This window comes from Micromonospora sp. NPDC003944, from assembly GCF_053605225.1.
Genome location: NZ_JBSGIV010000029.1, coordinates 1 through 57671 on the forward strand (window position 1 = coordinate 1; position 57671 = coordinate 57671).

Here is a 57671-nt window from a genome sequence, read left to right on the forward strand (position 1 = left end):
GTCGGGCAACGGCCCGACCCACCGCCGCCGTTCACCAGCCGGTGGCGATAACCGATCGGGTACCGAGGGTGCCGTTGGCCGCCCCCGGGTACAACCAGAGGATGCCCGTCGCGTTCTCCCGGGCCAGGATGTCGGGCTTGCCGTCCCCGTTGAAGTCGGTCATCCCGAACGAGGTGTAGTTGGTCCACCCGATGCCGACCTGGGTGATGGTCCGCGCCTGGAGGTCGTAGACCCGCAGCAGGCCGGTGTCGATCTCGCGTCCGTACAGCTCCGGCGTGGTGTCACCCACCACGTCGGCCACACCGAACCCGGCGTACTGCCCGTCCCAACCGTCGCCGACGTCGATGCGGGTCAGCTTGCCACCCGCCAGGTCACCCGGGTAGACCCACAGATCGTTGGTCGTACCCGCGGTGAAGACGTCCTGGTAGCCGTCCCGGTTGTAGTCGCCCACCCCGAACGGCCGGTAGCTGCACCAACCGGTGCCGAAGAACGTGGGCGTGGGGCTCAGATCGTCGGCGGTGCCCAGGAACACCTGCAGGTTACAGGTGACGTTGTCCCGGACGACCACATCCTGGTAGCCGTCGTGGTCCATGTCCGCGATGCCGAACGCGGTGAACTGGTTCCACCCGGAGGAGACCAGCCGTGGCGCGGTGAGCTGGTTGTTGACCTTGCGGTACCTCCACAGGCTGCCGAGGGTGTCCGTCGCGTAGACGTCGGTCTGCTTCGTGCCGGTTCCCGGCGGAGTCCAGGTGGTGGCACCGACCGAGGTGAGCGAGCCGCTTCCCGGGACGTTGGTCGCCCCGACCTGGGCGGGGGTGAGTGCCCGCTTCCACACCTGCAGGTTGCTGAGCATTCCGGCGTAGTGCGCCGTCGGTGCGCCCAGGTACTTGTAGCGGCCCACCACGAACTTGCCGGTGCTCGGCCACGTGGGCGTGGCGGTGTACTGCGTGCTCCCCTTGTGCGTCCCATTGACGTAAAGCGAGATCGTCCGGGTCTCGGCGTTGTAGGTACCGACCAGGTGCGTCCATACCCCCAGCGCCGTACCGGCGGGCGCTATCACCTGGGTGTACGACCAACTGCTGTCGGTGTTGCCGAGAGCGAACCGCCAGGTGTTGTCATCCGCGTTGTTCCAGAGCAGGAAGCGCGACGCGTTCGCGCCGTCCTCGCTGGCGATGACACCACCGGCGGCTGTGGGCTTGGCCCAGACCGAGATGCTGAACGACTTGCTCGTGTCGATCAGCCGCTCTGCATTGGTGAGCGCGGTCTTGTTGATGAAGTTGACCTGGGTCGCGGTCGCATCGGTGTTGAGTACGACGACCTTTGGGAAGAGCTCACCGGTGCGCCAACTCGCACTCGTTCCCGGCTTTTCCACCGAAGGATCGGTCACCTCGACTCCAAGCGCCTTGCCGCCCGAGATGTCGATGGCAGTGCTGACGGTGCTGTTGTCCTCGGACACCGACTTGTCGTCGAACTGCCAGGTGTGGTCGGAGGTGACAAGCGTCTGCCTTGGCTGGGCGGTGATGGTGGCGCTGCCGGCTTGGAGATTGGTGACCAGCCAACCGGTGGTGACCGCACCGGCGCCGACGGTCCAGAGGTCGGGGGTGCCGTCGCCATTGATGTCTCCGGCACGCAGGCTGAGCGCGGTACCGGTGTTCCAGCCGCTGGCGGCCAAGGCGCGGGCGGTGTAGCTGAGCTGTCCGGTGTCCTGGTTGTAGGCGAGGTTTGACCAGAGGTGCAGCGCGCCGGTGGTCCGGTTCCAGAGGAACATCGCAGCGCCCGTACTCGTCTGCGCGGTGCTGATCGTCCAGTTGTTCCAGTCGGCGCCACCCGTCGGGGTCAGTGCCCCGGTCGAGGTTGCCCCGAAGAACAGGCTGGTCCCCGGGAAGCTTGGGTAGTAGGTGAGTTGGTAGCCGTTCGTGGCATCCCCGCTGGTGCCGATCAGGTCGGGGAAGCCGGAGCCGGGCCCCCGCGCCTCACCGGCGTTCGCCAGTTGGATCGGCGATCGGCCGTATTCGTCGAGCAGGTTGCCGGCCATGAGGCTGGTCTGGACGCCGCCGCGCTCCGGCATTAAGGCCGAGCCATCACCGTTGCCGGCGAGGATCCCGCCACCGCCGGCGTTGTTGCCGGTCGGGTAGTAGATCAGCACGTCCTGAAGGTTGCCGCCGGTGAATCGACCCGTGATGACCTGAGCGCCGTCGAAGTCGGTCGGAGAGTTCTCCCCGGTGACCCCGTTTCCTCGCACGCCCATGTTGCTGATGCCCGGGTTGACCCCGGCCGAGCCGTTGTTTTTTGCCAGCCAGAGACCCGCCTTCAGGTTGTTCACCGAGCCGACGGAGAGAAGGTCGGTTCGGCCGTCGCCGGTCAGGTCGCCGTCCGCTGCCACTTCGGGTGAGGGGTTGGCATTGAAGGGCAGGATCGCGGTCTCGCCGAAGTTTCTACCCCCCGCGGTCACGCTGGTCACCGAGATCGTGTTGGTGAACCGGTTAGGGGTTACCTCGAAGCTGACATTGCCGTTTGCGTCGGGTGTCCTGCTCTGCGGGGGCGCTGCATTCAACTGGTAGACGTAATTGGTGGGTCTGGTCCCGCTGATCGGCGGCTTGACCGAGATGGTGATCGGCTGCCCGATCGTTGCCGGCGCCTGAAGATCTGCGATTACCGGTGGTCCGGCGCGGGTGGCGTCGAAGGTGAAGCGGCAGGTGACCGACCAGTTGCTCGACGTTTGGAAATCTGTCGTCTGAACCTTCCAGGCGAATGTCGTCGCGGTTCCAGAGCTCACGCCGTCCACCACCCCGGATGCTTTGGCGAGCGTGGACCTGGGCACAACCCATACCGCCGTGGTGCCGGACGAGTAGGTCAATGAATTGGGGTCGGTCGAGTCGATGAAGGTTTGCGTTCCGTCGGCGTTCGCTTTGGAAAGGCTGAAACTCACGCCGAGGGTGCCCTTGTTGGGGTCGGAGACTGGTGCATAGAGAGAAACCGCGGTATCGCCGACCACTGTGGGGCTTGCCGCGGTGCACGCTGTCGCGGGAGAGGTGCTGAGTCCGGTCGGTGCTGCGGGTGGATGGTTGTATTGAATGGTCAGCGTCGGGCTCGTCTCCAGGAACTCCTTCCAGCTCTTGGTGTCGCTGGCCTCGTTGGCGGCGACCATCCACAGGGTGCGGGTCGACTTCTTGGCCGTGACGTCAGCCTTGATCTGGTTGGTGATGTCGAAGGAGACGCCAGCGGCGTCACAGCCGCTGTAGCCGTAGGCGAAGCTCTTGCTGGCGATGGCGCTGCCCTTGCTCACCCCCTCCCAGTCATCCCAGTTGGCATTGCTGGAGCTCAAGGTGGTGCCTGGGCCGTAGATGTTTACCGTCTTGTCGTCGCAGTTCCAGGATCTGGTGTTTGTGATCTTGAAGATGGCATCTTTGATCTGGGCGCCGGCCAGGGTGGCAAACGGGACGGGAAAGTTGATCAGAGTGTTCGACCGCTGGCTTCCCGAGTTGCCCACCTGCATCCGGCCGGCGGGGTCCGGAGTGTTCTTCCAGTAGTTCGTCGACTGGTGCTGGTAGGAGATCGAGGCCCAACCGCTCATTCTGGGGCCGACTGGCGTCCAGTTGAAGGTGGGGTCGATGTAGAGGGGGTACACCGCCGCCGGGTCGTTCAGCAGCGCCCGGTCGGGGGTGAGCCGCAGCTTTCCGGCACCGATCTTGACCGCGATCGGGGCCGTTCGCGCCCCACGGCCGGGTCCGCCAGGGGTGGAAGCCGCTCCTCGTTCGGTCGTTCCAGCTCTTGCGCTCGCGCCGCTTGCGGAATCCCACATCGTGGGGGCGGGCGCGGTGAGTACCGTCCGGCCGCCACGATCGCGCCCGGTGATGTTGCCGGCAGAATCGGCTGTCAGCTCGACGCCCTTCGTGGCGGTGGCGAGGTCGAGGGCCGCCAGACGTGGATTGGCCGCAGCCTGCCGGTTCTTGACCACGAAGACATGCGAGAAGGAACCCTCGGTGTCGACCCGGACGGTCAGGTCGACCCCGGGCAGCACCTCGGCGTAGGTGGCGGTTGGCCCGGACAGGGTCGGTGCCGGCAGAGTCAGCGGGGCGGTTACCGACAGTGCGTGGTCGCCGCTGGTCATTTCGGCGAGTGGTCCACCGCCACCGGAGGAGACGCGGATCGGGTTGGTGGTGACAGCCGCCGTGATGCTGCCATCGGCTTTTCGGACCAGTGTCGGGTCCAGGTTCTTCCAGACGCCGTTCACCCTGGTGCGGGTGGGTACTGCCGACTCCGTCAGCTCCATCATCCCGTCTGGGCGGGCGGTGAACGTCGTGGTCGACGTACGGGCGCCGACTGCCTCGACCGGCTTACCAGTCCGCTTCGCCTCGACCATCGCCCGTTCGACGCTGAGTGGCGGGTCGGCCGGCTTCGGTGAGGGCTTGCTGGGCGCCGCAGCAGCCGGGATGCCGGGCAGGAGTGTGGCCGAAGTGGCCAGGAAGAGGCTTGCGACGACACCCCCGGCGAGCGTGCGTCTGGTTGTCGATGTCCCCGATTGAGGACCGATTTTGGGCATGAAGAGGTATCTCCCCCGTGTAGTCAAGCCGGCGGACGCGGAGCACGTCCGTTGGGCGGCCACAGTGAACCAGTACCGGCGGCGTCCGTGAAACGGAGCACGTCACACGGAGTCGTCCCTTTCGGACTCACTGCAGCGGATTTGCCGCTGCGACCGTGGTCACTTGTTATCGCACCGTTACCTTTGGGGGAAGCCGGCATGAAACATTGTTCGCGCCACGGGGGTGCGCGACGAGACACCCTGCGTGGATTTCTGATGATCTCGCAGAGGTGAGGGTGAAATGGCCGGGCACGGGGGATTACGCCTACTTACACGCCGCAAACGGCTGATGGTGCTGGCGGTGACGACGTCGATGGTTGCCAGCTTGTTGACCGGTACGCCCGCGGCGGCAAAGCCAGAGGACGGCGGGCTGTCCAAGCTCCCGCCCATGTCACCCGGACGATCGGTGACCGGAGTCAAGCCGCTGCCCACGAACTTTGTGACTCCACCCGACCAGGCCAAGTCGACCTATCGACCGACGCGGACGGCATGGCCGAAGGCTGCCTCGACGGCGGTCCAGGTGACGGCACCGGCATCTGCGGCCCGCACTGCGGCGGCGGCCAAGACGCGCGCGTCGGGTACCCCCGTCTGGGTGGCGCCGGTCGCCAGGGGCGGTCGCTACGCCGGTCCGCAGAAGATGCAGGTCCGAGTCGCGGACCGTGCCGCCACCGAGGCTGCCGGCGTGGACGGCGTGCTGCTCTCGGTGACGCCGACGACGAGCGGTTCGGCCAGCGGTGTGATGCGAATTGGCGTCGACTACGCGGAGTTCGCTGAGGCGTATGGCGGCAACTACGGCTCTCGGCTGCGGCTCGTGCGGATGCCCGCGTGCGCTCTCACCACACCGGCGATCGCCGCGTGCCAGACGCCGACCCCGTTGGCCTCGACCAACGACCCGGCAAGCAACTCGGTCTCGGCGGAAGTGCCGCTGACGACCGCCACCGCCGACAGCCGGTCCGCCGATTCGGCGATGGTTCTCGCCGCCGTGGCGGGTGCCGGCGACGAGGGCGGCAGGGGCGGCACCTATGCGGCGACCGACCTGAAGCCGTCCGGATCATGGACTGCGGGTGGTAGCACCGGCTCCTTCACCTACTCGTACCCGATGACGGTGCCGTCGACCCGGTCGAAGCTCGTGCCGCAGTTGGCCCTTTCCTACAACTCCGGTGGTGTCGACGGCCAGACCGTCGCGACCAACGCGCAGGCTTCGTGGGTGGGCGAGGGGTGGACCACACCGAAGTCGTACGTCGAGCAGACCTTCGTCTCCTGCGCGGACGACCCGGGTGGCAGCCCGTCCCCCGTGAAGACGAACGACCGCTGCTACGCGGGCCCGATCCTCACCATCGCTCTCAACGGATCGTCCAGCTCGCTGATCTGGGACTCCACCAGAAAGATCTGGAAAGCGCAGAACGACACGGGCGCGGTGGTCACCCGGGTCATGAACTCGGGCAACGGCAGCGGAACGAAGGACACCGACTACTGGCGGGTGACCGAACGGGACGGCACCGTCTACGAGTTCGGCCGTAACCGGCTCCCGGGTTGGACGACCAACAACCCGGAGACCAAGTCGGTCGACCACGTCCCGGTCTACTCGGCGCACTCGGGAGACCCCTGCTACAACGCGGCCGGCTTCAACTCGTCGGTCTGCACCATGGCGTACCGGTGGAACCTCGACTATGTCAAGGACGTCCACGGCAACGCCATGGCCTACTACTACAACCAGGCCACCAACTACTACGGCCGCAACGAGGGCGCCACCGACGTGTCGTACATCCGGGACAGCAACCTCGCCCGGATCGACTACGGCTTCCGCGACAACGGCGCGTACGGCATCGTCCCCAACCAGGTGGTCTTCAACACCGACGACCGCTGCCTCTCCGGCACCTGCAAGCCGCTGAACGAGGCGAACAAGGCCAACTGGCCGGACGTGCCGTTCGACCTGGTCTGCAACTCGGGCACGGACTGCAAGGCGTGGAGTCCTTCGTTCTTCTCCACGGTTCGGCTGACGTCCATCGAGACCCAGCAGTACGACGCGAGCCTCACCCCGCCGTACCGGAAGGTCGACTCCTACGCGCTTGCCCACACGATGCCGGCGACCGGGGACGGCACGGCGCCGACGCTGTGGCTGTCGTCGATCACCCGTACTGGGCACGACACCACCTCCGGCGGCTCGGCCAGCGCCATCGCCCTGCCGTCGGTGTCGTTCACGGGCATCAAGCTGCCCAACCGGGTGGACATCACGAGCGGCTACCCGTCGTTCTACCGGCAGCGCATCGCGACGATCACCACCGAGACCGGCTCGGTCATCTCGCCCAGCTACGAGCTGCCGCAGCCCTGCACCGCACCGGTGACGGTCAGTCCGGCATCCAACACCTTGTCGTGCTACCCCGTCTACTGGACGCCGGAGGGTCTGTCGGACCAGATCCGCGACTGGTTCCACAAGTACGCGGTCACCCGGGTCACCGCGACCGACCCCACCGGGGGCGCCCCGGCCACCTCCACCAGTTACCAGTATGTCGGCGGTGCGGCATGGCACTTCGACGACAACGAGGTGGTCAAGGCCAAGTACCGCACCTATGGCCAGTTCCGCGGCTGGGGCAAGGTCCAGGTCCGCAACGGTGACGGTGTGAACGACCCCCGCACCCTGGGTGAGACCACCTACTACCGTGGCATGAGCAAGAACAACAACACCACGGTCGTGAACGTCACCGACAGCGCCGGCGGCATCCACGAGGATGTCGACCAGCTTGCCGGGCGTGCCTTGGAGACCACCTCGTACCTGGGAGACGGCGGTCCGATCGACAACTCGACCGTCACCTCGTACTGGGTGTCGGGCGCGACCGCGACCCGGAGCCGAACGGGACTTCCGGCGCTGAGTGCGACGTTCAGCGCGCCGGTGCAGACCTGGCGACGGCAGGCGGTCACCTCCGGGTCGAGCACCACCTGGCGATACAGCCAGACGGACATGTCGTACGACGACTCGACCAGCTCGGCGACCTTCGGCCTGCTGCAACACTCGTACGACCACACCGTGCCGGCGAACCCCGCCTACGACAGGTGCACGAGCACGACGTACGCCCCGGCCAACAGTGATCTCAATCTGGTCGGCCTAACCAGCCAGGTCGAGACCGTCTCAGTGGCCTGCGCGGGCTTCCGCGCCGGCTCGCCGACCTCGGTGCCGGGCAGCACCAACACGCTGACCGCCCCGACCACCGTCAACCGTCCCGCACAGGTCGTCTCGCACGTCCGGACCTACTACGACGACACGCAGTTCTCGACCACGTTCCCGCAGGCCGCCCCGAGCCGGGGCAACGTCACCATGGTCCGCAAGGCGTCCGACTGGGCCTCCGGCGGGTACGTCTACCAGACCACCGACAAGGCTGAGTTCGACGCGTACGGCCGGGTCACCGGCAGCTGGGACGGCAACGACCACAAGGCCACCACCAGCTACACCGACAACGCCGCCGGCCTGACCACCGGCATGAAACTGACGAACGCCGAGGGTCACGCCACCTCGACGACCATGACGACGCTGCGCAACCTCCCCACGATCAGCACCGATGCCAACGACGTGGCCACTCGATCGCAGTACGACGCACTCGGTCGGCTCAAGGCGGTCTGGCTGGCGTCCAGGCCCACGAGCGCTCTGCCGAACGTGAAGCACAGCTACACGATTTCCAAGAGCGGGCCAACCGCGACGACAACCGAGACGCTGAACCTCAACAACGCGTACGCGACGACTACCACCATCTACGACGCCCAGTACCGGGTGCGGCAGACCCAGTCGGACACCAACTCGGGCGGTCGGATGGTCGCCGACTCGTTCTACGACAGCAGGGGTTGGGTGCGGGCGACCTACAACGGCTGGTGGGACGCCGCCAGCACGCCGGACACGACTCCGGTCTATGCCGACTCGCTGCTGAAGAAGGCCCTGAACCAGACCTTCAACACCTACGACGGGCTCGGCCGGGTCATCTTCGCCGAGAGCGCCCGCGACGGCGTGGTCAAGTCGTCGACCAGGACGGTGTACAACGGTGACCGCACGACGGTCATCCCGCCGACGGGTGGCACCGTCACCGCCACGGTCAACGACCCGATGGGCCGGCTGGAAAAGCAGCTCCAGTTCACCGCTGCGCCTACGCTGGTCTCCCCGTCGAACCCGTTCACCGGCGTGTACCGGCTCACCGGCGGCACCTCAGTGGACAGCAGCTACGGCTACGACGAGCATGGCAACCAGTCGACCGTGACCGACACCGCCGGCAACCCCTGGACCAGCACCTTCAACCTGCTCGGGCAGGTGATCAGCAAGGACGACCCGGATGCCGGCACCAGCACCATCCGCTACGACGGCGCCGGCAACGTCATCGAGTCGACCGACGGCCGCGGCAAGACCGTCTCGTACACCTTTGACAAGATCAACCGTCGCACGGCGAGCTTCGCCGCGCTGACCTCCGCGCAGTCGACGAGCAACAAGTTGGCCACCTGGGTCTACGACAACGACAACAGCGCCGCGTCGATCACGAACCCGATCGGCAAGCTCACCACTGCGACCGCCTTCCGTAACGGCGCCGAATACAGCACTCAATGGACCAACTTCGACTCCTTCGGCAATTCGAAGGGCGAGACGATCACCATCCCCGCCGTCGAGGGGGCACTCGGCAACACGTACGCGTTCGGGCACACCTATTCGACGACGACCGGGCTTCCCTCTACCGACACCTATCCCGCCAGGGGAAACCTGCCCAGCGAGACAGTAGTTCGGAGCTACAGCGGGATTCTGGACCTGCCGACGGTCGTCGGTGGGCTCGCCGGCTACAGCGCGTCCGTCGACTACGACGCTTGGGGGCGGGTCACCCGTAACCTCGTGGGCCTTGCGAACAGCGGGGCCTCGATCGTCAACGTCTACGACGACCACAACGGGCGACCCAAGCAGCAAGTCGTCACCAAGACGACGACCACCACCACGGACGTTGGCAAGCGGGACTACGAGTACGACCTGTACGGCAACATCACCAAGACCGTCGACACCCGCTCCGACCCGAGCACCGCGTCAGAGACGCAGTGTTACCGGTACGACTCGCTGCGGCGGCTCACCAAGGCATGGACGGCAACCGACGCCTGCGCGGTCACCCCCACCTTGGGTAACCGCGCCATGGTCGGCAGTGGTATCGGTGCCACCAGCGCCTACTGGACCGAGTGGACCGTCGACTCGCTCGGCAACCGGAAGAGCCAGACCCAGTACTCGACGTCAGGCGGGACCGACACCACCACCAACTACGCGTACGACGGCAACGCAAAGGGCCAGCCGCACACGTTGACGAGCACCGCCACCTCCGGCGGACTCACCGGCAGCACCTCGTACGCCTACGACGACGCGGGCAACATGACCACCCGCAAGGCCGGGCAGGGCACCCAGACCCTGAACTGGGACGATGCCGGTGAGCTGGCGTCGGTGACCGGCGGCACGGGTGGTAACAGCTCGTTCCTCTACGACGCCGACGGCAACCTGCTGATCCAGAAGGACCCGGGGCTGACCACCCTCTACCTGCCCGGTCAGCAGATCACCCTCAACACCAGCACCCAGGCGTTGAGCGGCACCCGCTACTACCCGCTGCCCAGCGGCGCGATGGCCTATCGCACGGGCAGTGGCACCGCCTATGGGTTCATCATCCCGGACCACCAGGGCACGCCGAACCTCTACCTGAACAACACGGCCCAGGTGCCGACGTGGCGGCAGTACACCCCGTACGGCGCGCCCCGCGGCTCCACCGTCACCGCACCGGACAACCGTGGCTTCCTTAACCAACCGTTGAACACGAACACTGGCCTCACTCAGGTCAGCGCCCGGAACTACGACCCGACGATCGGGCGATTCGTGTCGGTCGATCCGTTGCAGGACCTGGCCGATCCGCAGCAGTGGAACGGCTACTCCTACGCCAACAACTCCCCGGTCACGATGAGTGACCCGGACGGTCTGATCCCTGCCGACTGCCTGGAGTTCGACTGCCGCGGTTACGACCCGCGTCCCCTCAAGGAGGGGGACGGTCGTGGTGCCGGCGGCTGCCCGGGCGGCTGCGGCACCAAGGCGAACACCGACTGGGGTAAAGCGAACGGTAAGTCGAGTACCAAGTCGGGGAAGGTCGATAACCCGCGCAGCCTGGGCTACGGCATTGTGGTGCCGGAATCCGTTCGGTTCGAAGAATTCATGCGCCGATGGAACAACGAGCGTGCAGCTTGGTATCGCACGATGGGTCGGGACGGCAACGACTTCCTAATGGAGCAGGACACCCGCCAACTCGCGATGCTCGTATGTGCGGAGTTGCGCTCCAAGGGAGTATGCGGTGACTGGGAGGAAGACCTGTTCTTCCGCAGTGCCGAGTGGATTCTCGCGAATATGCCCGACGACGATCGTCTCTTCTCCATCAAGACGCCCAAGGGCGGCAAGGGTGGGAAGGGGTGCAATTGTGGTTGTAAGAGCTTCAGTGGTGACACCGAGGTTCTGATGGCGGACGGATCCACCAAGCGCCTTAAGGATATTGAAATTGGAGACGAGGTTATGGCCTCGGATCCGGAGGTGGGTGAGCAGGGTCCACGAGTTGTTACACACGTGTGGGTCCACGCCGACGATCTCGTTGATCTGCAGCTCTTCGGATCTGCCGTTAGGACTACCGAGGATCACCCGTTCTGGAATCAGACTGATCGGCAGTGGCAGCGAGCTGATGAGTTTGATCCAGGCGATCTGGTGTTGTCAGCCGACGGCCGCACCCGACTCGTCCTGGGCATCCGCCCGAACACTGTTCAGCAGGATGATGCCTACAACCTTACTGTTGACGGCCTGCACACGTACTATGTTCTGGTGGGCCAGACTGCAATTCTGGTTCATAACTCCAACGGGTCTAATCCCTGGGGAAATTCGAGCGAATGGACGCGAGGTCGCGTGCCAACGAGTGGCGGCCCGTCGGACGGAATTCTTTATCGACGTGGTGCTGGCGGCGCCATCGTCGATTGGGGCGTATACGATAGCAAAGGCAACCTGAAATATCGAACCGATCTCTTCGGTGCTGCGCACAAGGGTGTCGAAACGCCTCACTGGCAGCCCTATCAAGAAAACGTCAACCCTAAGGGAGTAGCCTTCGTGCAGGAGACAGGAGAGGCTCATTCCGGCGTGGGTCCTGCAGGCGGGCCGCCCTGTGGTTTCTGAGAACTGCTGATGGGTTATTCACCATCATTCGTTGATCTCTACATGGCGATTCCTCGTCAATGTGAAAGTGGCGGTCGTGGTCGATTTTGAGGAATTAATCCGGTTGGCCGGCTCGCAGAGCTGGCAGGATCGCGCGAGGGCAGGCCGAGAGCTTGTGGCGCACCTGGGTGGGCCGGTCGCAGACGCGGTCGTTCTGCGGTTGCTGCTGGACACGAAAGACACCGCTGTCACCGTTGCCACGGCAGATGCCTTACTAAATCGCGGTGACTTCATTTCGTGGCGGATGTTTGCTCGTGGGTGGGCTGAAGCTCGGGAGCAGAAAGGAATGACAAATCATATCGATCATCTTTACAGCTCTTTGAACGGTGCGATGTACGCTGCAAGCTTAAGCCTTGAGAAATCTGAAGCCCTCAAGCGAGTGGTGGAGAAGCTTTCTGTCGATAATGACGAAATAGTGCGGTCCACCGCGGCGGAGCTTCACAGTTTGGTATCCGAAGGTTTGTGACATCAGGCGGACACCTTGCCGGTGGTCACAATTGGTAGACGTCCTGATTGTCGGGACGATGACATAGGACTTCGGCGGGCGACGGGCGGCGGGAGCGGTTCGTCGCCCGCCGAAGTCAATTATCTAGGATATGGGTCGATGCGCGGCGATGGCCGAAGCCGAGCGGTGGAGCCGCACCTACGCCCCGCATGGCAACGGCTCATCGCTCTATCAACACACGTACCATCGATGGGGTGCGCCGTCCTCGATCACCACGGCCCGCAAGCGCCACGCGGCCCCGCCTGCTCGTCGCCCTGACCGCCGTCGTCGTCCTCACCGCCACCACCGCCGCGTCCTGCGGCGACGAAGGCCCCGACCTCGCCCTGGCGTCGGCCGCCCGTAACCCGGTCACCGAGGTGATCGACGCCCCGGCCACGGTGACAGCCCGCGCCGCCGCCACCCTCACCGCCCCCGCCGACGGCACCCTGAAGAGCCTGCGTGTCCAGCCTGGACAGCGGGTGAAGCGCGGGCAGGTGCTCGCCATTGTCGACTCGCCGAGCGCGCAGCAGCGTCTCCGGCAGGCCAAGGAGGCGCTGTCCGCCGCAAAGCGCGCCGGTCGGGGCGTCGGAGCGGGCAACCTGACCAGCAGCCGGCGCGGCACCGACAAGGCCGCCGACGAGGCGTTCGACGCCGCCCGTAAGGCCGCTGACAAGATCGCCGACCCGCAGTTGCGGGACGCGCTGTTGACCCAGGTGACGTCGGCGCAGAAGCAGTACACCGCCGCCGCGCGCAGCGCCGACCAGGCGGTACGCGCGGTGCAGCGGGGGATCAACGGGTTGAGTTCCGCCGTCGGCGCGCTCTCCGCGGCGCAACGGCTTCAGGCCCAGCAGGCGTACGACCTGGCGAAGGCGACTGTCGACGCGCTGACCCTGCGCGCTCCGATCGCCGGGGTGGTGCAGCCGGGTGGCACCCGGGCCGGCGGCGGGGCGAACGCCGGTCTGGCTGGCCTGTTGGAGCAGGCCGGCGGGGCCGGCCTCGACCCGTCCGTGCTGGCCCCCAGCCAGGGTGGTCCGCCAGCCGGGGTGGACGACGCGGTCGCGGTCGGCGGGCTGGTCACCGCCGGAGCGCCGGTGCTGACCGTGGTGGACACCGGGCAGTTGGGTCTGCTCGCCGAGGTGGACGAGACCGACGTGCTGCTGGTCAAGGCCGGCGTGCGGGCCACCGTCGAGTTGGATGCCGTCACCGGTGCCAGCTACGACGCCATCGTCCGGTCGGTCGACGTGCTCCCCACCAACTCCGCTCAGGGCGGGGTCACCTATCGGGTACGCCTGGCGCTCGGTGCCGGGAAGCTGGCCGAGGACGAGCCGGCCCCGGCGCCCCGCCCCGGCATGAACGCGATCGTGCGCCTTCGCGTACGCGAGGCTGTCGACGCGGTGACCGTCCCCGCCTCGGCGGTGTTCTCCGCCGACGGCCGGGACGCGGTCTGGGTGGTCCGCGACGGTAAGGCGGACCGGGCGTCGGTGACAGTTGGCGTCCAGGGGGCCGACCTGGTGCAGATCGTCGACGGCGTGCAGCCCGGCGACCGGATCGTGGTGCGCGGGGCCGACCAGGTCCGCGAGGGCCAGGAGGTCCGGTGACCGGACCCGCCGTCGCGGATCCGCCCGGCCAACGGCCGCACGGGGAGCGGGTCCCGGCGATCGAGGCGGTGGACGTGTCCCGGACGTACCAGCTCGACGGGGTGTCGGTGCAGGCACTGCGCGGGGTGTCGTTGACCGTGCAGCCGGGTGACTACGTGGCCCTGGTCGGGCCGTCCGGGTCGGGCAAGTCCACCCTCATGCACCTCCTCGGCGGGCTGGACCGGCCGACGGGCGGCAGACTGGTGATCGGCGGGCGGGACGTCAACGCCCTCGCCCCACCGGAGATGGCGACGTTGCGCAACGAGACGATCGGCTTCGTCTTCCAGGCCTTCCACCTGCTGCCGCGTACCTCGGCAGTGGAGAACGTGGCGTTGCCCCTTGTCTATCGGGGGGTGTCGGCCCGGCAGCGGCGGGAGCGGGCGGCGGCGATGCTGGGCCGGGTCGGCCTCGGGCACCGGCTGGACCACCGGCCCAACCAGATGTCCGGCGGCGAGCAGCAGCGGGTGGCGATCGCCCGCGCGCTCGTCACCGAGCCGACGGTGCTGCTGGCCGACGAACCCACAGGCAACCTGGACAGCGTCACCGGCGCCGCGGTGCTGGAGCTGTTGGAACAGTTGAACGCGGAGTCCGGGGTGGCGCTGGTGATGGTCACCCATGACCAGGAGGTGGCGGCCCGCGCCCAGCGTCGGATCACCATGCGCGACGGCGTTGTCGTGGCGGACAGCGCCGCGACCGCACGCCCTACCGCGGACAGCGCCGACTCGAACTCCGGCCATGATCGACCGCCGTCCGCTGATCACGGTCGACCTGCGACACTGGTCCCCGCTCCCAGCGCGGAGCCCCGGTCCGCGTCCGGAAGCGGCCCGGGGCACCCGTCCGGTGGCTCCGGTGGCGCCGCCGGAGCCACCGGGCGCCTTCCGCACAAGACCGAACCGGGCGACGCCGAACCGGGCGACGCCGAACCGGGCGACGCCGAACCGCGCGACGCCGAACCGCGCGACGCGCGCGACGCGGCTGCGGGTGACCGCGCAGCCGAGCACTTCGGGGGTACGGCGTGAGAGTCGCCGAGGCGTGGCGGGTGGCGCTCGACGCCCTGCGGGCGAACCGGCTGCGCAGCGCGCTGACCATGCTCGGGGTGATCATCGGGGTGGCCTCGGTGGTTCTGCTGGTGGCCATCGGCACCGGCACCAAGCAGAAGGTCGAGCAACAGGTCGAGGGCCTCGGCTCCAACCTGCTGCTCGTCGTCCCCGGCCGGATCGAGGTGGGCAACGCACCTGTCGTCTCGCCGTTGACCCTCAAGGACGTGGACGCCGTCACCCGGGTCGTCGGTGACCCCGATCGGGTGGCGGTCACCGTCGCCTCCGGGGCGACCGCGCGGGCCGGGGCCCGTTCGGACTTCACCACCGTGCAGGGCGTCCTGGAGACGACCCCGGCGGTCTTCACCCGGTCGCTGGCACGGGGACGCTATCTCACCGGCACCGACGTGGACACCAGCCGACGGGTGGCGGTGCTCGGCGACTCGGTGGCCCGTGCGCTCTTCCCCGACCGGGACCCGCTCGGTCAGCAGGTGGCGCTGGCCGGGGTGCGGTTCCGGGTGATCGGCGTCTTCGCGCCGCTCGGGCAGAGCCTCGGCGTCGACCGGGACGACGAGGTGCACGTGCCGGTGACCGCCGCGCAGCGGCTCTGGGGCACCCAGCGGGTCGACGGCATCGCGGTGAAGGCCCCGGACCGGGAACGGATCGACGAGCTGGGCGAACGGATCGTCGCCGAGCTGAACCGCCGCCACCCGGACACCGAGTTCAGTGCTGTCACCCAGCAGCAGATCCTCGGTGTGCTCGGCGACATCCTGGGTGTGCTCACCGGGGTGCTGGCGGCCATCGCCGGCATCTCGCTGCTCGTCGGCGGGGTCGGCGTCTCCAACATCATGCTCGTCAGCGTCCGGGAGCGGACCCGGGAGATCGGGCTGCGCAAGGCCGTCGGCGCCCGTCCCCGCGACATCGGTGTGCAGTTCCTGCTGGAGGCGGTGCTGCTCACCACTATCGGTGGGCTCACCGGGATGGCGCTGGGGGTGGGAACGGCCCTGCTCGTCGACGCGCTGTCGCCAATCCCGGCGGCGATCACCTGGTGGTCGTTGGCGCTCGCCTTCGGCGTGTCGGCGGTGGTGGGCATCGTCTTCGGGGTGGTTCCCGCGCAGCGCGCCGGCCGTCTCGACCCGGTGGTCGCGCTGCGCACCGAATGAGCAGTGGCGGCACAACCGGACGGCGGGCGCGGACGGGCCGATATCGGGAGCGTGGACCGGGTGAACCGGCCACCGAAACATGATCAGTTGCAGGAAGGGATCGCGCCGGTCACAACCGCCCCGCTACCGTACTGGTAACACGCGCGTCGCTGGCCCGGCCCGGAGCATCCGTCGGGTTGGCACGCGCCGGGCATGGGATGGGTCGGTGAGCCATGGCCGGGTCACAGTCCGACGGGCGGCTGTCGGAGGTCAAGTTCCTGACCGTCGCGGAGGTGGCGACGGTCATGCGGGTGTCGAAGATGACCGTCTATCGCCTGGTGCACAGCGGTGAGCTCACCGCCGTCCGGGTCGGCCGGTCGTTCCGGGTGCCCGAGCACGCGGTGCACGAATATCTCCGGGGTGCCTTTCAGGAGACCGCCTGAGCCACCGCCCTGTCCGCCGATCCCCGGCTGACCGGCATCGGTGGACGTAGGGAGTTACCTCGCGAGCCCCGCGGTCGCGCGCCAAAGGCGGCTGCGACGGGGGCGCGTTGGTCCGGCTGACGCCCTCCGGCTACCCTGGAGCCCGACCGAGACCCCGCCGGTGCGCCCCGCCGCCCAGACTGGTCCGGTCCGTTGTCCGCAAGCGGTCGCCGTCGCCACCTGCGTGGTGTCATCCGGTCCGCCCCGCACGTTGTATCGAAAGGCTGTCGTATGGGCTCGGTGGTCAAGAAGCGCCGTAAGCGCATGGCTAAGAAGAAGCACCGCAAGCTGCTGCGCAAGACCCGCGTCCAGCGTCGCCGTCTCGGCAAGTGATCGCTGCCGGGCCCGACGGACAGGCTGGCGGCGCGTGTTGCGCCGAAGCGCCCCCAGCCCATCCGATGGCCCGGCGTTCGGCGTCACTGGCCTTACTGTCGATCTCCGGAGGCTCAGGTGATCAGGCCGTGGTCGTCCCGGCTCGGTCCGTCCTGCCGGGGTAGGTGCGTCAGATGACCCCCGGTGGCACCTCAGGTGCTCCGGGGGTCGTCGTCGTGACCGGGGTCGGCCGTTACCTGGGTGCTCACGTGGCGGCCCGACTGGCCGCCGACCCACGCATCGAACGGGTCATCGGGGTCGACGCACCGGACTCCGGCACCGAGTTCACCGACCTGCTGGACCGGGTCGAACGGATCCGCGTCGACAGCGGTTCGCTCGGTGGGCTCCTCGCCGACCTGGACGTCGACGCCGTGGTGCACCTCGCGCTCGTCACCTCACCCGACCCGCAGCACGGTGGCCGGTCCGCGATGAAGGACCAGAACGTGATCGGCAGCATGCAGATGCTCGCCGCCTGCCAGCGGGCCCCCCGGCTGCGCAAGCTCGTGGTCCGCTCGTCGACCGCCGCGTACGGGGTGTCGTTCCGGGATCCTGCGGTCTTCACCGAGGAGACCGAGCCCCGGGAGGTGCCGCGCGGCGGTTTCGGCCGCGACATCCTCGACCTCGAGGGGTACGTCCGCGGGTTCCGCCGCCGCCGGTCCGACGTCACCGCCACGGTGCTGCGCTTCGCCCCGTTCATCGGCTCGACCGCCGACACGACGTTGACCCGCTACTTCTCGCAGCCGTTCGTGCCGACCGTCTTCGGTCGTGACCCCCGACTGCAGTTCCTGCACTTCGACGACGCGCTGGAGGTGCTGCACCTGTCGATCGTGGAGGACCATCCGGGCACGTACAACGTCGCCGGCCCCGGGGTGCTGTCGTTGTCCCAGGCGATCCGCCGCGCCGGCCGGGTGGCCGTGCCGGTGCTGGAGCCGGGTCTCTCCGGGGCCGCCGCGCTGGCCCGCACGATGGGCTTCGGCCGCTACGGCCTGGACCAGGTCGACCTCTTCGTGCACGGCCGGGTGGTCGACACCAGCCGGCTCGAGCAGGAGTACGACTTCACGCCCCGCTCGACCGCCGAGGCGTTCGACGACTTCATCCGCGCCCACCACGGTGGGGTGGTGGTCACCCGGGACCAGTTGGCCGCTGCCGAGCAACTCGTCCTGGACGGCATCCGGCAGGTCCGCTCGGCAGTGCGGGAGCGGTCGACATGAACGGGCCGGAGGAGGGGCGCGACCCGCAGTCGGTCGGGCGGTTCGACGTACCCCAGCAGGTGCCGGAGCCGGACGCGGAGCCGGCGCGGCGCAACGGACACCGACCGGCCGCCCAGGCCGCGCCGACGCCGGCCCCGACCGCGACGCCGGCTGACGAGGTCGACGCCGGGTTGCCCGGCGGCACCGAGCCGGCCGTGTCGGACCGGCCCGGGGACCATTGGGACCGCAAGGTCGCGAACGGGTTGGCGTTCCTGCGCCGGAGGCTCTCGGGTGACTACGAGGTCGACGAGTTCGGCTTCGACTCGGAGTTGACCGACGCGGTCTTCCATCCGCTGCTGCGGCTGCTCTACCGGGACTGGTTCCGCACCGAGGTCAGCGGCCTGGAGCACGTCCCCGTGGACGGGCCAGCGCTGGTGGTCGGCAACCATTCCGGGACTGTGGCACTCGACGCCCTGATCCTCTCGGCGGCGCTGCGCGACAAGCACCCCGCTCACCGTTACCTGCGGCTGCTCGGTGCCGACCTGGTGTTCCGGATGCCTGTGGTCTCCGAGTTGGCCCGTAAGACCGGCGGCACGGTGGCCTGCAACCCGGACGCCGAGCGGCTGCTCGGCGGCGGCGATCTGGTCGGTGTGTTCCCGGAGGGTTTCAAGGGCATCGGCAAGCTCTACGCCGACCGCTACAAGCTGCAACGTTTCGGGCGGGGCGGCTTCGTCTCGGCGGCGCTGCGCACCGGCACCCCGATCGTTCCCGTCGCCATCGTCGGCGGCGAGGAGATCTACCCGATGCTCGCCGACATCAAGCCCCTGGCGCGGCTGCTCAAGCTGCCCTACTTCCCGGTCACGCCGACGTTCCCGCTGCTCGGCCCGCTGGGCATGGTGCCGCTGCCGAGCAAGTGGCTGATCGAGTTCTGCCCGCCGATCCCCACCGCCCACCTGACCGACTCGGCGGACGACCCGCTCGTCGTCTTCAACCTCGCCGACCAGGTGCGGGAGACCATCCAGCAGACCCTGCACACGCTGCTGGAGCGACGACCGGACCCGTTCGGCCCGTAGGAAGTGCTGGCCGACGGTCACCGGCGACGGCTCAGCCGGCGCGGCGACGGCGCTGTAGGGCCAGGCCGGCGGTGACCGCGCCGGCGACAAGCCCGGCCGCCGCAGTCGACGGTACGGCGATCTTGACCGCTCGTCGGCCGGTGCGGAAGTCCCGTACCTCCCAGCCGTGCTGGCGGGCCTGCCGCAGCAGCGCGCCGTCCGGGTTCACCGCCACCGCCCGGCCCACCGAGCGGAGCAGCGGCAGGTCGTTCGCCGAGTCGCTGTAGGCGGCGCAGCGGGCCAGGTCGAGCCCTTCCACGGCGGCGAGCTGGGTGACCGCCTCGGCCTTGGCCGGACCGTGCATGAGGTCACCCACCAACCGCCCGGTGTACGCCCCGTCGGCCACCTCGGCCACCGTGCCGATGGCACCGGTCAGGCCGAGCCGGGCGGCGATCACCCGGCCGATCTCGACGGGGGCGGCGCTGACCAGCCAGACCCGCTGCCCGGCGTCCAGGTGACGCTTGGCGAGCTGGTGGGTGCCGGCCCAGATCCGGGGGGCCATCATCTCGTCGAAGATCTCCTCGGCGAGGTGCTCGACCTCGTCGACCCGCCAACCCTTGACGAAGGCCAGTGCCGCCTCCTTGGCCAGCGACATGTCACCGGCGTGCTCCCGGGCCAGCAGCCGGAAGCGGAGTTGCTGCCAGGCGAATCGGGCCAGGTCGGCGGTGGTCACGTAGTTGCGGGTGGCGAGCCCACGGGCGAACCAGTAGATCGAGGCGCCCTGCATCATCGTGTTGTCCACGTCGAAGAACGCCGCACCGCTCGGGTCGGCTGCGCCAACCGGGGCCAGGTCGGTCTCTGCCCAGGCTGCGGTGTGCCCCTCGGCGTCGGTGCTGACCGTCACCTTACGGCTGCGCGCCACGCGATTCCCCTCCTCACCGGTACGACGGATGCTCCTCGCGAGGGTATCCGCCGTAGACGGCTGACCGGCCGGGCACACAGCGAACTGTGGCGCGGCCGGTCGGACATGCGGTATGGGAAGCGCAGGTCAGCGAGCCCCGGGGCAGGTGTTCGGCGCCGGGCCGAGGGCGTCGCTGGCGGCCGGTGCCGGCAGGCCGCAGGCGATCGCCGCGCGCAGGTCGTCGGAGCGTTCGCGGATGCTGTCCAGCAGCAGCAGCGACCGCTGGGTGCGTTCCCGGTCGACGCGGGTGCTCTCGTCGAGCAGCCCGCGTACGGCCCGGCGCTGGCTCGTCACGAAGGTGTTGAGAGTGTCCAGGCTGCCCGGCTCGGCCCGCTGCACCGCGGCCGAGGTCAGCAGGCGAACTCCTTGCCGGCTGTCGGCGTCCATGTCGTCGAGGACCGCGCTGTAGCCGATCCGGTCACCGCGCAGCTTGGCGGCTTCGCCGACTCTGGTCCGGGCGAAGTCCAGGAAGAGCTGGCCTCGGCTGATGTCGGAGCTGGCCAGGGCGAGTTGTGCGCGTTCGGTCGACCGCTTCATGCCGTAGAGCGCGTCGCCGGGCACCGCGTTCTCGCTGGCGGCGGAGATCCCGGAGACGGCGATGGCCCCGGCGGCGACGCCGACCAGGATGGCGCCCCGGGCGCGGGCCCGCCGGGCGGTGACCGCCGGCAGCAGCCGCCCACGGGCGGTGGTGGCGGCCGGTTCGTCGACCGCCGCCGGTGCGCTGCCTAGCCCTTCCCGCTCGGCCGTCGCGAGCAGCATCGCGCGCAGGCCGGTGCGGAAGTCCTGGTCCACCTCGACAGCCGGGGGGTCGACGCTGAGCCGTTGACCCACCGCGACGAGGGGCGCGAGTTGACCGTCCACCCGGGATCGCACGTGGTGTCGCCGAGCGCCGTTGGCCTCGTCGAGAAGTTGCGCGAAGCGCTCCGCGCGCCGACGGGAGAAGAGGGTGTTGTCCACCGCAGGCACCTCCTCTCGCTGGTAACGGCCGGTCGGCCGCCGTCGTTGCCAGCGACCGGGCGGCAGAGTGACACCACGGAGGTGAGGTGCCGCCGGCGAGCCGGTCGGACCTCGGTGACCCGGGCTTGCCGGACCATCCAACGGTCGCACCCGGAGAAACGCGGCGGGCCGGGCACGGGTTACGGGCCGGGCGGAGCCGAAATTACGGAAAGTGATGGTCATCACCGGGCGGGACCGACTCTGAGCTGCACGGACGTGGTGACGCCCGTCGGCCCCGCCGTAACAAACTACGGCTGGAAGCCGTCGGGCAGGAGTCGGGCCAGGGCGCGGACGGCACGGTACTGGAGGGCTTTGATGGCCCCCTCGTTCTTGCCCATCGCGCGGGCCGTCTCGGCGACCGAGAAGCCCTGGAGGAAGCGGAGCACGATGCACTCCTGCTGCTCCGGGTTGAGCTGTTTCACGGCGGTGAGGAGCGCGACGTTGGTGATGTGCTCCACCACCGCCGCCTCCGGGCTGCCCTCCGGGCCACGGTCCTCCCGGTCGGCGTCGAGCACGTCGCCGGTGGTGACCTCCAGCCGGTACCGGCCCGACTTGAAGTGGTCCGCGACGAGGTTGCGGGCGATCGTCACCAGCCAGGCGCCGAGGTCGCGGCCCTGCCAGGTGAAGCTGCCGATCCGCTTGAGCGCGCGCAGGAAGGTGTCCGAGGTGAGGTCCTCGGCGAGTTGCCGGTTGCCGACCCGGAAGTAGACGAACCGGAAGACGGTGTCGACGTACCGGTCGTAGATCAGGCCGAACGCCTCGGACTCGCCGGCCTGGGCCCGCTCGATGAGTGTCCAGACCTCGGTTGCCGGGTCGGACGGGTCCGGGCGGCTCGGGAAACCGGTCGGAGTGGTGGCGGTGGTGGCCGGCACCGCCGGGATCACCGCGGTCTCGCCCGCCGCCGGCTCCGTGGTGACCGCGGGTGTGTCGCCTATCCGACGCCCCTGCACGGGCATGACGGGTCGGGGCGGTACGGCCACCCGGCCGCCGGCTGGCTTCGCGTTTCCACCGGGCACCGCGGGCCGCGGCGGCGGCTCGTTGTGTGTCCGGCTGCGGGTCCGCTGCGCTGCGCCGTCGCGTACGACGCCGCCGTGCTGCTCGTCGAGTGGGGCGCGGGCTGCTGGCCGCTCGTTGACGTGGGAGCGGGCCGGTTGGCCGGTCAGGCCGACCGGGCGTTCCGCGTAACCGAAGGTGGTCACCGTGTCGCCCCCGTCCCGTCGGTCGCCGGGCGGGCCGGTCTGGGTCTCGTCGGGGCGGACCGACCGGGTGATCGGTCGGGCAGGACGGTCGAGGGGGTTGCCGACGGGCGGCAAACTCCCTGGAGGTGCTGGTCCAATGCGCTCACAGGCACGGGGGCCTCCTCGGGCTGAGGGGTGTCGACTCACGGCAAATGGGGTGACCCGACCCGAGTGATGATAGGGCCAACGTCACCCGCGCGTGGCAAGTCCGTTACACAAGGCGGAAGTATTTCCCGCTCCCCCGCACCGGCGGCGGACCGGTTGTCCGTCGTGTGCGATTGACTTTCCGCCGACCGGGTGTTCCAGGATGGATCCCCAGGTCGGAGGCTCACCGGCCGTTCGGCTGGCCCGGCGCTCCGGCCGGTCGGGCGGGGGCGGCCGAAGTGCCGGTGCCCGGCGTCGCACGTCCCATCGACAGGACCTGATCGGACCGCCGGTGGCACACCGGACAGTCCCGTACATGGGACTGTTGCGCGGCCCTGTTCGGCGCGCGCCCCCGGGCCGTCGGGCGTGGCCCGTCGCCGTCCGCTGTGCCAGACTCGATCACCGTGCAGGACGTCTCGGAAAGCCTCGCGCCGAACCTCGCCGACCGGGTCCGCCGGGCGGCATGCGACCGCGCCGACCGGCCCGCGCTGCACTGGCGCGAGCACACCCTGAGCTGGTCCGAACTGGACGCCGCGGTGGACGCCGCCGCCCGCGGCCTGTCCGCCGCCGCACCACCCGCCGACCCCGGCGGTACGCCGCCCCGCGTCGCCATCGCACTGCCCAACACACCGGACTTCGTGATCGCGTGGCTCGGCGCCCTCCGCGCCGGGCTGGTCACCGTGCCGGTCAACCCCGGCTTCACCGCCCCGGAGCTACGGCACGTGCTCGCCGACTCCGGCGCGGCGGTGCTGATCGCCACCGACCGCGTGCGGGATCTGGTCGCCGACGTGGCCGCCGAGCTGCCGGCGCTCACCCGCGTGTACGACATGCCACCGACCGCCGAGGCGCCCGGACCGCCACCCCGCCCCCGACGAGGCGGCGCCGACCTGGCGGTCCTGCTCTACACCTCCGGCACCGAGGGGCGACCCAAGGGAGCGATGCTGTCGCACCAGGCGCTGCTCGCCAACCACGAACAGGTCGCGCAGATCGACCCGCCGGTGGTCGGGCCGACGGACACCGTGCTGCTCGCGTTGCCGCTGTTCCACGCGTACGGGCTCAACTCGGGGCTCGGCGCGGTCGTGCACCACGGCGCGGCAGGCGTGCTGCTCGACGAGCCGGGCCCGACGGCGGGGCTGGACGAGATCGCGCGGCACCGGGTCAGCGTGCTCGTCGGCGTACCGTCGATGTTCATGACCTGGGCCGGCGCGGCCACGGCCCGCGCGGCGACCGCGTCGGTGCGGGTGGCGGTCTGCGGCGCGGCACCGCTCGAACCCGCGGTCGCGGCGCGCTTCACGGAGGTCACCGGGCATCAGGTGCACATCGGGTACGGCCTCACCGAGACCGCGCCGGTGCTCACCTCCACCCTGGTCGGCGGCGTGGCCAAGCCGGGTTCGATCGGCCGACCGCTGCCCGGTGTGCGGCTCCGCCTGGTCGACGCCGACGGGGCGGACCTGTGGCGCGACGGGCTCGCCGTCCCCGACGACGACCCGGATGACCTGGACATCTCCGACGTGGCACCGGGCACCGACCCGGGGCAGATCGTCGCGAGCGGCCCCAACCTCTTCACCGGCTACTGGCCCGACGGCCGGGGCGGCCCGGACGCCGACGGTTGGTGGGGCACCGGCGACATCGCGTACGCCGACGAGGACGGCGACCTCTTCCTGGTCGACCGGCTCGGCGAGTTGATCCTCGTCAACGGGTTCAACGTCTATCCGCACGAGGTCGAGCTGGTCCTCGCCGGGCACCCCGGGGTGGTCGAGTCGGCGGTACTGGGTGTGCCGCACCCGCGGACCGGCGAGACTGTGCGGGCGTACGTGGTGCCGGTGCAGGGCCGACAGGTGACCAGCGAGGAGCTTCTCGCCCACTGCGCACGGAACCTGGCCCGGTTCAAGTGCCCGACCACCGTCGAGTTCGTCGACGCCCTGCCGCACTCGGCGATCGGCAAGGTACGCAAGGCCCAACTCCGGTCGGCGACGCCGACCGACCGTACGGAGGTAACCGATGGCCACTGACGCCCGACTCGCCCTGATCACCCGCCCTGGCTGCCACCTCTGCGACGACGCCAAGGCGGCGCTCGACCGGGTGGTCGCGGTCACCGGCGACAAGTGGGTCGAGTGGGACGTCACCGCCGACGAGGGGTTGGAGCGGGAGTACGGGGACCGGCTTCCGGTGGTGATGCTCGACGGCAAGGAGCACGGTTACTGGCGGGTCGAGGAGGACCGGCTGCTGCGGGACCTGACCACGCCCCAGCTCTGAGGAGTGCCTATGGTGCTCGGATGACCCTTGCATCCCCGCACCTCGTCTGGGACTGGAACGGCACCCTGCTCAACGACCTCAGCCTGGTGGTGTCCGCCACCAACGTCGTGTTCGCGAGCCGGGGCGGCCCGACCGTCACCCCCGACGAGCACCGGGTGCGGTTCCGCAGGCCGATCGCCGAGTACTACGCCGAGGTGCTCGGGCAGGCAGTGGACGACGACGAGTTCGGTCTTCTGGACAAGATCTTCCACGACGCGTACCGGACCGGGTTGACCACCTGTGAGCTGGCCGCCGACGCGCGCGCGGCGATGGCCGCCTGGCCGGGCAGCCAGAGCCTGCTGTCCATGTGGTTTCACGAGGAGTTGGTCCCGGCCGTGCACACGTACGGCCTGACCAGCCACTTCACCCGGGTCGACGGGCTGCGCGCCACGGTCGGCGGTGACCGCAAGGCCGAGTCGCTCAAGCTGCACCTGGCCGAGCTGGGCGTGGACGGCGCCTCCGTGGTGCTGATCGGCGACTCCCTCGACGACGCGGACGCGGCGCTCGCGGTGGGCGGCCGTGCCGTGCTCTACACCGGCGGCTTCACCGACCCGGGCCGGCTGCGCGCCTCCGGTCACCCGGTCGCCGACACGCTCACCGACGCGGTGGCCCTGGCCCGGGAGGTCAGTTCCGCAGATAGGTGAGGACGGCGAGCACCCGCCGGTGCTGTTCGGTGTCCGGTGGCAGGGTGAGCTTGGTGAAGATGTTGCGCACGTGCTTCTCCACCGCGCCGTCGCTCACCACCAGGGCGCGCGCGATGGCGGTGTTCGAGCGCCCCTCGGCCATCAGGGCGAGCACCTCGCGCTCGCGGGGGGTCAGCTCCCGCAGCGGGTCGTCGCGGCGGCGTCGGGCGAAGAGCTGACCGACCACCTCCGGGTCGAGCACCGTGCCGCCGCCCGCAACCCGGCGCAACGCGTCCAGGAACTCGTCGATCGCGGCCACCCGGTCCTTGAGCAGGTAGCCGATCCCGCCGCCGCCGGCGCCGCCGGTGGTGGCCAGGAGATCATCGGCGTACGAGACCTCGACGTACTGGGAGAGCACCAGGATCGGGGTACGCGGCACCAGCTGACGCGCCTCCACCGCCGCCCGCAGCCCCTCGTCGGTGTGTGACGGCGGCATCCGGACGTCGACGATCGACACGTCGGGCCGGTGCTCGACCACCGCCTCGACAAGGGCGGCACCGTCTCCGACGGCGGCCACCACCTGGTGCCCGCTCTCGGTCAGCAGCCGGACCAGCCCCTCCCGGAGCAGGACGGCGTCGTCGGCGATCACGATGCGCATGGCTGTGTTGTCTACCACGTCGCTCCCCGTCGCGGCGGCATCCGGCCGCTCACAGCAACTCCTTCGTTCGCGACTGCGGGGCTCGCAAACCCGGCTTACTCCTCGCGCTCACAGCGTCTTCTTGGTTCGCGACTGCGGGGCTCGCAAACCCGGCTTACTCCTCGCGCTCACAGCGTCTTCTTGGTTCGCGACTGCGGGGCTCGCAAACCCGGCTCACTCCTCGCGCTCACAGGGGAAGCTCGGCGCGGATCTCGGTGGGGCCGCCGGTCGGGCTGACCACCATCAACTCGCCACCGGCGGCCCGGACCCGGTCGGCGATGCCGGCCAGCCCGTGCCCCTTCGCCAGGTGCGCGCCGCCCTGCCCGTCGTCGCCCACGCGCACCTGCAGGTGGGTGCCCCGCCGGGCCACGGCCACCGTGGCCTCGGTGGCCCGGCTGTGCTTGGCGACGTTCGTCAGCGCCTCGGACACCACGAAGTACGCGGTGTTCTCCACCACCGGGTCGAGCCGCCCGGCCGGGGTGCCGAGCTGCGGGTCCACCTGGAGTTCGATCGGGATCAGCCCGCGTCCGGCGATCGCGGCGAGAGCACTTGGCAGGCCCCGGTCGACCAGGATCGGCGGGGCGATGCCCCGGGACAGCGCCCGCAGCTCGGCAAGCGTGTCCCGGGTCTGGGTGACCGCCTCGTCGATGGTCTGGCCCGCCGCGTCCGGGTCGGAGGCGAGCTGCATCCGGGCTCGGCTGAGGTCCATCGCCAGCCGGACCAGGCGCTGCTGGGGGCCGTCGTGGATGTCACGTTCCAACCGGCGGAGCGCGGAGGCCTCGGCGGACACGGCGGCCCGCTTCTGCTCCTCCAGCACGGTGATCCGGTCGCGCATCTCGGCCACCCCGGTCAGCATGGCCTTGGCGAAGCTGGCCTGGAGCAGAGCGCAACCCCGCACCACGATCGGCAGGGTGATCAGGAAGAACACCCCGAGCGCGGTGTGCAGCCCGATCCGGGCGGTGGTCGAGTCGCCCAGGCCGAGCAGTTGCGCCAGATCCTGGTCACCCTCGCCGGACGGGTGGGGGATGGCCCAGTCGTAGGCCCAGTAGAGGGAGCCGGCGATCGCGATGGCCCACCAGACCATCGTCACCACGAAGGTGCCCACGGCCGCGATCAACCGCACGATGCCGTGTGCCAGGTCGAGCCACGACTGGGCGTCCCGGATCGGCACGAAGATTCGGCGCCAGGCGTTCGCTCCCGCCTCGGGCAGCCGGTAGCTCGGCCGGATCCGGGGCTGCCGGAGCACCGCGGCCATCCGCAGCCGCTCGATGTCGGCAAGGCCACGGGCGGCGTACAGGGTGCCGCTGAGGATCGGGAGGCCGATCACGGTGACGACCAGGCCGACGCCCACCGAGAGGCCGACGATGAGGACGACGAAGCTGGCCAGCCCCAGGGGTAGGCCGAGCAGCACGTAGCCGGAGTCGACGAGGAGTTGGCGGGGGATGCTCGGTGCCAGCGGCGGTCGGGCGCTGGTGGCGGCAACGGTGGTCATGCCAAAAGGCTAGGCAGCGGGACCGCTCGCCCCCATCCCGAAACCCCGCCTCTCCGTCGTAGGGCTGCCCCTACCCTGCCCCGCGCCGTGGTCGCCCTGCCCCCGCCGATCTTGCACTTACGGTTGTGGATTTGCCCCGCTACGAGCGGAAGGCAGGGACAGGAACTGCAAGATCGCGGGGCATGGGCGGCGGGCCGGCGCGGGATTGGTCAGAGAAGTCGGGATTGAGCAATAATCGCCCGGGCGGCGAGCGGACCAGGCCGTTCAATCGATCTTGTGGAATGGAGGGGCTGGTGAGGTCGCGCCACGCAGCGGCAAGATCGCGATTTGTGCACGTCTTCACAAGCGCCTACGCTGTGACTCCGACGCGCCCTGCTAGCACAGCCGGCAATCTCGGTCGCCAGCGGGAGTCCACAAACGGCCGACCAGCGGAGTTGGCCGAGGATCGCACCGCACGGAGTCTCATGAGTCAGCACCGTCACCCAGGCGCGCCCGGCCGCGCCGGTGCCGTACCGACGCTCCCGGACCTGCCCGAGGCGACCGTCGCTCGGCTCCCGGAGTACCTGCGCGCGCTGCACAACCTCGCCGACGCCGGGCACGAGACGGTCTCCAGCGAGGGCCTCTCCGCCGCCGCCGGGGTCAACTCCGCCAAGCTCCGCAAGGACCTCTCGCACCTCGGCTCGTACGGCACCCGGGGCGTCGGCTACGACGTCGCGCTGCTGATCGAGCAGATCGAGTATGTGCTCGGGCTCACTCAACGCCGGGCGGTCGCCCTGGTCGGGGTGGGTAATCTCGGTCACGCTCTGGCCGGCTACGACGGCTTCGCCAGCCGGGGCTTCCGGATTGCCGCACTGCTCGACGCCGATCCCTCCCGGGTTGGCGAGGAGATCAACGGCCTGGTGGTCCGGCATGTCGACGACCTGCCGGCGGTCGCCGCGGAGGAATCCCTCGCGATCGGCGTGATCGCCACCCCGGCCGCCGCCGCCCAGCAGGTCGCCGACCAACTGGTCGCCGTCGGCGTGACGAGCATCCTCAACTTCGCGCCGTGCGTACTCTCGGTTCCGGAGGGGGTCGACGTGCGCAAGGTCGACCTCGCCATCGAGCTGCAGATTCTGTCCTTCCACGAGCACCGCAAGGCGTCGCTGACCGCGTTGCCCGCCACCGGCGGGTCCGCTCTCACCGCCCTGCCGGGCGGGTTCGCGGCCACCGACACCCAGGAGGCGATCGGCACGTGAAACTGCTCGTCGTCGGCGCGTCCTACCGGACCGCCCCGGTCGCCACGCTGGAGCAGCTGGCCGTGCCCCCCGCCGACCTGACCCGCACACTCGACCGCCTGGTCGCCCAGCCGTACGTCGCCGAGGCGGTGATCGTCTCCACCTGCAACCGGGTGGAGGTCTACGCCGCCGTGTCCGGTTTCCACGGTGGGCTCGGCGACATCTGCGCCGTGCTTGCCGAGCAGGCCGGCAGCTCGCCGACAGCGCTCGCCAGCCACCTCTACGTGCACTACGACACCGCCGCCGTGGACCACGTCTTCCGGGTCGCCACCGGCCTGGACTCGATGGTCGTGGGCGAGGCGCAGATCCTCGGCCAGCTGCGTGACGCGTACCACTGGGCCACCGGCGCCGACTCGGCCGGCCGCCTGCTGCACGAGCTGATGCAGCAGGCGCTGCGGGTCGGCAAGCGGGCTCACGCCGAGACTGGCATCGACCGGGCCGGCCAGAGCGTCGTCACCGCCGCGCTGGAGCTGGCCGCCGGGCACCTCGACGGTGACCTCGCCGGCCACCCGGCCCTGGTCGTCGGCGCCGGCGCGATGGGCTCCCTCGGGGTGGCCACGCTGTCCCGACTGGGCGCCGGGCCGCTCACCGTCAGCAACCGGGGCGCCGACCGGGCCGTCCGGCTCGCCGAGTCGTACGGGGCAAGTGCCGCGCCGATGACCAAACTGGCCGACACCCTATCCACAGTGGACATCGTAGTGGCCGCCACCGCGTCCACCGAACCGGTCCTCACCCGGGCGGTGGTCACCACGGCGCTCGCCGACCGTGACCCGGCCCGGGGTCCGCTGGTCCTGCTCGACCTGGCCGTCCCGCGCGACGTCGAGGAGGGAGTCGCCGACCTTCCCGGCGTCGAGGTCATCGACATCGACCGGATGGCGGCGCTGCTCGCCGACGGGCCGGCGGCGGCCGACGCCGCGGCCGTCGAACGCATCGTGCTCGGCGAGGTGGAGGGCTTCCTCACCTGGCTGCGCGGCGCCGACGTGGCACCCACGGTCGCCGCGCTGCGTGGCCGGGCCGACGACGTGGTCACCACCGAGCTGCGCCGGTTGGCGCAGCGTCGCCCCGACCTCGGCGACGACCTGCGGGCCGAGGTGGCCCGCACGGTGCACCGGGTCGTGCAGCGGCTGCTGCACCAGCCCACCGTCAAGGTTCGCCAGTTGGCGGCGGAGCCCGGCGGCGACCAGTACGCGGCACTGCTGCGCGAGCTGTTCGACCTCGAGGTGCCGCAGACCTCGCCTGTCGACACCGTCCCGGAGGTGCTGACCCCCGACCTCGGCCTGTCGCTGCCCGGCACCGACGCGCTCTCCGGCATCGACGCGGTGGCCGGCGCCGACGCGCTTTCCGGCGCTGACGCGGTGGCCGGCGTCGACGCGGCCGAGCCGACCCCACCCACCGGAGGCGCGCGATGACCGCCCCCCTGCGCCTCGGCACCCGGGGCAGTGCCCTGGCGATGGCCCAGTCCGGCCAGGTCGCCGAGGCGGTGACCGCCGCCACCGGCCGCCCCGTCGAGCTGGTCGAGGTCGTCACCGCGGGCGACCGCTCCCACGCGCCGGTGCACCGGCTCGGCGTCGGGGTGTTCGTCTCCGCCCTGCGTGACGCGCTGACCGCCAAGACGATCGACTTCGCGGTGCACTCGTACAAGGACCTGCCCACCGCTGCCGCCGGCGGGCTGCACATCGCGGCGGTGCCGGCCCGGCAGGACCCGCGCGACGCGTTGGTGGCCCGCGCCGGCCGGACGCTCGCCGAGCTGCAGCCCGGGGCCACCGTGGGCACCGGCGCGCTGCGCCGGATCGCCCAGCTGCACGCCCTCGGCCTGCAACTGGAGGTCACCCCGATCCGCGGCAACGTCGACACCCGGCTGGCGCGGGTGCTCGGCCCCGAGGCCGACCTGGACGCCGTCGTCCTGGCCCGGGCCGGGCTGGCCCGACTCGGTCGGCTCGACGTGATCACCGAATCGCTTGACCCGATGCTGATGCTGCCCGCGCCCGCTCAGGGTGCGCTGGCCGTGGAGTGCCGGGTCGACGACCAGGACCTGGTCGAGCTGCTCGCAGTGCTCGACCACGCACCGTCGCGTGCCGCGGTCACCGCGGAACGTGCGTTTCTGGCAACCCTGGAGGCCGGGTGCAGCGCACCCGTCGCCGCCTATGCCATCCTCGCCGAAGGCGAGCCTGTTGGCTCAGCCGCCGAAGGCGATGTTGTCCATGAGATCTACCTGCGCGGGGCGGTGATCAGCCCGGACGGCACTCGTGACCTCCGGCTGTCCCGCACCGGAACGCCCGCCGACGCGGCGGAGATCGGTAAGGCACTTGCCGCCGAACTCCTCGACCTCGGCGCCGACTCGATCCTCGGCCACGAAGGACACACCGGCCCGGGGACCCAGCAATTTGGGAGCACAGAATGACCCGCACCCGTAAGCCCGTCGGCCGTATCGCGTTCGTCGGGGCTGGCCCCGGTGACCCGGGCCTGCTGACCCGTCGGGCCCACGACGCCCTGGTCGACGCCGACCAGGTGATCTACGACCGGGGCGTCCCCGAGTCGTTGCTCGCCGTCGTTCGCGCCGAGGCCTCCGACGATGCAGAGTTCACCCCGGCCGAGGGCGCGCCGGGCGACGTGGCGAAGGTGCTGATCTCCGCGGCCCGCTCCGGGCTGAACGCGGTGCACCTGGTCGCCGGCGACCCGTTCGGGCACGACTCGGTGGTCAAGGAGGTGCAGGCCGTGGCCCGCACCGCCGCCCACTTCGAGGTGGTGCCCGGCGTCGGCCAGGCCGAGGGTGTGGCCACCTACGCCGGTGTTCCGCTGCCGGGTGTGCGTACGGCCGCCGACGTCGAGGACGTCAGCGCACTTGACTTCGAGGCACTGGCCACGGCCGTCGGCCGGGGTTCGCTCGCGCTCGCCGTGGACGCCGGTGACCTCGCCGCCGTCCGGGACGGGCTGCTCGCCGCCGGGGTCGACGGCACCACCGGCGTCGGGGTGACCGGCGACGGCACCGGCGAGACCCAGTACACGACCACGTCGACCGTGGACAGCTTCGTGGCCGCCGCGCTCGGTTTCACCGGCCGGGTGGTGCTCACCGTCGGTGTCGGCGTGGGGCAGCGCGACAAGCTGAGCTGGTGGGAGAACCGCCCGCTGTACGGCTGGAAGGTGCTCGTACCCCGCACCAAGGAGCAGGCCGGCGCGATGAGTGCCCGACTGCGGGCGTACGGGGCGATCCCGTGCGAGGTGCCGACCATTGCGGTCGAGCCGCCGCGTACCCCGGCGCAGATGGAGCGGGCGGTCAAGGGCCTGGTCGACGGCCGGTACGCCTGGGTGATCTTCACGTCGGTGAACGCGGTCCGCGCGGTCTGGGAGAAGTTCGCCGAGCACGGCCTGGACGCCCGGCACTTCGGCGGCGTCAAGATCGCCTGCATCGGTGAGGCCACCGCCGACGCGGTCCGCGCGTTCGGCATCCAGCCGGAGCTGATCCCCGCCGGGGAGCAGTCCTCCGAGGGTCTGCTGGCCGAGTTCTCGCCGCACGACGAGATCCTCGACCCGGTGGGCCGGGTGCTGCTGCCGCGCGCCGACATCGCCACCGAGACGCTCGCCGCCGGGCTGACCGAGCGTGGCTGGGAGGTCGACGACGTGACCGCGTACCGGACGGTGCGGGCCGCTCCGCCGCCCGCCGAGATCCGCGACGCGATCAAGTCGGGAGGGTTCGACGCGGTGCTCTTCACCTCGTCGTCCACCGTGCGCAATCTGGTCGGCATCGCCGGGAAGCCGCACGCCCGGACCGTTGTTGCCGTCATTGGGCCCAAGACCGCGGAGACCGCGACGGAGTTCGGCCTGCGGGTCGACGTCCAGCCGCCGCACGCCTCGGTGCCCGACCTGGTGGAGGCGCTCGCCGCCTACGCCGTCGAGTTGCGCGAGAAGCTGGCCGCCATGCCGGCCAAGCAGCGCCGTGGCTCGAAGGTGCAGGGCCCGACCGCCCTGCGCTTCCGGTAGTCGTTCGAGGAGGCTCTGCCATGTCGTACCCGGAGATCCGGCCCCGCCGGCTGCGCCGCACCCCGGCGGTCCGCCGGCTGGTGTCCGAGACCCGGGTCGACCCGGCCGAGCTGGTCGTGCCGATGTTCGTCAAGGAGGGGCTGACCGAGCCCCGCGCCATCAGCTCGCTCCCGGGGGTGCTCCAGCACTCCCGGGACTCGCTGCGCAAGGCGGCGGCCGAGGCGGTCCAGGCGGGTGTCGGCGGGATCATGCTCTTCGGCGTGCCGGAACAGCGGGACCCGACCGGCTCCGGCGGCATCGACCCGAACGGGATCCTCAACGTCGCCATCCGCGACGTGGTGGCCGAGGTGGGCGACGCCACGGTGGTGATGAGCGACCTGTGCCTCGACGAGTTCACCTCACACGGGCACTGCGGGCTGCTCACCCCCGACGGCGAGGTCGACAACGACTCCACCCTCGCCGCCTACGCCGAGATGGCGGTGGCCCAGGCCGCCGCCGGGGTCGGCATGGTCGGGCCGTCCGGGATGATGGACGGCCAGGTCGGCGTGGTACGTCGGGCGCTCGACGCCGCCGGGCACCAGGACGTCGCCGTGCTGGCGTACGCCGCCAAGTACGCCTCCGCGTTCTACGGCCCGTTCCGGGAGGCGGTGGAGTCGGCGCTTGAGGGCGACCGGCGCACCTACCAGCAGGATCCGGCCAACCTGCGCGAGTCGCTGCGCGAGGTCGCGCTCGACGTCGCCGAGGGCGCGGATCTGGTGATGGTCAAGCCGGCGCTGCCGTACCTCGACGTGGTGGCGGCGGTGCGGGCCGCGGTGGACGTCCCGGTAGCCGCCTATCAGGTTTCCGGCGAGTACGCGATGGTCGAGGCGGCCGCCGCGAACGGCTGGATCGACCGCGAGCGGGTGATGCTGGAGACGCTCACCTCGATCAAGCGGGCTGGCGCGCAGGTCATCCTCACCTACTGGGCCGTCGAGGCCGCCAACCTGTTTCGCCAGCGATACTGAGCGGACCGTCTGCGGCCGTGACCGTTGAGGTCCGGCTCGCGCGGTCCGGTTCTTGTCGGGCGGATTCCGGGCGCTGACCGTGACGGAACCCGACCCCCTGGTGTCCCCGTGTTTGGCTTTGCTCTGCACCCGCGGACGCGCCGGCTAAGGTCCTCGACCGGCGCTGATCAGCGTGGCGCTTATCAGGGTGCAGAGCAAAGGGGACACGTCAGGGATTGCGTCCCTGCTCCGTCGCATCGAGGACGTGCTGCTCAAAGCCCACGACTTCGACGCCTGAGCGGAAGCAACGGTGGAGGCATGGACGACCTACCGAGCGAGCCCTCCGACATCCCATGGCCGGTTGTCGGCATCGTCAGGGCGGTCCGCCGCCACGGCGACCTCAGCCAGCGCGAGCTGGCCCGACGGGCAGGGGTGGGTGCGGGTAGCCAAGCACCGCGGTGATCCACCACCGCCGCAGCGCTGGCGGTACGGCTGACGCCGGACCGGCGACGGCCCGCCGCCCCGGCTGGGGTTCGGCGGGCCGTCGTCGACCACTCCGAAATCAGTCGTCGTTGGTGATCGTTCCGGTTGCGAGCGGATCGGCCAGCCGGAGGCCGGGCACGCCGGCCACCAGCAGGGTCAACTTCTCGTCCGCCTCCCGCCTGCGGTCACCGCGCACCGACACCGGGAAGGCCACCGACGTCTGCCCGGCGGCCAGCACCTTGCAGCCGGCGTACGCGTCGAAGTCCGAGCCCACCTGGGCCGTGAGGCCGACGGTCGCGGCGCAGAGCAGCACCGGCTGGGACAGCGGCCGGGACACGGTGGCGCTGAAGGTGAGCTGCCGGGTGCCCTGGTCGCCCTCGGCCACCGTCGCGTCGGCAACTGTCAACGACGCCCGGGACCGGAACCGGGCCACCTGCGGGTCGTGGTCACTCGAACCCCGGGACCCGTCACCGGCGAACTCCGCCGGCCAGTCGGCGTTGATGTGCGCCGCTCGCACCTGCACCAGGTCGCCGTAGAACGCGTCGTTGACGAACAGGTGGTCGAGAGTCTGCGCCTGCCCCTCGAAACTGTACGAGTAGGCGGAGGCCGGCACGTCCGCCACGAGGTTGTCCCACAGGTTGTGCAGGCCCGCCTCGTAGAGCGGCGCGAGCTGGTCCGACGGTGTGGGCTGCTCTCCGGTGGCGATGGGATCGTCCGGGCGCGGGAACACGTTCAGGTCCCCGCCGTAGACGACCCGGGCGGTCTGGTCCGCCGCCTCGATCGCGGTGACGATCGCCGCGCCGTAGCGCGCCTGCTCCCGCCGCTGCCCGACCCGGCTGTCCGGCCCGGACGAGTAGTGGTTGCTGAGCGCGTACAGGGTGAACCGCTCGGCCGAACCCGGCGCCGCCGCCACACTGAACCTGCCGAGCTGCGGAGCACGGGTGAAGACGTTGTTCCCGTCCTTGCCGGTGGAGGTGTCCACGTCCGACGGCAACACGGCGTTCAGCGCCTTCGGGTTCTGCACGTCGGCGTTGGCCGGCAGCCCCGGGGCCCGGTACTGCACCGTGGGCGCCGAACCCAACAGGGGGTCGTCCGCCGTCGCGGCCGCGAGGGACACCCGGTCCGTGCGGTACAGGAAGGCCGCGGTGATACCGCGGGCGTCCGCGCCGGTCCGGTCATAAGCAGCGGCGTACGCGGGCCCGCCGGCCGCCGCCACGGTGAGCGCCAACTCCTGGATGCTGTCCGGAGCGCCATCGGCGTTGTCGGTGTCACCGCAGCTCAACGCGGCTCCGGAGACGGTGCAGATGTCCTGGTCCTCGGCCTCCTGCACCAGGATCAGATCCGGTGCGTGCAGGTCCTTGACGATCTGGTCGGCGAGCGCGGCCAACTGCGCGCGGTACTCCGCCTCGCTTGCCGGTACGTAGTCGAACGGCGGACTGACCCCGGTGCACCCGGCGTTGCCGGCGAAGTCGCAGCCGTCGAACGGGTCGTCCCGGTAGTCGTACAGGTTCTCCACGTTGTAGGTGGCCACGGCCACCTCCTGCGACCGGTCGGCCGGCTTGGGCGGGTTGTTCCTCGACGGGTCGGCCCCGGCGGCGAAGTCCGCCCGCTCGACCTGGACGCCGTACTTCTCGAACGAGTAGTAGACCCCGCCCACCGCGTCCGCCCGCAGCGTGTCGAAGGTGTGCGCCGGCGGGAGCAGCGCGGCGCTGTCCCCGGTGGTGGCCTTCACGCCCATGCTGCCGAGCAGCGTCCGCTGGCCGTTGCCGTCGTCGAAGCGGCGGGTCGGGTCGTTGTCCAGCGGGTGCGAGTCGCGGAAGACCCGCCTGGCGTACGGGTCGGCGCGGTCCAGCAACGGGTCGTCGCGGTCCACCACCCACAGCTCCGCGTCGGCGGTGGAGGAGAAGACGTCCCGGCCGCTCACCGCGCCGCTGCCGGCGCGTACCCGCATCCGGGAACCCTCGTGCCGCTCCCAGAAGCGCTGCGCGTCGGCCAGCACTGTCGGCGGCACGGCATCGGTCACCGCGACCGCCGTGTCCACGTTCAGGCCACCGCCGATCCGGCGGACCAGTGACGCGCCGGAGAGCTGGGTGAAGGTGTAGTACTCCGACACCCGGGCCCGCAGGACGACCTCGTCGCCGACCATCGGCACGTAACCGCCGATCAGCGAGGTGAACGCGCCCATGAACACGAAGATGCCGTCGGAGCTGGTCGGGTCACCGTCGGTGTCACCAAGGCGGCTCTGTAGGAAGAACCCGTGCTGGTCCGCTCCGGCCGAGGTGCGGGCCAGGGTCAGCTGGGTGATCACGCCGCGTACGTCGTACATCGTGCTGCTCGTGCCGTTGCCGCTCGCCGGCGCGAGGGGCGAGCGGTCGGTCGGGCCGGACTCGGCGTCGGTGGTCGGACCCTGCACCTCGCCGACGGTCAGCTCGCGGGTCACCTGCACGGCAAGCGCGCAGCTTGCGGTGCCACCGCCCGCGTCGGTCGCGGTCAGGGTGACGGTGTACGCCCCGGCGGTGAGGTCGGCGCTCACGCCGACCGTGGCGCGGGCGGTGCCGCCCACAGCGTCGGCAGGGGTGAACGCGGTACGGGTGATCGAGCCGGAGGTGGGGCTCGGGCTGATCGCGGTGACCGCCAGGTCGACGATCGTGTCGTCGGGGTCGACGGCGGTCACCTCGCGGCTCGCGGCCGTGCCGCCGATGGTGACGAGTGGCCCACCACAGGTCAGGGTGGCCGGCACGTCGACCGGGCCACCGCCGTCCACGGTGTGCGCACCCAACCCGTCGAACGTGTCGACGGGGAAGCCCGCCCACTGCGCGGCCGGGTCGAACGCGTCCGACGGGTCGGTGTCACCGGCCGTCACGTTCGGCAGTCGGCGCAGGGTGTTGTCCGCCGTGCTGGTGACGCCGGCACCCCACTCGGTGCCCGGGTCGACACCCACCTGACCGATCGAGTCGAGCACCGTGGTGCCCCGGCGCAGCACGATGGCGTCGTCACCGTTGAAGAGGCTCGCCCCGGTGGTCTGGTCGGCCTGGGCGAGGACGGCGGCCCCGGCCGAGGCGCTTGCGAACACGAACGCGTCACCCGCGGCCACGTTCCCGGTGAGGGCGATGGTGGTGGCCGTCGTGGAGCCGTTGAAGTAGAGCTGTAGCTGGTAGCCGCCGGCCGTCAGGTCGACGGCGGCGCCCGTGCCGTTGAACAGCTCGATCGCCTTGTTGTTCGACGAACCCTCGACGTACTCGGAGATGAACAGGTCGGTGGGCGCGGCGCTGGCCGCGGTGGGTGCGACGCCGAGCGCCGTGACTGTCACGGCGGCGGTGGCGGTCGCGAGCGCGGCGATTGAGCGGCGCGGGCGCATAGGGCCTCCACGATGGGTGGACGGGGATCAACGAACGTTAAGGTGCGCGACTGTCCACCGTCCATCCCCTAGTGGACAGTTTCGTGAATTCCTCAGCGCGGCGGATCGAGGCGGTGCACCAGCTCAGCGACGTCGACGCTGTATTCGCACCAGTCCCGGTCGGAGCGGTAGCCCAGCTCCGCGTTGACCTTCAGCATCGCCTCGTTGGCCTGCGCGTTCCAGGTCTGCACCTCGATCAGCTCCGGCTCGGCGGAGCGCAGCTCCAGCAGCATCCGGGCCTTGATCGCCCGATCGATGCCGTAGCCCCGGTGATCCTGCGCGACGATCGTGTCGTACTGGTCGGCGCGGGTCGGGTGCTGCGCCGGCACCACCACCTCGGTCAGGCCGGCCACCTCACCGCTCTGCTCGTGCCGGGCGAGCACGATGTACGGCTTCATGCCCCGCCGGTGCAGGGTGTCGAGGCTGTCGCGCAGCCGCTCCGGGTCGTACGAGCTGGGCCGCAGCTCACCGTCGTCGACGTCGCGCACCTCGGCCTTCGCCCGCGCGTACGCCTCGAGCAGGTCGTCCGGTGGCCCGCCCGGGAAGAACTCCACCTGGTAGCCCGCGCCGATGCCGGTGGCCATCTCGGCCAGCTCCGCCCAGTCGACGGCGGTCAGGTCGAGCACGCTGCGCGTCTCCACGTACTCCCGGGTGAAGCCGAGCGACTCGTAGAACCCGACGGCGGGCGTGTCGCCGACGACCTCGACCCCGATCGACCGGAAGCCCTCCTGGTAGACCCGTCGCGCGGCGCGCAGCACCAGGTCACGACCGAGGCCGCTGCGCCGCGCGGACGGGTGCACAAGCACCTCGAGCACGCCGATGTCACCGAGCAGGAGCACGTGCACCTGGCCGAGCACCGCGCCCGTGTCGCCCGGGGCGGTCGGCTCGGCCTGGGCGATCCAGGAGATGCGCCGCTCGCCGGGCATGACCTCGGCGAGGTATTCCCGCAGGGAAGTCTCCCGCCAGGGCGGGTCCTGCGGCAGGTCAGCCGCCAGGACCGCGTTCAGCGTGGCCAACAGCGACGCGATCTCGGCGGACGACGCGGTCCTGGGGTCCCACTCGCGCACCATCACCCGTCTAGCTTGCCGCTAACAGAGGCCCGGGGGAAGTGTCCAGATCTCCAACGTATCGAGACGATCACTTCACGCCCGACTGGCCCGTCCGTACCGGTTCGCGGTGTCGTAGACGTCCTGGGCGTAGCGTCGCACATCGTTGTAGGAGAGGATCGCGTTCCACCAGTCGCCCGGAATGCTCAGGTTTCGGCTGCCCTTGCAGAGGTAGTTTCCCGCCGCCAGAGCGGCGTCGTCCAGGTCGTGCGGGTCCTTGACGCCGTCGTTGTCGGCGTCCGCGCCGATCTCCTGCCAGGTGGTCGGGATGAACTGCATCGGCCCGATCGCCCGGTCGAGGGTCGAGTCCCCGTCGAGCAGCCCACGGTCGGTGTCGATGATCCGCATCCGACCGTCCTTCCCGTCCAGCGGCAGCCCGATGATCTTCGGCAGTGCCTTGCCGTCCTGCCCCAACCGAGCCCCGTTGGCCGTGCCGTGTCCCGATTCGACCTGACCGATCGCGGCCAGCGTGGTCCAGCTCAGCGCGCAGCTGCGGTTGGTCTGGGCGAGCACCAGCTCGGCGTAGCCGTACGCCTGCATGGCGACCGCGGGGACACCGACCTTGGCGCCGACCTGCTGTGCCCAACTGGCCAGCGCGTCCGCCGGCCGACCACCGACCACCGACCCGGTCGGCAGCCCGTTGCCGGGCAGCCCGCCGGTGGGCAGTGGGAGGGTCGGCAGCGGGCCGGTGGGCAGCGGTCCCGTGGGCAGCGGGCCGGTGGGCAGGCCGGACGGCCCCGGCGGCGGTGCGACGCCGGTCGGCGCGGCAGAGGCGTCCACAGCGACCGGGCGCGGTGCTCGGATCGTGGCCGGTACGAGCAGTGCTCCCGCCGCGGCGGTCGCGGCCACCAGCGCCAGCAGGAAGACGCCGGGCAGGGTCAGCCGACCACTCGGCCGGCGAGCCCAGGCTCGGGTCGCCCGGGCCGCGGAAGCCGCCGCCCGGCGCGGCGGCAGGCGTACCGCATGCGCGAACTGCACCCGCCGCCGACGGGCCGGGTCGGACGCCGGCACGACCGGAATCTCATCCACAGTGGTCTTCGCCGGGTCGGACGCACCGGCCACGGTCTTCGCGGCGTCGCCGGGCACATCGCGCTTGGGTGTGTCTTCGACCTTCGCAACGTCGGTCTTGAGGGCCTCGGTCTTTGCGTCCTCGGCCTTGGGGGCGGCCGCAGGGCTGGTGGCCGGGACGGGCTCGACCGGAGCCTTCGTGTCGGTGGCGCTCGCGTCCGGTTCGGACCGGGCGAGGCCGGCCGCCGTGGGCTCGGCCGCTTGTGGGGCCGGCGCGCTGGCCGGTGACGTGCTCGATGTTTCCGCCGAACGCCCGCTCAGCCAGGGGCGGCGGGGGCGGGGCACCTTGCGCACCGGATCGGGCCCTGCCCCCGAGCCTTCGAGGGGCCCGTCCAGCGGCGCGGCCGGTCGTAACGGTTGCACACGCTTGTCGTCCTCGCCGTCCACCACCTGTCGAGTATCACCCATGCTCCGCGAACCGCCAGATCCACGTACCCTGGGTGGCATGCCCCGGTACGAGTTCCGTTGCCGCGCCTGCGGCGACACCTTCGAGGTCAACCGTTCGATGGCGGCAGCCGGTGAGCCGGCCAACTGCCCACAGGGACACGCCGACACGGTCAAGCTTCTTTCCGCGGTGGCGGTCACCGGCCGGGGTGGTGCCGGCGGTGGCGCCCCAGCACCCGCCGCCGGTGGCTGCTGCGGTGGTGCCTGCGGCTGCTGATCCGGCCGATGCGCCGCTGCCTGGTGGGCCAGCCTTGCCGGGAGCGGGTCCGAGTGGCACGTTGAGGCGGCACGTGCCCGACCGTTCTCACGATGTGTGATCGTCCGGACTCAGGCAGCATGAACCCGACGTCACGGGCGGAGGTTCCTCGCATGTCGCCACGGATTCAGCTCCCGAGCGGTTGGGTGACCTTCGTGTTCACCGATATCGAGGGCTCGACCCGGCTGGCCCAGTTGCTCGGCCCGGACTACCGCCCGGTGCTCGCCGAGCACCGACGGCTGCTACGCCACACACTTGCCAGCACGGGCGGCGCGGAGCTGCTGACCGAGGGCGACTCGTTCTTCCTGGCCTTCGAGGACGCGACCGCGGCGATGACCGCGTGCCTGACCGCCCAGCGGGCACTGTCCAGCCACGACTGGCCCACCTCCGAAGCCGCGCCCCGGGTGCGGATGGGTCTGCACACCGGCTATGCCGAGCCGCGCGACGGCGAGTACGCCAGCCCCGAGGTGCACCGGGCCGCCCGGGTGGCCGCCGCCGCGCACGGCGGGCAGGTGCTCTGCACGGCGTCCACCGCACGTCGGGCCGAGCCGCTGCCGCCGGGTGCGGCCCTGCTCGACCTGGGGCTGCACCGCCTACGCGGCTTCGACGACCGGGAACGACTGTTCCAACTGGTCGCCCCCGGTCTGGAACGGCAGTTCCCCCGGCCCCGCACCGCCGACGCGGTGGCGCACAACCTGCCGACCCAGGTGACCTCGTTCGTCGGCCGGCAGACCGAGCGCATCGAGCTGGGCATCCTGGTTCGGCAGCACCGCCTGGTCACCGTGCTGGGCGCGGGTGGCGCGGGCAAGACGCGGCTCGCGGTGGAGTTGGCAAGCGGGGTTGTCGAGGCGTACCCCGACGGGGTCTGGTTCGTCGACATCGCCTCGGTGACCGACCCGGGGCTCGTGGCGTTCGCCATCGCCGCCGTGCTCGGCCTGCGTCCCGAGCCCGGCCGGCCGATGCTCGACACCCTCGTCGAGTACGCGGCCGGCCGCCGGATGCTCGTCGTGCTGGACACCTGCGACAGCCAGCCGGCCGCCTGCGCGGAGGTGATCGCGCGCCTGCTGTCCGGCGGCGGCGGCGTTCGGGTGCTGGCGACAAGTCGTGAATCCTTCAGCCTGCCCGGCGAGGTGGTGTGGCGGATTCCGCCGCTCTCGGTCGACCCGCGCGCGGACGGTGCGGACAGCGATGCGGTGGCCCTGTTGCTTGACCGTACGGCGGCGGCGCGCGGCGGCCGCCAGCCGGACCCGGCCGAGTCGGCCGATCTGCGTCGGGTGGTGCAGCGGCTGGACGGCCTTCCGCTGGCCATCGAGTTGGCCGCCGCCCGGCTGCGGGTGCTCTCCGTCGGCCAGCTCGCCGAGCGGTTGGACGACGTTCTCGGCACCCTGGACGCCGGCCGGGAGGACCCGGAGCCGCCGCCGGTGGAGCGGGGTTGGTCCGGCAACCAGCAGGACACCGTGGACCTGGTCGCGGCGGCGGCCGGGGCGTCGCCGCCGACCGCGGCGAGCCGGGCGGTGCAGCGCTCGGCCACCGAGCGACACCTGACCATGCAGGCCACCGTCACCTGGTCGTACCGGACGCTGGGGCCCCGAGCCGCGCGCCTGCTGCGGTGGCTGGCGGTCTTCGCCGGCCCGGTGGACCTGGCGACGGTGGAGTGGCTGCTTGGCGACGATCCACTGGACCCGCTCTCGGTCCTTGTCGACAAGTCGATGGTGTTGGCCGAGCCGCGGGCCGCCGGCAGCACCTACCGGATGCTCGACCCCATCCGAGCGTACGCGGCGCGGCGCCTCGTCGAGGCGGGTGAGGAGCAGGCCGCTCGGGACCGACACGTGGCCTGGTCGGCGCACGCGTTGGACCAGGCCCACCTGGGCCAGGACGGCCGGCCGGTGACACTGTCGCTGTACGCCCTCGACCCACTGGCCGGGGAGTTGCGCTCCGCGCTGCGGTGGTGCGCCACCGGCGGCAGCGCCCGCGCCGGCCTCGGTCTGGCGGGCGGGCTGGACCAGTGGTGGCTGGAGCGGGGGCTGGCTCGGGAGGGGCGGCTGTGGCTGTTCCGGTTGTACGGACGGATCGCGGAGACGGGTGAACGGATCCCGGAGGCGGAGCTGGCGGCGGCGTACCACATGCACTCGCTGCACGCGAGCGCCGACGGCGAGTTCGCCGAGGAGCTGCGCTACTCCCAGCGGGCGGAGGCGGCAGCCCGGCAGGCCGGCGACGCGGGGTTGCTGGCCCGGGTCCTCGCCGGCAGGGCCGCGCCGCTCGTGGACATGGGACAGTTCGCCGAGGCCGAACGGGTGTGCCGCGAGGTCATCGACTGGGCGCACGGGCAGGACGTGGTCGGCGAGGCGCTGTTCGCGGTGTTCAGCCTCGCCGAGCTGCTGTGGCGGCGCGGCGCCCTGGAGGAGGCGGCCGAGCTGCTGGGCGCGGTGCGTCCGGTGGAGGCCGTCCGACCCGTGGAACGGGGCCGGCGTTCGGTGGACATGCTGCTCGGAATGGTCGCGCTGGCCCGGGGTGACGTGATCGCCGCCCACGAGCACCTGCTTGTGGCGCTGCGCTCCCGGATGGGCCACGGCTACCACGGCCGGGCGTGCGACACCCTCAACGCGGTCGCGGTGCGCTGCGCGATCGGCGGGGATCGGCTGACCGCAGCCCGACTGTTCGGGGCCGCCCAGGCCACCCGGGCGAGCATGCGTGCCACCCCGGGCATCTACGGCGGTTACTGGGCCGAACAGCAGTCGGAGCTGCGCGCGGTTCTTGGTGACGCGGCCTTCGACGACGCGTACGGCGAGGGTGCCGGGCTGGAGCTGGACGAGGCCGCGGCGCTGGCACTCGACGTGGAACACCCGGACCTGGCAGCGGACTCGACCCGCTTCAGCACCGGCCTGTCCCAGCCAACCCCCCGCCGTCCCGCCGACCCCGACCCCGACCCCGAGCGCCACCCCGCCACCCGAACCGAACGCGCCTAACCCCACCCACCCCCACCCCCCCTGGCCGGGGTCCTGCCCGGTCCTGCCCGGACTGGCCCGTGTTGATCAAGAGGTTTGCGTCAGAGAACGCGCTTCCGCTGACCGAAACCTCTTGATCAACACGGTTTGGGGGGTGGGGTGGGGTGGGGTTTAGCGGGCTGCGGCTGCGGACTCGGCTTGGGCCTTCATTCGGGCGGCGCGGTCGATGTCGGCCTGTTGGACGGCCGCTACCGAACCGAAGATGCTGACCGCCTGGTAGTAGGTCCAGGCCAGGCTGTAGCAGGCCGGCCGGACGACCGAGTTGTACGTGGTGCAGACCCGCTTCAGGTCCTCGTAGAAGGCGCTGTCGAGGCGGGACTTGTTTGCGGAGAACTGGCCGACCGCCTTGTAGTTGCGGTAGCCGAAGTCGTGCCGGTAGCAGCCCAGGTTGAAGGTGAACCCGAGCGGGTTGTCCGGGCTGGACGAGCAGTAGTCGGTGGACCAGTTGAAGTTGTAGTCGACCCAGGGGGCCCGGTTGACCCGAGCGCTGTTCCACGAGTTGTAGCTGGACGCGCTGGTCTGGGTCCAGCTGGAGAGCACGGACAGCTTCTGGGCCGGGGTGACGGCGGCGGCGGGGGAGGCGATGGCGAGGGTGGCGAGCAGCGCTAGCGCGCCCGAGGTGAGCAGGGTGGTGAGACGTCGGGGCACGGTCTACCTCCGCGGGGGTGAGCGGGTGGGGCGTAAGTTACCGGCGGGTTACCGGATGTCGATGAGTGTCGATCAGCTGATCAACTAGGTGGTATGCACATCGCCAACTATTGGTGACATACGTTGAAACAGACGAATGCCCCGGACGCGCGAGGCGTCCGGGGCATTCCCGCAATCCGGTCAGCGCAGAACGAATGCCGGTGGGCTCGCGGGGCTCTCGTTTGCCGAGCGGTCCAACGCGGTCAGTTGGTAGGTGTAGCGCCGACCGGGTTCGGCCGACGTGTCCACCCAGGACTGGGTTCCACCGGGTGTGGCCCGCACGGTGTCGACCAGGTGCGCGGCGTCGGCCGTGGCACACCTGCCAGGCAGCGTGGTGCCGTCGTACCGGTAGATCGCGTACGAGGTGGCGGTGCCGAGCGGGCCGGTGCCGTCGGCGGGCTGCCGCCAGGTGAGTCGTACCCCGTCGGCCTGCCGGGTCGCCTTGCTGACCACCGGGAAGAGCAGCGGCCGGGCCGGAAGGTGGGGCATGGCCGGCACCAGGGCCGGGCGGGAGTAGTGCTCGCCCGCGTAGATGTCGGTGGCCCCGAGCCGGTTGGCCCGTACCTGCACCGCGGAGAAGTGCACGTTGCCCTGCACCTCCGGGTACGACCGGTTGAGGGTCAGGTGGTCGGAGAGCTCACGGGGGTTCTGCCAGTACGGTCCGTACGCCGGGTCGCCGCTCTTGTAGTCGGCCTGACCGATGTAGAGCTGCACGCGGGTGCCGCGCACCGTCTCGGCCCACCACGGCACGAGACGCGCGTAGTCGGCCGCCGGGTACTGGCCGATGTACCAGTAGAGCTGCGGCACCACGTAGTCGATCCACTCCTGCTTGACCCACGTGCGGGTGTCGGCGGAGATGATGTCGTACGACTGGCTGCCGGTGGTGTCCGAACCGAGCGGGTCGGCGGTCTTGTTGCGCCAGATGCCGAACGGGCTGACGCCGAACTTCACCCACGGCTTCGCCGCCTTGATCTTGCCGTTCATCTCCTGGATCAGCAGGTTGATGTTGTCCCGCCGCCAGTCGGCCCGGTCGGTGAAGCCCCTGTTGTGCGCCGCGAAGGCCGCGTCGTCCGGCACCTGGTGGGTGCCGCTGGGGTAGGGGTAGAAGTAGTCGTCGAAGTGGACGCCGTCGATGTCGTACCGCTTGACCGCGTCCATCATCGCGGTCTGGACGAACTCGCGTACCTCGGGGATGCCGGGGTTGTAGTAGAGCCGGCTGCCGGCCACGCCGGCCGGCGGGTAGGCGAAGGTCCAGTCGGGGTGCTGCTGGGCCGGGTGGCCAGGGGCGAGTTGGGCGAGGTCGGCGCCAGCGCCGCCGGGGGCCGGCATGGAGACACGGTACGGGTTGAACCAGGCGTGGAACTCCAGGTTGCGCTTGTGCGACTCGTCGACCAGGAAGGCAAGCGGATCCCAGCCCGGGTCCTGGCCGCGTACCCCGGTCAGGTACTCCGACCAGGGCTCGTACGACGAGGGCCAGAGCGCGTCGGCGGTGGGCCGGACCTGCACCACGACGGCGTTGTGGTGCAGTCGCCCGGCCAGGTCGAGCAGCTCGCGGTACTCGGCCTGCTGGGCCGCGATCCGGTCCGGGTTGGTCTGGGACGCCTTGCTGGGCCAGTCGATGTTGACCACCGAGGAGATCCACATCGCGCGGAACTGCCGCTTCGGGGTGGCCGGGTCGGTGGCGCAGGTGGCGGTGGTGGCGTCGGTCGGGCTGGGTGCGGCGCTCGCGGGGGTGGCGGTGACGACTGTGCCGAGCAGGGCTGCGACAAGCCCGGCGACTCCGAGTCGGGTGGCTTTCATGCGGTGTGTCCCTTCGTTGGGGCTCCCGGATGCTTCGCGCGGTGGGCGGCAAGATTCGCCGCCGATGTCCGCATCACTGGTAGGAAATTTTCACAATCTGGCCAGCGCCGCAAGGGTTCGTGGTTGACCAATCGCGCCGCTGGGTAGCAACGCCGGTCACCGGCCGCCACGGAGGTGGTCGCACGGTGGGAGGGGTGACCGGGTGTCCGTGCTGCGTACGAAACCAATCAAGGACGTGATAGCCCAGGGTGAGGCCGACGGCAGCGACGGCCAACCGGGGCTGAAGCGACGGTTGGGCGCGATCGACCTCACCGGCTTCGGCATCGGCATCGTGATCGGCACCGGGATCTTCACGCTCACCGGGATCGAGGCTCGGGACAGCGCCGGCCCGGGCGTGGTCATCTCCTTCGCCATCGCCGGCGTGGTGGCCCTGCTCGCCGCCCTCTGCTACGCCGAGCTGGCCTCCAGCGTGCCGACCGCCGGCAGCGCCTACACCTACGCGTACGCCACGATGGGCGAGATCGTCGCCTGGATCATCGGCTGGGACCTGCTGCTGGAGTTCGCGCTCGGCGCTGCCGTGGTGGCCCGAGGCTGGTCCGGTTACCTGGCCGAACTGCTCGACCTGCCGACCCGGTGGTTCGGCGAGGAGGGCAGCACCGTCAACGTGGGCGCCATCGCCATCGTGCTGATCCTCGGCATCGTGGCGATCGTCGGCATCCGGGAGTCCGCCCGGATCACCAACCTGCTGGTGCTGGTCAAGGTCGCCATCTGCGTCTTCGTGGTGGTCGCCGGCCTGTTCTTCGTCAAGGCCGCCAACCTCACCCCGTTCATCCCGCCGGCCGAGCCCGCCGGGAGCGGCGACGACGGCATCAAGCAGCCGGTCACCCAGGCGCTCTTCGGGCTGGAGCCGTCGGTCTTCGGCTTCGTCGGGGTGCTCAGCGCCGCCGCCGTGGTCTTCTTCGCGTACACCGGCTTCGAGGCCGTGGCCAACCTGGGTGAGGAGACGCGCAAGCCCAAGCGGGACCTCACCCTGGGCCTGCTCGGCACGCTGCTGATCTCCACCGTGCTCTACATCGGCGTCTCGCTCGTGGTGGTCGGGATGGTGCCGTACACCGAGATCGACAGGGGCGCCCCGATCGCGTCGGCCTTCGAGTCGGTCGGCGCGGGCTGGGCGGCCGTGCTGGTCTCCATCGCCGCGGTCGCCGGTCTGACAAGCGTCATCCTGGTCGACCTTGTGGCGATGGGCCGGATCGGCTTCGCCATCGCCCGGGACGGGCTGATCCCGCCCGCCATCGCCAAGGTGCACCCGCGCTGGGGCACCCCGTACCGGATCTCGGCGATCATGACGGTGGCGGTCGCGCTGCTGGCCGGCTTCCTGCCGCTCTCCGCGCTTGCCGATCTGGTCAGCATCGGCGCGCTCTGCGCGTTCGTCCTCGTGTCGGTGGCGGTGCCGATCCTGCGCCGCAGGCGCCCGGACCTGGAGCGGCCGTTCCGGGTGCCGTTCTCACCGGTGCTGCCGATCGTCTCGGCCCTGGCCTGCTTCTACCTGATGCTCAACCTGTCGGTGGAGACCTGGCTGCGGTTCCTGGCCTGGATGCTGCTCGGCGCGTTGATCTACTTCGGGTACGGCTACCGCCGCAACCGGCTCGCCCAGCACGAGCCCGCCGTCGCCCCGGCCCCCCGCGAACCCGACTAGTCGAAGAAGCGGGCCAGGTGCGACTGGGGTGCCGGGTCGGCGTCCGGGGGGAGGGGAGTCAGGTCGGCGAAGATCGAGGCACCGTCGCAACCGGCGTGCAGCGGGTACCAGCGCGGCGTGCCTGGCGGTCTGAGCTGGCAGATCCCCTTGAACGTCTGCACGTCCATCAGCCGGACGTGGGTCGGGTCGGCCACCGCGTTCACATGCCCCCACCAGGGGCTCATCACGTGCAGGACGCCACCGGGGCGGAGCACCCGATGACACTCGTCGACAAGTGGCAGGAAGTCGATCAGGTGCTCCAGGATGTGCACCGCGAAGAGGACGTCCACCGAGTTGTCGGCGAGCGGCAGTGAGCCGGACAGGTCCGCGACGGCGTCCACGCCGGGTGCCGGGTAGATGTCCAGCCCCAGGTTGCTCGACCACTGCTTGGTCGGCCCGCAGCCGAGGTCCACGACCACCGGCGCCCGCCCGCCGATGCCGACCCGGCACCAGACGCCGTAGACGCCGGCCAGCTGCCCCACCAGGCCCCGGACCAGCCGTAGCTGGGCCGGCTCGGCGACGTCGCCGCTCAGATGGGCCACCCCCCGGTCGAACCGCACCTCGACCGCCAGGCCCCGCAACCGATCATCGTGCTGGACCTGGTCCGCCCATGCCTGGGCGAGGAATTCGTCGATCGCCCGCAGCCGGTCGGCCGAGGGCGGAGTCTGTGCCAAAGCGACCATTCGGGCCACCTCCCGCCGCGCGATACCCGCAATCGCGCCCGTTATGCCCCACTGGCGAGGCGAGGGCCGAGCGGCGGTCGCGGTCGGCTCAGCCGGAGATGGTGCGGCGACCCCCGCGCATCCGCTGGCGGGGCGGCGGGTCGGCGGGCTTCGGCCGCTTCAGGTGATAGCGGTGCAGTTCGTGGTTGCCGGGCAGGGACGGGTCCTCGCTCATCGCGACCAACTCCCAGCCCTGGTCGCCGGCCCGGTTGAGGTGGGCCAGCGAGGTGTCGCCGTACGGCGTCACGTCGACCATCGAGCCGTCCGGGCCGTACCAGACGAAGACGACCTCCCAGCCGAGGTCGGTGGTCGCTGCCTGGCGGCGGCGGACCAGCAGGGCGTACTCCCACTTGAGCATGGCGTCATTCTCACCCCGCGCCGGCCCGTGAGCACGGATCAATCCTCGGCGATCCGCCCGGCGTCGACCCGCAGCCGTCGGTTGGTCTCGATGGCGGCGAGCATCCGCCGGTCGTGGGTGACCAGCAGCAGCGTTCCGGGGTAGTTGGCGAGCGCCGATTCGAGCTGCTCGATGGCGGGCAGGTCCAGGTGGTTGGTGGGTTCGTCAAGCACCAGCAGGTTGACCCCACGGCCCTGGAGCAGGGCCAGTGCCGCCCGGGTCCGCTCACCGGGGGAGAGGGTGGCCGCGGGTCGGGGCACGTGCGCCGCCCGCAGGCCGAACTTGGCCAGCAGGGTCCGCGCATCCGCCGGCGACAGGTGGGGTACGGCCGCCTGAAACGCGTCGATCAGCGGTACGTCGCCGAGGAACAGCCCTCGGGCCTGGTCCACCTCGCCGATCACCACGCCGGGCCCGAGCGAGGCGCTGCCCTCGTCCAGCGGTAGCCGTCCCAGCAGTGCGGCCAGCAGGGTGGACTTGCCCGAGCCGTTCGCCCCGGTCACCGCGACCCGGTCCGCCCAGTCGATCTGGAGGTCGACCGGGCCGAGGGTGAAGTCGCCTCGGCGTACCACGGCTCCACGCAGCGTGGCCACGACGGCGCCGGCGCGGGGCGCGGCGGCGATCTCCATCCGCAGCTCCCACTCCTTGCGGGGCTCCTCGACCACCTCGAGGCGTTCGATCAGTCGGTCGGTCTGCTTGGCCTTGGCGGCCTGCTTCTCGCTCGACTCGGCTCGCAACTTGCGGCCGATCTTGTCGTTGTCGGTGGCCTTGCGGCGGGCGTTCTTCACGCCCTTCTCCATCCAGCCACGCTGGGTCCGGGCCCGCGCCTCCAACCCGGCCTTGGTCTCGGCGTACTCCTCGAAGTCCGCGCGGGCGTGCCGACGGGCTACCTCGCGCTCCTCCAGGTAGGCCGCGTAGCCACCGCCGTAGTGGTTGACCTGCTGCTGCGGCAGGTCCAGCTCCAGCACCCGGGTCACCGTGCGGGTGAGGAACTCCCGGTCGTGGCTGACCAGCACCGTGCCCGCCCGCAGCCCGGTGACGAACTCCTCCAGCCGTTCCAGCCCGGCCAGGTCCAGGTCGTTCGTCGGCTCGTCGAGCAGGAAGACGTCGTACCGGCTGAGCAGCAGCGACGCCAGCCCGGCCCGGGCCGCCTGCCCGCCGGAGAGCCCGGTCGTCGGGTGGTCCAGGTCGACCGCGAGCCCCAGGTCGGCGCTCACCTGCTCGGCGCGTTCGTCGAGGTCCGCGCCGCCGAGGGCGAGCCAGCGCTCCAGCGCGTCGCCGTACGCGTCGTCGGCGCCCGCCGCCCCGGCGGTCAGCGCCTCGGTCGCCGCGTCCAACGCCGCCTGCGCGGCGGTCACCCCGGTCCGCCGGGCCAGGAAGTCGCGTACCGTCTCGCCCGGTCGCCGTTCCGGCTCCTGCGGCAGGTGCCCCACGCTCGCGGCGGGCGGGCTGAGTCGCACGCTGCCGGCCTCGACCGGCAACAACCCGGCGAGGGTACGCAGCAGCGTCGACTTGCCGGCCCCGTTCGGCCCGACCAGCCCGATCACGTCGCCGGGGGCGACAACCAGGTCCAGTCCGGCGAAGAGTGCGCGGTCGCCGTGCCCGGCGGCCAGGTCCTTGACGATCATCGTGGCGCTCATCAGGACGGCAGCCTATCCGGCCGCCCGCATACCACCGCTCCCCAGCGGGCAGACTCAACGACGTGGTGACCACACTGGCGATCGACTGCGGCGGCGGAGGCATCAAGGCGTCCGTGCTCGACGAGGCGGGAACGATGCGCGCCCGGCCGTTGCGGGTGCCCACCCCGTACCCGTTGCCGCCTGCGCTCTTTGTCCGGACCCTGCGGGATCTGGGCGGGCGCCTGCCGACGGCGGACCGGCTCACCGTCGGCGTACCCGGGATGATCCGGCACGGGGTGGTGGTCTCCACGCCGCACTACGTCACCCGCAGCGGCCCGCGCAGTCGGGTCGACCCGGACCTGCTGGCCGAGTGGTCCGGGTGGGACGCCCGGGGCGCGCTCGCCGACGCGTTCGGGGTGCCGGCCCTGGTGCTCAACGACGCCGAGGTGCACGGCGCCGGGGTGGTCGCCGGCACCGGCTGTGAGCTGGTGCTGACCCTGGGGACGGGGCTGGGCAGCGCGCTCTTCGACGGTGGGGTGCTCGCACCGCACCTGGAGCTGTCGCACGCGCCGGTGCGCTGGGGCACCACCTACGACACGTACGTCGGCGAGCCGGAACGGCGGCGGCTCGGCGACGCCTTCTGGTCCCGGCGGATCCGGCAGGTGGTGGACGGGCTCCGCCCGGTGTTCCGTTGGGACCGGCTCTACCTGGGCGGGGGCAACTCCCGACTGATCCGGCCCGAGCAACTGGCTCGGATGGGTGACGATGTGGTGGTGGTGCCGAACACCGCCGGAATCGTCGGCGGCGTCCGCGCCTGGGAGTTGTCCGCCGGCCGCCGGGACGCCAGAACCTGACCTGATCTCGACCCCGGGAACAGTCGCCAAACCGCCATTGTTGTGCCAGCGTCGGAACAGGTGACGGTGCGACCCGAGGAGGTGGCAGATGGATCTTCTGGCGGACTACCGGCGGGCGACCATGTTCTTCGAGACCGGTGACCCCAGCGGGGCGGCCCGACTGCTGGAGCCGATCATCGACGCCGAACCCGGCAACGCGGCGGTACGACAGTTGCTGGCCCGGGCGTACTTCCAGTCGGCCCAGCTCAACCGGGCCGAGGAGCACCTGCGCGAGCTGATCGAACGGGACCCGAGCGACCACTACGCGCACCACGTGCTCGGTCGGACGCTTGAACGGCTGAACCGGCACAGCGACGCGCTCCGGCACCTCCGGATCGCCGCCGCGATGTACGCGGCAAACGACGACTACCGGACCGCGCTGGAGCGGGTGGAGACCCGACTGGGCGGCCGGCGCTGAGCGTGGACGTCGATATGGCAGGGGCGGTCCTTCGGGGCCGCCCCTTCGGTCGTCCGGTGGGTGGGCCGCGGGACGTGCCTAGGATGGCGGACATGGGACCTGACCGGCCGGGGGCTGCGGCATGAAGCTCAAGCTGGACCTGCACGAGATCTTCAACAAGGGCCAGGACATCGATCGGGCGTTGCGCGGGATCATGGACGAGGCGGTGGCGAAGAAGGCCACCCTGGTCGAGATCATCCCGGGCAAGGGGTCCGGCCAGCTCAAGAAGCGGGTGCTGCGGTTCCTCGACCAGAAGGACGTCAAGCAGCTCTACCACCGCGTGGAAAAGGACTCGAAGAACTTCGGCCGCCTCTTCGTCCACTTCCGCTGGAAGTAGCGCCGGGTGAGTGCGAAACCGAGTGGATCTAGGGCGGTTGGCGGTGCAGAGCTCGGCCAAGGCATCTCTGCTTGAGGTAGATCGCTAGGAGAGCGCGTCGTACCCCCGTGGTACCAATTCACGATCGTCGTTTCTGCTCATTCCGGCGACGCTACGAGGCTCGGTGCTGCCTGCCAGCGGTAGAGGTCGCGCAGCAGGGAGATCTCGGCACCGTGATGGATCAGCTCCCTGTTGACGTGCAGGACGATGCCCTCCATCGGAAACCGCTCGGGACCCACCGCGGGCGGATTCTCCAGGTCGGCGTCCGACAGTTCGCGGACGCCCGCGTTCCATCGCCCGTACATCTCATCGAGCTGTTTCAGCGCCTCGTCAGCGGTCCCCGCGTAGGTGAAGGTCTGAAAGTCGACGTCCTGACCGCCGAAGTGCCACCCGACCCGATAGCCCAGGCAGGAGACGATGATGTGTGCCAGCCGCCAGGCAATCGTGGTCACCGGCGCCGGCACCGGCTCAGAAGACGCGAAGTCCATCGTCCATGCCCCAGAACCTGCTGACATCGGTGCGGCCGACGTGCCACGTGGGCGGATGCTCCAGCAGCCACGCACCGGCTCCCAGAAGTACTCCTCATCGGCAAGGCCGTGCAGCCGAGGACGCAGGTTCCTCTGCCAGTGCCGGTCCAGCTGGTCCGCGATTCGCTCGCTCCTCGTCATCTCCGCACGTTACAGAGAGCGGAGGGCCGGTGGGTCGCTGGACGGGCTGGTCCGCTACGAGGACCGGGAGTGGGGGTTCTCAGCCGGACCCGATTGGGTTCCGTCGGGGCCGGATGTCTGCCCGCCCAGCCGACTTTAGGTAGACTGGACCGAAGTAAGATGCTATCTAGCTTTGGGAGGGCCGATGTTCGTCGGTCGGCGCATGGAACTCGACCTGCTCACCAAGCAGCTTGATCATGTGAACCGCACCGGCGGGGGCCGCGCTGTCGCCATTCGCGGTCGCCGGCAGGTGGGCAAGTCGCGGCTTGTGCAGGAGTTGTGCGACCGGGTCGACCTGCCGTACTGCTTCTACACCGCGGTCAAGGGTGCATCGAGCATCGAAGCGGTCGGCTACTTTCTCGGTTCCCTGCGCGACTCGTCGCTGCTCGACTCCGGCGGTCGTGATCTACTGCCGTCCCAGCCACCGGCCGGCGGCTGGGGAGACATGCTGCGGGTCCTGGCAGGTGTCTTGCCCGATAGGCCGAGTGTGGTCGTCCTCGACGAACTGCCCTGGATCTCCGAGCAGGATGCGACTTTCGACGGGCACCTTCAGGTTGCTTGGGACCGGCTCATCTCCGGCAAGCCAGTGCTACTGCTGCTGCTCGGCAGTGATCTGCACATGATGCAGCGGTTCACCGAGTACGACCGCCCGTTCTACGGCAGGGCCACGAACATGGTCCTCGGCCCGTTCAATCTCGCCGAGACCGCCGCTGTGACCGGGCTTGGTGGCGCGGACGCGATCGATGCCCACCTGATCACTGGTGGGTTGCCCGGAATCGCGCTGGAGTGGTCTCCGGAAACACCCCCCGCCGATTTCCTGAGTCAGGAGATCTCCAACAAGACGTCCGCGTTGTTCACCGTCCCCGAACAGTCCCTGGCGTCAGAGTTTCCTGCTCCGGACACTGCCCGGCGCATCTTGGAAGCGGTCGGCGGGGCAGGTAGCCGCACGTTCAGCAACATCGCCGCCGCCGCCGGGGACCGCGGCGGCCCGGTCAGCTCCGGCACCCTGTCCCCGCTGCTGCACCGGCTCGTCGAGGAGAAACAAGTCCTCGCCGTTGACAAGCCGCTGTCCACCAAGCCCAGCAAGCTGGCCCAGTACCGGATCGCCGACAGCAACCTGCGCCTGTATCTGGCCATTCTGCGCGACGTGCATCAACTGGTTCTCCGCGATCGGGCGGCGGCCGCTCGCGCCATGCTCGACAGTCGATGGTCCTCCTGGCGTGGTAAAGCCGTCGAGCCGATCATCCGCGATGCGCTCGCCATTTCTGTCGGCGAGGGGGGCTTGCCCTGGACCGACACGTGGGAAGTCGGCGGTTGGTGGAACCGGCAGTCCAACCCGGAGATCGATCTCGTCGGAGCCGATCGTGCCCCGATCGCTTCCCGCATCGCCTTCGCCGGATCCATAAAATGGCAGGACGGCCCGTTCGACCGGCACCATCTCGACGAACTGCGGCGTCACGCTCCGCTGGTCCCTGGTTTTCAGCCCGGGACCAGCGGGCTGGTCGTCGTCAGCCGCTCCGGAGTCGACCTTCCGGCCGGTGCTGTGGACCTTGTCTGGGGACCCGACGACGTCATCCGGGCATGGTCGGCCTGACGCTGTCGGGCGATGCGCAGGGCGCCCGGGGTTGAGCGGTTGATCGGGCGGGCGCGGCGTGCTCTCCTGACCGCGTGAAGCTGACGTCACTGATCCGGGCCAGTAAGCGGCAGTTCCTGATCGGCGCGATGATGTGGAGTGTCGGCGCCCCGATCATGTTCTACGCCCTCTTCCAAGGGATGCCGAACCTCTACCTGATGGGGTTGGCGACGATGGCCGTCGGCACCGGCATCGTTGCCAGATGCCTGCGGAAGGCGGCCGGGAAATGACCCTGCCGGAAGAGGTGGCAAGGTCCCGCGAGGAGCAGCAGCGAGGATGTCGGATCACCCGGTCACACATCCGCCGATCGTCCGTGCGATCGAGCGGGCGGTGTCGGTTCATCTCGGACGAGCGTGGGTGGCGTCCGGGTTCACCGATCTGAACGATCGGGCGTCCCACCCGTGCGGGCTCCTGCACGGCGACGCGTTCTCGGTGTTCGCCAAGCTCGCCGCCTCGGACGAGGGGCACCACCAGTTCGACGCCGAGTTGCGAGGCCTCGACCTGTTGCGCCAACGAGCCGCAGTCGCGACGCCCACGCCTGTCGCGTCTGGGCTAGTCGACCTTGACGCGGGTTCGTTGTTGCTGCTTGAGGCGATCCCCGAGATTCCGCCGGAGGCACGCTCGGTGGACCAGTGGCGGTCCGTCGGCCACACGTTGGCTGCCCTGCACCAGGTGTACGACGAGCGCTTCGGTCTTGAACAGTTCGACGGCTTCTTCGGCCCGCTCGGACAGGACAACCGACCTGTGGACTCGAACCGGTGGACCGACTTCTACGCTGAGCGCCGTCTGCTGCCGCGGCTGAAGTCGGCGGCCGACAGCGGGCACCTTCCGTTGGAGTTGACCGGCGGTGTCGAACGGCTCATCGGTCGGCTGCCAGTCCTCTGCGGGCCGGAGACGCGGCCGACGCTGCTGCACGGCGACGCCCAGCAGAACAACTTCCTGACCACAGCCTCCCAGGCTGTCCTGCTCGACGCGGCTCCATACTTCGGGCACCCCGAGATCGATCTTGCTCTGGTCGACTACTTCGCGCCGGTTCCTCGCGAGGTGTTCGACGCGTACAACGAGGTCACACCGATCGATCAGGAGTTCTGGCAGCGGCGGGAGTTGTGGCGTCTCTTCGGCTATCTCGCGGTGGTCACCGTCGACGGAGCGTCGGCCTTCGGGCGTTCATTTCTCAACCGCATCGCGCAGGTCGTCGCGACGTACCGGTAAGAACTTCGAGGCAGTAAGCGGCCCGGCTCCCACCGGTTGGGGGCCGGGCCGCATATGTAGGTGACGGGCGTCTGTGTAGGTGGGGCGTGTAGTGCGCCGCGTCAGGAAAGACGATGCCGCAGTCGAGCCGGCCGGCGACGGACCGGGTGTGCGACTCGAATGGCTGACGGTGGTGAGTTACGGATCGCATCCGGGTTGGGAGGCGCTCGGCGATCCCAGCCGGCGACTTCAAGCCACCCGAGCACACGCTGCTCGACGTCCCGCTCACCGCTACCGTGTTCGAGCCCAGGGTCGGTGGGCACATCTACGACGTCGGGGCCGATGGCAGCTAGAGGCGCGCAAACCCTGGGGAGCTTCGGGTCAGCCCGCGAGAGCGTCGGCGCGGGTGCCGTGGCCGACCGGGCGGCGGGACCAGCACTGTGGGCGCTGTCGGACGGCGAGCTCCAGGGCCTGATGGTCGGACTCGATCATTTCCCGGGCTATTCGACGCGCCATTTCCAGGCGGTCGATGTGCATGTCAAGATCCGTCGGGCCGGCGCCTGCCATCTCGAACTCCTTGTCAGCGTTCGAACTAGTCGCATCATGCGTCACGCCGAGAATCGTCACCATTCCCCGATCGGTGGAAAGCTTCCGCCGTACGGTTCGGTGTCGCGTACCCCGCTTGCGCCGATGGTAGCGGTGGCCGTGCCAACTCGCCCGGAACTGCGTACACCTGGCCTTGCCTGCGGTTTGTACATTGCACGGTGCGCGGATCGGGGGCGCGACAAGTCCGGTGAGGGATCTTCGTTACGGGAGGACCGCCGTGCAGCATTCGAGCAGGACCGACCCCTTGTTCGTTGCCGTGGAAACAGAATCGATCACCCGTGCCGATGTCGCCGGGCTCATCGCGGGGCGGCTGGCCGCCGTTCGGGTGCCGGGGTTGCTCTCCGCGGCCCGTTGCCAGGCGATCACCGCCGCGCTCGCCAACGCGCCGATGGACCGCTACGACGAGAGCCGGGTCTTTCCCGTCGTCGCCAAGTTCGGCCCGGCCATCAACGACCACCGGGCTGCCGGTGAACTGCGCGAGGACTACTGGGACGCGGCTCGCGCGGCCGAGAAGAGCTGGTCGACGCTGGGCCTGCCGGACTCGCCCCGGGGCCTGTGCCTGGCCGCGTTCCGGGGCGCCTGGCCGGACGTCGCGCCTGGGCGGCGGCAGGGTCGGGAGATGCACGTCGGCATCGTCCGCGAGATCAACGCGGGGCTCCAGGTGCACTTCGACGACGCGGTCCGGGAGTACGCGGGCCGGCTGCTCGACGGGGAGGTGGTGGCGCAGTTGGCGTTCAACATCTACATCCGGGTGCCGCCGGCAGGTGGAGAGACCGTGCTGTGGCGGCGGCGCTGGCAGCCGGACGACGAGCCGCTGCGGATTCCCGGCGGATACGGCTTCCAGGAGGCGGTGACCGCGGGCACGCAGTCGTTGACGCTGCGCCCCACGCTCGGGGAGGGCTTCCTGTTCGATCCGCGGCACTATCACACGGTGCGTCAGGCGTCGGATGGTCGACGGATCTCCATAGGATGTTTCGTCGGGCTCACCGACGACGGTCGACTGGCCCTCTGGTCGTAGGGAAGGGCGTTTCCCATGGTGGACAGAAGCGACGTCGAGGCGGCCGCGGCCCTCGTCGAGGGGCGGGTCCGGGAGACCCCGGTCATCGCCGTCGACGGTGCCGATCTGGGTGTGCCCGTCAGCTCAGCCTCAAGTTGGAGTTGCACCAACACACCGGCTCGTTCAAGCCGCGCGGCGCGTT

General features: G+C 70.3%; 43 protein-coding genes and 1 pseudogene (1 of these 44 running past the window's edge). 28 read left to right on the plus strand and 16 right to left on the minus strand.

What is annotated here, in order from left to right; translation table 11 throughout:
* Positions 1-31 precede the first annotated feature (31 nt).
* The gene (locus ACWER9_RS16300) at positions 32-4543 is read right to left on the minus strand and encodes a LamG-like jellyroll fold domain-containing protein (protein ID WP_452302594.1); all 4512 of its coding nucleotides are present in this window, start codon (positions 4541-4543) and stop codon (positions 32-34) included.
* A gap of 427 nt (positions 4544-4970) precedes the next feature.
* Between ACWER9_RS16300 and ACWER9_RS16305 the strand changes: the two genes are divergently transcribed.
* The 9 genes and pseudogenes from ACWER9_RS16305 (at position 4971) to ACWER9_RS16345 (ending at position 19233) form a co-directional block, all read left to right on the plus strand.
* Positions 4971-11777, plus strand: a complete 6807-nt coding sequence (locus ACWER9_RS16305; RefSeq protein ID WP_452302595.1) for a polymorphic toxin type 24 domain-containing protein — start codon at positions 4971-4973, stop codon at positions 11775-11777.
* 31 nt (positions 11778-11808) lie between these two features.
* Complete coding sequence (locus tag ACWER9_RS16310) at positions 11809-12282, plus strand: hypothetical protein (protein WP_452302596.1); 474 nt, start codon at positions 11809-11811, stop codon at positions 12280-12282.
* Between the two features lie 188 nt (positions 12283-12470).
* Positions 12471-13898, plus strand: a complete 1428-nt coding sequence (locus ACWER9_RS16315; protein WP_452302597.1) for an efflux RND transporter periplasmic adaptor subunit — start codon at positions 12471-12473, stop codon at positions 13896-13898.
* Positions 13895-14830 (plus strand): annotated as a pseudogene (locus ACWER9_RS16320) (ABC transporter ATP-binding protein); the annotation flags it as partial. The gene ACWER9_RS16315 and the pseudogene ACWER9_RS16320, both read left to right, overlap by 4 nt.
* Positions 14831-14952: 122 nt before the next feature.
* On the plus strand, positions 14953-16137 hold the full coding sequence (locus tag ACWER9_RS16325; protein ID WP_091402733.1) for an ABC transporter permease: 1185 nt from the start codon (positions 14953-14955) through the stop codon (positions 16135-16137).
* Between the two features lie 212 nt (positions 16138-16349).
* The gene (locus ACWER9_RS16330; RefSeq protein WP_007465625.1) at positions 16350-16559 is read left to right on the plus strand and encodes a helix-turn-helix domain-containing protein; all 210 of its coding nucleotides are present in this window, start codon (positions 16350-16352) and stop codon (positions 16557-16559) included.
* 270 nt (positions 16560-16829) lie between these two features.
* A complete protein-coding gene (locus tag ACWER9_RS16335) occupies positions 16830-16931 on the plus strand; it encodes a 30S ribosomal protein bS22 (protein WP_007465623.1) in 102 nt (33 codons plus the stop codon).
* A 173-nt stretch (positions 16932-17104) separates the two neighbouring features.
* A complete protein-coding gene (locus ACWER9_RS16340; protein WP_452302598.1) occupies positions 17105-18181 on the plus strand; it encodes an NAD-dependent epimerase/dehydratase family protein in 1077 nt (358 codons plus the stop codon).
* Positions 18178-19233 (plus strand): lysophospholipid acyltransferase family protein, encoded by a 1056-nt coding sequence (locus ACWER9_RS16345; protein ID WP_452302599.1) that lies wholly within the window; start codon positions 18178-18180, stop codon positions 19231-19233. Before ACWER9_RS16340 ends, ACWER9_RS16345 begins: the two co-directional genes overlap by 4 nt.
* A 31-nt stretch (positions 19234-19264) precedes the next feature.
* Here ACWER9_RS16345 and ACWER9_RS16350 read toward each other — a convergent pair whose 3' ends face one another.
* The 3 genes from ACWER9_RS16350 to ACWER9_RS16360 form a co-directional block, all read right to left on the minus strand.
* Entirely contained in the window at positions 19265-20134 is an 870-nt protein-coding gene (locus ACWER9_RS16350; RefSeq protein ID WP_452302600.1) for an HAD family hydrolase, read from the minus strand.
* 126 nt (positions 20135-20260) lie between these two features.
* Positions 20261-21130, minus strand: a complete 870-nt coding sequence (locus ACWER9_RS16355) for a DUF5667 domain-containing protein (protein WP_452302601.1) — start codon at positions 21128-21130, stop codon at positions 20261-20263.
* 287 nt (positions 21131-21417) lie between these two features.
* On the minus strand, positions 21418-22368 hold the full coding sequence (locus tag ACWER9_RS16360; protein WP_452302602.1) for an ECF subfamily RNA polymerase sigma factor, BldN family: 951 nt from the start codon (positions 22366-22368) through the stop codon (positions 21418-21420).
* A 587-nt stretch (positions 22369-22955) separates the two neighbouring features.
* On the opposite strand from ACWER9_RS16360, the gene ACWER9_RS16365 reads away from it, so the two are divergent.
* The 3 genes from ACWER9_RS16365 to ACWER9_RS16375 are packed head-to-tail and all read left to right on the plus strand — an operon-like array spanning position 22956 to position 25490.
* Positions 22956-24563, plus strand: coding sequence for an AMP-binding protein (locus tag ACWER9_RS16365; RefSeq protein WP_452302603.1), 1608 nt, complete (start codon positions 22956-22958; stop codon positions 24561-24563).
* On the plus strand, positions 24553-24807 hold the full coding sequence (locus ACWER9_RS16370) for a glutaredoxin family protein (RefSeq protein ID WP_357356194.1): 255 nt from the start codon (positions 24553-24555) through the stop codon (positions 24805-24807). Before ACWER9_RS16365 ends, ACWER9_RS16370 begins: the two co-directional genes overlap by 11 nt.
* A 20-nt stretch (positions 24808-24827) precedes the next feature.
* Positions 24828-25490, plus strand: coding sequence for an HAD family hydrolase (locus ACWER9_RS16375; protein WP_452302604.1), 663 nt, complete (start codon positions 24828-24830; stop codon positions 25488-25490).
* Here the strand turns inward: ACWER9_RS16375 and ACWER9_RS16380 are convergent.
* Together ACWER9_RS16380 and ACWER9_RS16385 are read right to left on the minus strand one after the other, a co-directional pair.
* Positions 25471-26127, minus strand: coding sequence for a response regulator (locus ACWER9_RS16380; RefSeq protein ID WP_452302641.1), 657 nt, complete (start codon positions 26125-26127; stop codon positions 25471-25473). The genes ACWER9_RS16375 and ACWER9_RS16380 overlap by 20 nt on opposite strands.
* Before the next feature lie 226 nt (positions 26128-26353).
* A complete protein-coding gene (locus ACWER9_RS16385) occupies positions 26354-27658 on the minus strand; it encodes a sensor histidine kinase (RefSeq protein ID WP_452302605.1) in 1305 nt (434 codons plus the stop codon).
* A gap of 464 nt (positions 27659-28122) precedes the next feature.
* Between ACWER9_RS16385 and ACWER9_RS16390 the strand changes: the two genes are divergently transcribed.
* From ACWER9_RS16390 to hemB, 5 genes are read left to right on the plus strand one after another with little or no spacing between them, the layout of a single operon-like run.
* Entirely contained in the window at positions 28123-28893 is a 771-nt protein-coding gene (locus ACWER9_RS16390; protein WP_357356203.1) for a redox-sensing transcriptional repressor Rex, read from the plus strand.
* A complete protein-coding gene (locus ACWER9_RS16395) occupies positions 28890-30341 on the plus strand; it encodes a glutamyl-tRNA reductase (RefSeq protein ID WP_452302606.1) in 1452 nt (483 codons plus the stop codon). The genes ACWER9_RS16390 and ACWER9_RS16395 overlap by 4 nt, the downstream gene beginning before the upstream one ends.
* Positions 30338-31333, plus strand: coding sequence for a hydroxymethylbilane synthase (gene hemC, locus ACWER9_RS16400; protein WP_452302607.1), 996 nt, complete (start codon positions 30338-30340; stop codon positions 31331-31333). The genes ACWER9_RS16395 and hemC overlap by 4 nt, the downstream gene beginning before the upstream one ends.
* Positions 31330-32910: a bifunctional uroporphyrinogen-III C-methyltransferase/uroporphyrinogen-III synthase gene (locus tag ACWER9_RS16405; protein ID WP_030329750.1), complete on the plus strand. Its 1581-nt coding sequence runs from the start codon at positions 31330-31332 to the stop codon at positions 32908-32910. The genes hemC and ACWER9_RS16405 overlap by 4 nt, the downstream gene beginning before the upstream one ends.
* 20 nt (positions 32911-32930) lie before the next feature.
* The gene (gene hemB / locus ACWER9_RS16410) at positions 32931-33914 is read left to right on the plus strand and encodes a porphobilinogen synthase (RefSeq protein WP_452302608.1); all 984 of its coding nucleotides are present in this window, start codon (positions 32931-32933) and stop codon (positions 33912-33914) included.
* Positions 33915-34455: 541 nt separating this feature from the next.
* Here the strand turns inward: hemB and ACWER9_RS16415 are convergent.
* From ACWER9_RS16415 to ACWER9_RS16425, 3 genes are all read right to left on the minus strand, one after another.
* On the minus strand, positions 34456-37734 hold the full coding sequence (locus ACWER9_RS16415) for a lamin tail domain-containing protein (protein ID WP_452302609.1): 3279 nt from the start codon (positions 37732-37734) through the stop codon (positions 34456-34458).
* A 92-nt stretch (positions 37735-37826) separates the two neighbouring features.
* Positions 37827-38843, minus strand: coding sequence for a GNAT family N-acetyltransferase (locus ACWER9_RS16420; RefSeq protein WP_452302642.1), 1017 nt, complete (start codon positions 38841-38843; stop codon positions 37827-37829).
* A 72-nt stretch (positions 38844-38915) separates the two neighbouring features.
* Positions 38916-40337 (minus strand): lytic murein transglycosylase, encoded by a 1422-nt coding sequence (locus ACWER9_RS16425; RefSeq protein ID WP_452302643.1) that lies wholly within the window; start codon positions 40335-40337, stop codon positions 38916-38918.
* Positions 40338-40392: 55 nt separating this feature from the next.
* Between ACWER9_RS16425 and ACWER9_RS16430 the strand changes: the two genes are divergently transcribed.
* Together ACWER9_RS16430 and ACWER9_RS16435 are read left to right on the plus strand one after the other, a co-directional pair.
* Entirely contained in the window at positions 40393-40608 is a 216-nt protein-coding gene (locus ACWER9_RS16430; protein WP_452302610.1) for an FmdB family zinc ribbon protein, read from the plus strand.
* 152 nt (positions 40609-40760) lie between these two features.
* Positions 40761-43613 (plus strand): ATP-binding protein, encoded by a 2853-nt coding sequence (locus ACWER9_RS16435; RefSeq protein WP_452302611.1) that lies wholly within the window; start codon positions 40761-40763, stop codon positions 43611-43613.
* A gap of 150 nt (positions 43614-43763) precedes the next feature.
* On the opposite strand, the gene ACWER9_RS16440 is transcribed toward ACWER9_RS16435, so the two are convergent.
* Together ACWER9_RS16440 and ACWER9_RS16445 are read right to left on the minus strand one after the other, a co-directional pair.
* Entirely contained in the window at positions 43764-44300 is a 537-nt protein-coding gene (locus tag ACWER9_RS16440) for a phospholipase (RefSeq protein ID WP_452302612.1), read from the minus strand.
* A 180-nt stretch (positions 44301-44480) separates the two neighbouring features.
* Positions 44481-46139, minus strand: a complete 1659-nt coding sequence (locus ACWER9_RS16445) for a glycoside hydrolase family 10 protein (protein ID WP_452302613.1) — start codon at positions 46137-46139, stop codon at positions 44481-44483.
* A 202-nt stretch (positions 46140-46341) separates the two neighbouring features.
* Here ACWER9_RS16445 and ACWER9_RS16450 point away from each other — a divergent pair, with 202 nt between their 5' ends.
* Positions 46342-47835, plus strand: coding sequence for an amino acid permease (locus ACWER9_RS16450; RefSeq protein WP_452302614.1), 1494 nt, complete (start codon positions 46342-46344; stop codon positions 47833-47835).
* Here ACWER9_RS16450 and ACWER9_RS16455 read toward each other — a convergent pair.
* From ACWER9_RS16455 to ACWER9_RS16465, 3 genes are all read right to left on the minus strand, one after another.
* Positions 47832-48557, minus strand: a complete 726-nt coding sequence (locus ACWER9_RS16455; protein WP_452302615.1) for a methyltransferase domain-containing protein — start codon at positions 48555-48557, stop codon at positions 47832-47834. The two genes, ACWER9_RS16450 and ACWER9_RS16455, sit on opposite strands and share 4 nt — an antisense overlap.
* An 88-nt stretch (positions 48558-48645) precedes the next feature.
* Positions 48646-48954 carry a hypothetical protein gene (locus ACWER9_RS16460; protein WP_357196436.1) on the minus strand — a complete coding sequence of 103 codons (309 nt, stop codon included), beginning with the start codon at positions 48952-48954 and terminating at the stop codon, positions 48646-48648.
* A 38-nt stretch (positions 48955-48992) separates the two neighbouring features.
* The gene (locus ACWER9_RS16465; RefSeq protein ID WP_452302616.1) at positions 48993-50630 is read right to left on the minus strand and encodes an ABC-F family ATP-binding cassette domain-containing protein; all 1638 of its coding nucleotides are present in this window, start codon (positions 50628-50630) and stop codon (positions 48993-48995) included.
* A gap of 62 nt (positions 50631-50692) precedes the next feature.
* Between ACWER9_RS16465 and ACWER9_RS16470 the strand changes: the two genes are divergently transcribed.
* The 3 genes from ACWER9_RS16470 to ACWER9_RS16480 all read left to right on the plus strand — a co-directional run bounded on the left by ACWER9_RS16470 (position 50693) and on the right by ACWER9_RS16480 (position 52296).
* Complete coding sequence (locus tag ACWER9_RS16470; RefSeq protein ID WP_452302617.1) at positions 50693-51463, plus strand: ROK family protein; 771 nt, start codon at positions 50693-50695, stop codon at positions 51461-51463.
* A gap of 88 nt (positions 51464-51551) precedes the next feature.
* On the plus strand, positions 51552-51920 hold the full coding sequence (locus tag ACWER9_RS16475; protein WP_357356234.1) for a tetratricopeptide repeat protein: 369 nt from the start codon (positions 51552-51554) through the stop codon (positions 51918-51920).
* A gap of 121 nt (positions 51921-52041) precedes the next feature.
* Entirely contained in the window at positions 52042-52296 is a 255-nt protein-coding gene (locus ACWER9_RS16480) for a Smr/MutS family protein (protein WP_007465523.1), read from the plus strand.
* A 137-nt stretch (positions 52297-52433) separates the two neighbouring features.
* Here ACWER9_RS16480 and ACWER9_RS16485 read toward each other — a convergent pair whose 3' ends face one another.
* Positions 52434-53003, minus strand: a complete 570-nt coding sequence (locus ACWER9_RS16485) for a DinB family protein (protein WP_452302618.1) — start codon at positions 53001-53003, stop codon at positions 52434-52436.
* Positions 53004-53187: 184 nt separating this feature from the next.
* Between ACWER9_RS16485 and ACWER9_RS16490 the strand changes: the two genes are divergently transcribed.
* From ACWER9_RS16490 to ACWER9_RS16500, 3 genes are all read left to right on the plus strand, one after another.
* A complete protein-coding gene (locus tag ACWER9_RS16490) occupies positions 53188-54636 on the plus strand; it encodes an ATP-binding protein (RefSeq protein WP_452302619.1) in 1449 nt (482 codons plus the stop codon).
* Between the two features lie 74 nt (positions 54637-54710).
* Complete coding sequence (locus ACWER9_RS16495) at positions 54711-54905, plus strand: hypothetical protein (protein WP_452302620.1); 195 nt, start codon at positions 54711-54713, stop codon at positions 54903-54905.
* Between the two features lie 46 nt (positions 54906-54951).
* On the plus strand, positions 54952-55887 hold the full coding sequence (locus tag ACWER9_RS16500) for a fructosamine kinase family protein (RefSeq protein ID WP_452302621.1): 936 nt from the start codon (positions 54952-54954) through the stop codon (positions 55885-55887).
* Between the two features lie 360 nt (positions 55888-56247).
* Here the strand turns inward: ACWER9_RS16500 and ACWER9_RS16505 are convergent, their stop codons facing one another.
* The gene (locus ACWER9_RS16505) at positions 56248-56496 is read right to left on the minus strand and encodes a hypothetical protein (protein WP_452302622.1); all 249 of its coding nucleotides are present in this window, start codon (positions 56494-56496) and stop codon (positions 56248-56250) included.
* Positions 56497-56728: 232 nt separating this feature from the next.
* On the opposite strand from ACWER9_RS16505, the gene ACWER9_RS16510 reads away from it, so the two are divergent.
* Both ACWER9_RS16510 and ACWER9_RS16515 read left to right on the plus strand, forming a co-directional pair.
* Positions 56729-57490, plus strand: coding sequence for a 2OG-Fe(II)-dependent halogenase WelO5 family protein (locus ACWER9_RS16510; RefSeq protein ID WP_452302623.1), 762 nt, complete (start codon positions 56729-56731; stop codon positions 57488-57490).
* Between the two features lie 134 nt (positions 57491-57624).
* A protein-coding gene (locus tag ACWER9_RS16515) for a threonine/serine dehydratase (protein ID WP_452302624.1) crosses the window boundary here: on the plus strand, positions 57625-57671 show its beginning. It continues 775 nt past the right edge of the window; 47 of the gene's 822 nt are visible here — the first part of the coding sequence; the start codon lies at positions 57625-57627; its stop codon lies off the right edge, out of view.

What these genes read in the sequence shown, in the direction of transcription:
- ACWER9_RS16490 (WP_452302619.1), top strand. Translation starts at nt 53,188, where the DNA reads ATGTTCGTCGGTCGGCGCATGGAACTCGACCTGCTCACCAAGCAGCTT.
- ACWER9_RS16305 (WP_452302595.1), top strand. Translation starts at nt 4,971, where the DNA reads ATGTCACCCGGACGATCGGTGACCGGAGTCAAGCCGCTGCCCACGAAC.
- ACWER9_RS16445 (WP_452302613.1), bottom strand. Translation starts at nt 46,139, where the DNA reads ATGAAAGCCACCCGACTCGGAGTCGCCGGGCTTGTCGCAGCCCTGCTC.
- ACWER9_RS16485 (WP_452302618.1), bottom strand. Translation starts at nt 53,003, where the DNA reads ATGACGAGGAGCGAGCGAATCGCGGACCAGCTGGACCGGCACTGGCAG.
- ACWER9_RS16460 (WP_357196436.1), bottom strand. Translation starts at nt 48,954, where the DNA reads ATGCTCAAGTGGGAGTACGCCCTGCTGGTCCGCCGCCGCCAGGCAGCG.
- ACWER9_RS16390 (WP_357356203.1), top strand. Translation starts at nt 28,123, where the DNA reads ATGAGTCAGCACCGTCACCCAGGCGCGCCCGGCCGCGCCGGTGCCGTA.
- ACWER9_RS16475 (WP_357356234.1), top strand. Translation starts at nt 51,552, where the DNA reads ATGGATCTTCTGGCGGACTACCGGCGGGCGACCATGTTCTTCGAGACC.
- ACWER9_RS16375 (WP_452302604.1), top strand. Translation starts at nt 24,828, where the DNA reads ATGACCCTTGCATCCCCGCACCTCGTCTGGGACTGGAACGGCACCCTG.
- ACWER9_RS16335 (WP_007465623.1), top strand. Translation starts at nt 16,830, where the DNA reads ATGGGCTCGGTGGTCAAGAAGCGCCGTAAGCGCATGGCTAAGAAGAAG.
- ACWER9_RS16500 (WP_452302621.1), top strand. Translation starts at nt 54,952, where the DNA reads ATGTCGGATCACCCGGTCACACATCCGCCGATCGTCCGTGCGATCGAG.
- ACWER9_RS16435 (WP_452302611.1), top strand. Translation starts at nt 40,761, where the DNA reads ATGTCGCCACGGATTCAGCTCCCGAGCGGTTGGGTGACCTTCGTGTTC.
- ACWER9_RS16505 (WP_452302622.1), bottom strand. Translation starts at nt 56,496, where the DNA reads ATGGTGACGATTCTCGGCGTGACGCATGATGCGACTAGTTCGAACGCT.
- ACWER9_RS16370 (WP_357356194.1), top strand. Translation starts at nt 24,553, where the DNA reads ATGGCCACTGACGCCCGACTCGCCCTGATCACCCGCCCTGGCTGCCAC.
- ACWER9_RS16430 (WP_452302610.1), top strand. Translation starts at nt 40,393, where the DNA reads ATGCCCCGGTACGAGTTCCGTTGCCGCGCCTGCGGCGACACCTTCGAG.
- ACWER9_RS16340 (WP_452302598.1), top strand. Translation starts at nt 17,105, where the DNA reads ATGACCCCCGGTGGCACCTCAGGTGCTCCGGGGGTCGTCGTCGTGACC.
- ACWER9_RS16415 (WP_452302609.1), bottom strand. Translation starts at nt 37,734, where the DNA reads ATGCGCCCGCGCCGCTCAATCGCCGCGCTCGCGACCGCCACCGCCGCC.
- ACWER9_RS16300 (WP_452302594.1), bottom strand. Translation starts at nt 4,543, where the DNA reads ATGCCCAAAATCGGTCCTCAATCGGGGACATCGACAACCAGACGCACG.
- ACWER9_RS16380 (WP_452302641.1), bottom strand. Translation starts at nt 26,127, where the DNA reads ATGCGCATCGTGATCGCCGACGACGCCGTCCTGCTCCGGGAGGGGCTG.
- ACWER9_RS16465 (WP_452302616.1), bottom strand. Translation starts at nt 50,630, where the DNA reads ATGAGCGCCACGATGATCGTCAAGGACCTGGCCGCCGGGCACGGCGAC.
- ACWER9_RS16480 (WP_007465523.1), top strand. Translation starts at nt 52,042, where the DNA reads ATGAAGCTCAAGCTGGACCTGCACGAGATCTTCAACAAGGGCCAGGAC.
- hemB (WP_452302608.1), top strand. Translation starts at nt 32,931, where the DNA reads ATGTCGTACCCGGAGATCCGGCCCCGCCGGCTGCGCCGCACCCCGGCG.
- ACWER9_RS16385 (WP_452302605.1), bottom strand. Translation starts at nt 27,658, where the DNA reads ATGACCACCGTTGCCGCCACCAGCGCCCGACCGCCGCTGGCACCGAGC.
- ACWER9_RS16330 (WP_007465625.1), top strand. Translation starts at nt 16,350, where the DNA reads ATGGCCGGGTCACAGTCCGACGGGCGGCTGTCGGAGGTCAAGTTCCTG.
- ACWER9_RS16345 (WP_452302599.1), top strand. Translation starts at nt 18,178, where the DNA reads ATGAACGGGCCGGAGGAGGGGCGCGACCCGCAGTCGGTCGGGCGGTTC.
- ACWER9_RS16405 (WP_030329750.1), top strand. Translation starts at nt 31,330, where the DNA reads ATGACCCGCACCCGTAAGCCCGTCGGCCGTATCGCGTTCGTCGGGGCT.
- ACWER9_RS16455 (WP_452302615.1), bottom strand. Translation starts at nt 48,557, where the DNA reads ATGGTCGCTTTGGCACAGACTCCGCCCTCGGCCGACCGGCTGCGGGCG.
- ACWER9_RS16420 (WP_452302642.1), bottom strand. Translation starts at nt 38,843, where the DNA reads ATGGTGCGCGAGTGGGACCCCAGGACCGCGTCGTCCGCCGAGATCGCG.
- hemC (WP_452302607.1), top strand. Translation starts at nt 30,338, where the DNA reads ATGACCGCCCCCCTGCGCCTCGGCACCCGGGGCAGTGCCCTGGCGATG.
- ACWER9_RS16315 (WP_452302597.1), top strand. Translation starts at nt 12,471, where the DNA reads ATGGCAACGGCTCATCGCTCTATCAACACACGTACCATCGATGGGGTG.